This window comes from Aureimonas sp. SK2 (assembly GCF_029813115.1).
Taxonomy (GTDB): domain Bacteria; phylum Pseudomonadota; class Alphaproteobacteria; order Rhizobiales; family Rhizobiaceae; genus Aureimonas.
Genome location: NZ_JAPZDS010000015.1, coordinates 55683 through 110838, shown reverse-complemented (window position 1 = coordinate 110838; position 55156 = coordinate 55683). Strand labels below are relative to the sequence as shown.

At 70.1% G+C, this 55156-nt stretch carries 57 protein-coding genes (2 of these 57 only partly in view); 27 read left to right on the top strand and 30 right to left on the bottom strand.

All coding sequences use genetic code 11. The annotated features are described in order from the left end of the window. The 5 genes from urtE to urtA form a co-directional block, all read right to left on the bottom strand. Window positions 1–113 carry the 5' portion of an urea ABC transporter ATP-binding subunit UrtE gene (gene urtE, locus O5O54_RS17810; RefSeq protein ID WP_279483181.1) on the bottom strand. It extends 583 nt beyond the left edge of the window, so 113 of the gene's 696 nt are visible here — the first part of the coding sequence; the start codon lies at window positions 111–113; its stop codon lies beyond the left edge, outside the window. Between the two features lie 2 nt (window positions 114–115). Next, entirely contained in the window at window positions 116–898 is a 783-nt protein-coding gene (urtD, locus tag O5O54_RS17805) for an urea ABC transporter ATP-binding protein UrtD (RefSeq protein WP_279483197.1), read from the bottom strand. 62 nt (window positions 899–960) lie between these two features. Then, complete coding sequence (gene urtC, locus O5O54_RS17800; protein WP_279483180.1) at window positions 961–2121, bottom strand: urea ABC transporter permease subunit UrtC; 1161 nt, start codon at window positions 2119–2121, stop codon at window positions 961–963. Further along, window positions 2118–3767: an urea ABC transporter permease subunit UrtB gene (gene urtB / locus O5O54_RS17795; RefSeq protein ID WP_279483179.1), complete on the bottom strand. Its 1650-nt coding sequence runs from the start codon at window positions 3765–3767 to the stop codon at window positions 2118–2120. The genes urtC and urtB overlap by 4 nt, the downstream gene beginning before the upstream one ends. A 138-nt stretch (window positions 3768–3905) precedes the next feature. Next, window positions 3906–5210 (bottom strand): urea ABC transporter substrate-binding protein, encoded by a 1305-nt coding sequence (urtA, locus tag O5O54_RS17790; protein ID WP_279483178.1) that lies wholly within the window; start codon window positions 5208–5210, stop codon window positions 3906–3908. 155 nt (window positions 5211–5365) lie between these two features. On the opposite strand from urtA, the gene O5O54_RS17785 reads away from it, so the two are divergent. Both O5O54_RS17785 and O5O54_RS17780 read left to right on the top strand, forming a co-directional pair. Then, on the top strand, window positions 5366–8752 hold the full coding sequence (locus O5O54_RS17785; RefSeq protein ID WP_279483177.1) for an ATP-binding protein: 3387 nt from the start codon (window positions 5366–5368) through the stop codon (window positions 8750–8752). Beyond that, window positions 8745–9668 carry a response regulator transcription factor gene (locus O5O54_RS17780; RefSeq protein ID WP_279483176.1) on the top strand — a complete coding sequence of 308 codons (924 nt, stop codon included), beginning with the start codon at window positions 8745–8747 and terminating at the stop codon, window positions 9666–9668. Before O5O54_RS17785 ends, O5O54_RS17780 begins: the two co-directional genes overlap by 8 nt. 4 nt (window positions 9669–9672) lie before the next feature. On the opposite strand, the gene O5O54_RS17775 is transcribed toward O5O54_RS17780, so the two are convergent. Beyond that, entirely contained in the window at window positions 9673–10446 is a 774-nt protein-coding gene (locus O5O54_RS17775) for an SH3 domain-containing protein (protein ID WP_279483175.1), read from the bottom strand. 261 nt (window positions 10447–10707) lie between these two features. Here O5O54_RS17775 and O5O54_RS17770 point away from each other — a divergent pair, with 261 nt between their 5' ends. Beyond that, window positions 10708–11097, top strand: coding sequence for a hypothetical protein (locus O5O54_RS17770; RefSeq protein WP_279483174.1), 390 nt, complete (start codon window positions 10708–10710; stop codon window positions 11095–11097). A 39-nt stretch (window positions 11098–11136) separates the two neighbouring features. Here O5O54_RS17770 and O5O54_RS17765 read toward each other — a convergent pair whose 3' ends face one another. Further along, window positions 11137–13221, bottom strand: a complete 2085-nt coding sequence (locus O5O54_RS17765) for a PAS domain-containing sensor histidine kinase (RefSeq protein ID WP_279483173.1) — start codon at window positions 13219–13221, stop codon at window positions 11137–11139. Next, window positions 13214–14716, bottom strand: a complete 1503-nt coding sequence (locus O5O54_RS17760; RefSeq protein ID WP_279483172.1) for an ATPase domain-containing protein — start codon at window positions 14714–14716, stop codon at window positions 13214–13216. The genes O5O54_RS17765 and O5O54_RS17760 overlap by 8 nt, the downstream gene beginning before the upstream one ends. A 206-nt stretch (window positions 14717–14922) precedes the next feature. On the opposite strand from O5O54_RS17760, the gene O5O54_RS17755 reads away from it, so the two are divergent. Continuing rightward, window positions 14923–15627: an SDR family oxidoreductase gene (locus O5O54_RS17755; RefSeq protein ID WP_279483196.1), complete on the top strand. Its 705-nt coding sequence runs from the start codon at window positions 14923–14925 to the stop codon at window positions 15625–15627. Window positions 15628–15631: 4 nt separating this feature from the next. Here the strand turns inward: O5O54_RS17755 and O5O54_RS17750 are convergent, their stop codons facing one another. The 5 genes from O5O54_RS17750 to hslV form a co-directional block, all read right to left on the bottom strand. Further along, window positions 15632–17107, bottom strand: a complete 1476-nt coding sequence (locus O5O54_RS17750; protein WP_407061726.1) for a mannitol dehydrogenase family protein — start codon at window positions 17105–17107, stop codon at window positions 15632–15634. A 130-nt stretch (window positions 17108–17237) separates the two neighbouring features. Then, window positions 17238–18485, bottom strand: a complete 1248-nt coding sequence (locus tag O5O54_RS17745) for an EAL domain-containing protein (protein ID WP_279483171.1) — start codon at window positions 18483–18485, stop codon at window positions 17238–17240. 305 nt (window positions 18486–18790) lie between these two features. After that, window positions 18791–19117 (bottom strand): DUF1236 domain-containing protein, encoded by a 327-nt coding sequence (locus O5O54_RS17740; protein ID WP_279483170.1) that lies wholly within the window; start codon window positions 19115–19117, stop codon window positions 18791–18793. Window positions 19118–19218: 101 nt separating this feature from the next. Further along, window positions 19219–20031 (bottom strand): potassium channel family protein, encoded by an 813-nt coding sequence (locus tag O5O54_RS17735; protein WP_279483169.1) that lies wholly within the window; start codon window positions 20029–20031, stop codon window positions 19219–19221. 73 nt (window positions 20032–20104) lie between these two features. Beyond that, window positions 20105–20662, bottom strand: coding sequence for an ATP-dependent protease subunit HslV (hslV, locus tag O5O54_RS17730; protein WP_279483194.1), 558 nt, complete (start codon window positions 20660–20662; stop codon window positions 20105–20107). Window positions 20663–21003: 341 nt separating this feature from the next. Here hslV and hisB point away from each other — a divergent pair, with 341 nt between their 5' ends. From hisB to O5O54_RS17685, 9 genes are all read left to right on the top strand, one after another. Next, the gene (hisB, locus tag O5O54_RS17725) at window positions 21004–21612 is read left to right on the top strand and encodes an imidazoleglycerol-phosphate dehydratase HisB (RefSeq protein ID WP_279483168.1); all 609 of its coding nucleotides are present in this window, start codon (window positions 21004–21006) and stop codon (window positions 21610–21612) included. Continuing rightward, window positions 21609–22067, top strand: coding sequence for a DUF2628 domain-containing protein (locus O5O54_RS17720; protein WP_279483167.1), 459 nt, complete (start codon window positions 21609–21611; stop codon window positions 22065–22067). Before hisB ends, O5O54_RS17720 begins: the two co-directional genes overlap by 4 nt. 3 nt (window positions 22068–22070) lie before the next feature. After that, window positions 22071–22724, top strand: coding sequence for an imidazole glycerol phosphate synthase subunit HisH (hisH, locus tag O5O54_RS17715; protein ID WP_279483166.1), 654 nt, complete (start codon window positions 22071–22073; stop codon window positions 22722–22724). Further along, on the top strand, window positions 22724–23458 hold the full coding sequence (gene hisA, locus O5O54_RS17710; protein ID WP_279483165.1) for a 1-(5-phosphoribosyl)-5-[(5-phosphoribosylamino)methylideneamino]imidazole-4-carboxamide isomerase: 735 nt from the start codon (window positions 22724–22726) through the stop codon (window positions 23456–23458). Before hisH ends, hisA begins: the two co-directional genes overlap by 1 nt. Before the next feature lie 64 nt (window positions 23459–23522). Further along, complete coding sequence (locus O5O54_RS17705; protein ID WP_279483164.1) at window positions 23523–24080, top strand: Uma2 family endonuclease; 558 nt, start codon at window positions 23523–23525, stop codon at window positions 24078–24080. Between the two features lie 51 nt (window positions 24081–24131). After that, complete coding sequence (hisF, locus tag O5O54_RS17700) at window positions 24132–24941, top strand: imidazole glycerol phosphate synthase subunit HisF (RefSeq protein ID WP_279483163.1); 810 nt, start codon at window positions 24132–24134, stop codon at window positions 24939–24941. Window positions 24942–24952: 11 nt separating this feature from the next. Further along, window positions 24953–25273, top strand: a complete 321-nt coding sequence (locus O5O54_RS17695; RefSeq protein WP_279483162.1) for a phosphoribosyl-ATP diphosphatase — start codon at window positions 24953–24955, stop codon at window positions 25271–25273. Beyond that, on the top strand, window positions 25263–26240 hold the full coding sequence (coaA, locus tag O5O54_RS17690; RefSeq protein ID WP_279483161.1) for a type I pantothenate kinase: 978 nt from the start codon (window positions 25263–25265) through the stop codon (window positions 26238–26240). Before O5O54_RS17695 ends, coaA begins: the two co-directional genes overlap by 11 nt. Before the next feature lie 94 nt (window positions 26241–26334). Beyond that, on the top strand, window positions 26335–27897 hold the full coding sequence (locus O5O54_RS17685) for a glucan biosynthesis protein (protein ID WP_279483160.1): 1563 nt from the start codon (window positions 26335–26337) through the stop codon (window positions 27895–27897). Between the two features lie 13 nt (window positions 27898–27910). On the opposite strand, the gene O5O54_RS17680 is transcribed toward O5O54_RS17685, so the two are convergent. Next, window positions 27911–28531 (bottom strand): alpha-ketoglutarate-dependent dioxygenase AlkB, encoded by a 621-nt coding sequence (locus O5O54_RS17680; protein ID WP_279483159.1) that lies wholly within the window; start codon window positions 28529–28531, stop codon window positions 27911–27913. Then, window positions 28528–29250: a LuxR family transcriptional regulator gene (locus tag O5O54_RS17675; RefSeq protein ID WP_279483158.1), complete on the bottom strand. Its 723-nt coding sequence runs from the start codon at window positions 29248–29250 to the stop codon at window positions 28528–28530. Before O5O54_RS17675 ends, O5O54_RS17680 begins: the two co-directional genes overlap by 4 nt. 300 nt (window positions 29251–29550) lie before the next feature. Between O5O54_RS17675 and hslU the strand changes: the two genes are divergently transcribed. Further along, window positions 29551–30861, top strand: a complete 1311-nt coding sequence (hslU, locus tag O5O54_RS17670; RefSeq protein ID WP_279483157.1) for an ATP-dependent protease ATPase subunit HslU — start codon at window positions 29551–29553, stop codon at window positions 30859–30861. 146 nt (window positions 30862–31007) lie between these two features. Continuing rightward, window positions 31008–32201 carry a GGDEF domain-containing protein gene (locus O5O54_RS17665; protein ID WP_279483156.1) on the top strand — a complete coding sequence of 398 codons (1194 nt, stop codon included), beginning with the start codon at window positions 31008–31010 and terminating at the stop codon, window positions 32199–32201. A gap of 7 nt (window positions 32202–32208) precedes the next feature. Here O5O54_RS17665 and ilvD read toward each other — a convergent pair whose 3' ends face one another. From ilvD to O5O54_RS17650, 3 genes are all read right to left on the bottom strand, one after another. Next, window positions 32209–34053 carry a dihydroxy-acid dehydratase gene (gene ilvD, locus O5O54_RS17660; protein WP_279483155.1) on the bottom strand — a complete coding sequence of 615 codons (1845 nt, stop codon included), beginning with the start codon at window positions 34051–34053 and terminating at the stop codon, window positions 32209–32211. Window positions 34054–34216: 163 nt separating this feature from the next. Continuing rightward, window positions 34217–35011 (bottom strand): class II glutamine amidotransferase, encoded by a 795-nt coding sequence (locus O5O54_RS17655; protein ID WP_279483154.1) that lies wholly within the window; start codon window positions 35009–35011, stop codon window positions 34217–34219. A 49-nt stretch (window positions 35012–35060) separates the two neighbouring features. After that, window positions 35061–35786, bottom strand: a complete 726-nt coding sequence (locus O5O54_RS17650) for an aspartate/glutamate racemase family protein (RefSeq protein WP_279483153.1) — start codon at window positions 35784–35786, stop codon at window positions 35061–35063. A 170-nt stretch (window positions 35787–35956) separates the two neighbouring features. Here O5O54_RS17650 and O5O54_RS17645 point away from each other — a divergent pair, with 170 nt between their 5' ends. Both O5O54_RS17645 and O5O54_RS17640 read left to right on the top strand, forming a co-directional pair. Then, the gene (locus tag O5O54_RS17645) at window positions 35957–36418 is read left to right on the top strand and encodes an Lrp/AsnC family transcriptional regulator (RefSeq protein WP_279483152.1); all 462 of its coding nucleotides are present in this window, start codon (window positions 35957–35959) and stop codon (window positions 36416–36418) included. Window positions 36419–36604: 186 nt separating this feature from the next. Next, the gene (locus O5O54_RS17640) at window positions 36605–37546 is read left to right on the top strand and encodes a DUF1402 family protein (RefSeq protein WP_279483151.1); all 942 of its coding nucleotides are present in this window, start codon (window positions 36605–36607) and stop codon (window positions 37544–37546) included. A 3-nt stretch (window positions 37547–37549) separates the two neighbouring features. Here the strand turns inward: O5O54_RS17640 and O5O54_RS17635 are convergent, their stop codons facing one another. The 6 genes from O5O54_RS17635 to O5O54_RS17610 form a co-directional block, all read right to left on the bottom strand. Next, a complete protein-coding gene (locus O5O54_RS17635) occupies window positions 37550–38032 on the bottom strand; it encodes a DUF421 domain-containing protein (protein ID WP_279483150.1) in 483 nt (160 codons plus the stop codon). Beyond that, the gene (locus O5O54_RS17630; protein ID WP_279483149.1) at window positions 38032–38559 is read right to left on the bottom strand and encodes a hypothetical protein; all 528 of its coding nucleotides are present in this window, start codon (window positions 38557–38559) and stop codon (window positions 38032–38034) included. Before O5O54_RS17630 ends, O5O54_RS17635 begins: the two co-directional genes overlap by 1 nt. 75 nt (window positions 38560–38634) lie before the next feature. Then, window positions 38635–39033 carry a helix-turn-helix transcriptional regulator gene (locus tag O5O54_RS17625; protein ID WP_279483148.1) on the bottom strand — a complete coding sequence of 133 codons (399 nt, stop codon included), beginning with the start codon at window positions 39031–39033 and terminating at the stop codon, window positions 38635–38637. Next, a complete protein-coding gene (locus tag O5O54_RS17620; RefSeq protein ID WP_279483147.1) occupies window positions 39030–39572 on the bottom strand; it encodes a Smr/MutS family protein in 543 nt (180 codons plus the stop codon). The genes O5O54_RS17625 and O5O54_RS17620 overlap by 4 nt, the downstream gene beginning before the upstream one ends. After that, window positions 39569–40690: a murein transglycosylase A gene (locus O5O54_RS17615; RefSeq protein ID WP_279483146.1), complete on the bottom strand. Its 1122-nt coding sequence runs from the start codon at window positions 40688–40690 to the stop codon at window positions 39569–39571. The genes O5O54_RS17620 and O5O54_RS17615 overlap by 4 nt, the downstream gene beginning before the upstream one ends. 14 nt (window positions 40691–40704) lie before the next feature. Continuing rightward, on the bottom strand, window positions 40705–41397 hold the full coding sequence (locus O5O54_RS17610) for a Tim44/TimA family putative adaptor protein (protein ID WP_279483145.1): 693 nt from the start codon (window positions 41395–41397) through the stop codon (window positions 40705–40707). A 125-nt stretch (window positions 41398–41522) separates the two neighbouring features. Here O5O54_RS17610 and O5O54_RS17605 point away from each other — a divergent pair, with 125 nt between their 5' ends. Both O5O54_RS17605 and secB read left to right on the top strand, forming a co-directional pair. Next, window positions 41523–42071, top strand: a complete 549-nt coding sequence (locus O5O54_RS17605) for an FxsA family protein (RefSeq protein ID WP_279483144.1) — start codon at window positions 41523–41525, stop codon at window positions 42069–42071. Between the two features lie 111 nt (window positions 42072–42182). Then, on the top strand, window positions 42183–42704 hold the full coding sequence (gene secB, locus O5O54_RS17600) for a protein-export chaperone SecB (protein WP_279483143.1): 522 nt from the start codon (window positions 42183–42185) through the stop codon (window positions 42702–42704). A gap of 63 nt (window positions 42705–42767) precedes the next feature. On the opposite strand, the gene O5O54_RS17595 is transcribed toward secB, so the two are convergent. The 5 genes from O5O54_RS17595 to O5O54_RS17575 are packed head-to-tail and all read right to left on the bottom strand — an operon-like array spanning window position 42768 to window position 46477. Then, window positions 42768–43655, bottom strand: a complete 888-nt coding sequence (locus O5O54_RS17595; protein WP_279483142.1) for an EamA family transporter — start codon at window positions 43653–43655, stop codon at window positions 42768–42770. Window positions 43656–43702: 47 nt separating this feature from the next. Continuing rightward, the gene (gene dnaQ / locus O5O54_RS17590) at window positions 43703–44413 is read right to left on the bottom strand and encodes a DNA polymerase III subunit epsilon (protein ID WP_279483141.1); all 711 of its coding nucleotides are present in this window, start codon (window positions 44411–44413) and stop codon (window positions 43703–43705) included. Between the two features lie 57 nt (window positions 44414–44470). Beyond that, window positions 44471–45064 carry a dephospho-CoA kinase gene (coaE, locus tag O5O54_RS17585; protein ID WP_279483140.1) on the bottom strand — a complete coding sequence of 198 codons (594 nt, stop codon included), beginning with the start codon at window positions 45062–45064 and terminating at the stop codon, window positions 44471–44473. Further along, the gene (locus O5O54_RS17580; RefSeq protein ID WP_279483139.1) at window positions 45061–45888 is read right to left on the bottom strand and encodes a shikimate dehydrogenase; all 828 of its coding nucleotides are present in this window, start codon (window positions 45886–45888) and stop codon (window positions 45061–45063) included. Before O5O54_RS17580 ends, coaE begins: the two co-directional genes overlap by 4 nt. Beyond that, entirely contained in the window at window positions 45881–46477 is a 597-nt protein-coding gene (locus tag O5O54_RS17575; protein ID WP_279483138.1) for a Maf-like protein, read from the bottom strand. Before O5O54_RS17575 ends, O5O54_RS17580 begins: the two co-directional genes overlap by 8 nt. Before the next feature lie 617 nt (window positions 46478–47094). Between O5O54_RS17575 and hemE the strand changes: the two genes are divergently transcribed. The 7 genes from hemE (at window position 47095) to O5O54_RS17540 (ending at window position 53359) form a co-directional block, all read left to right on the top strand. Further along, window positions 47095–48117 carry a uroporphyrinogen decarboxylase gene (hemE, locus tag O5O54_RS17570; protein WP_279483137.1) on the top strand — a complete coding sequence of 341 codons (1023 nt, stop codon included), beginning with the start codon at window positions 47095–47097 and terminating at the stop codon, window positions 48115–48117. A 216-nt stretch (window positions 48118–48333) separates the two neighbouring features. After that, complete coding sequence (gene hemJ, locus O5O54_RS17565) at window positions 48334–48861, top strand: protoporphyrinogen oxidase HemJ (protein ID WP_279483136.1); 528 nt, start codon at window positions 48334–48336, stop codon at window positions 48859–48861. 65 nt (window positions 48862–48926) lie between these two features. Next, complete coding sequence (locus O5O54_RS17560) at window positions 48927–49460, top strand: gluconokinase (protein WP_347814895.1); 534 nt, start codon at window positions 48927–48929, stop codon at window positions 49458–49460. A gap of 201 nt (window positions 49461–49661) precedes the next feature. Then, window positions 49662–50927 carry a transcription termination factor Rho gene (gene rho, locus O5O54_RS17555; RefSeq protein ID WP_279483135.1) on the top strand — a complete coding sequence of 422 codons (1266 nt, stop codon included), beginning with the start codon at window positions 49662–49664 and terminating at the stop codon, window positions 50925–50927. A gap of 116 nt (window positions 50928–51043) precedes the next feature. Next, on the top strand, window positions 51044–51529 hold the full coding sequence (locus O5O54_RS17550; RefSeq protein ID WP_279483134.1) for a YbaK/EbsC family protein: 486 nt from the start codon (window positions 51044–51046) through the stop codon (window positions 51527–51529). Continuing rightward, complete coding sequence (gene mnmE / locus O5O54_RS17545; protein WP_279483133.1) at window positions 51526–52836, top strand: tRNA uridine-5-carboxymethylaminomethyl(34) synthesis GTPase MnmE; 1311 nt, start codon at window positions 51526–51528, stop codon at window positions 52834–52836. The genes O5O54_RS17550 and mnmE overlap by 4 nt, the downstream gene beginning before the upstream one ends. Window positions 52837–52846: 10 nt before the next feature. Then, the gene (locus O5O54_RS17540) at window positions 52847–53359 is read left to right on the top strand and encodes a GNAT family N-acetyltransferase (protein ID WP_279483132.1); all 513 of its coding nucleotides are present in this window, start codon (window positions 52847–52849) and stop codon (window positions 53357–53359) included. A 33-nt stretch (window positions 53360–53392) separates the two neighbouring features. Here the strand turns inward: O5O54_RS17540 and O5O54_RS17535 are convergent, their stop codons facing one another. Further along, on the bottom strand, window positions 53393–53962 hold the full coding sequence (locus tag O5O54_RS17535) for a Uma2 family endonuclease (RefSeq protein WP_279483131.1): 570 nt from the start codon (window positions 53960–53962) through the stop codon (window positions 53393–53395). Between the two features lie 116 nt (window positions 53963–54078). On the opposite strand from O5O54_RS17535, the gene mnmG reads away from it, so the two are divergent. Then, a protein-coding gene (gene mnmG / locus O5O54_RS17530; RefSeq protein WP_279483130.1) for a tRNA uridine-5-carboxymethylaminomethyl(34) synthesis enzyme MnmG crosses the window boundary here: on the top strand, window positions 54079–55156 show its 5' portion. Its footprint extends 806 nt past the window's final position; only the first 1078 of its 1884 coding nucleotides appear in the window; its start codon is at window positions 54079–54081; its stop codon lies beyond the right edge, outside the window.

Genomic DNA, 55156 nt, shown 5'->3' with positions numbered 1-55156 from the left:
ACCCCGTTGCGCCCGAGCACGCAGGTGATCTCGCCGGCCTTGGCCTCCAGCGAGACGCCGCGCAGCGCCTGCGCCGCGCCGTAGAAGAGATCGACGTTCGAGACTTCCAGCATGGTCAGCGCCCCAGATAGACTTCGATGACACGCGGGTCGGCGGAGACCGCGTCGAGCGGACCTTCGGCCAGAACATGGCCCTCGTGCAGGCACGTGACCTTCACGCCGAGCATGCGCACGAAATGCATGTCGTGCTCGACCACGACGACAGAGCGCGTTTGCGCGATGTCCCGCAGGAGCTTGGCGGTCTCCTCCGTCTCGGCATCGGTCATACCGGCGACGGGCTCGTCCACGAGGAGAAGCTCGGGATCCTGCGCGAGCAGCATGCCGATCTCGAGCCATTGCTTCTGGCCGTGGCTGAGGTCGGCGGCGGGTCGCGCACGCTTGTCGAGGAGCCGCACGGTCCTGAGGATCTCCTCGATGCGCTCGTCTTCCGCGTCCATGCGCTTGTGGAAGAGCGCGGCGAAGATCGATCGGCTGCCCGACAGGGCGAGGCGCAGGTTGTCCTCCACCGTATGGCCTTCGAAGACGGTCGGCTTCTGGAACTTGCGGCCGATGCCGAGCGAGGCGATCTCGGCCTCGTCGTGTTTCGTCAGGTCGGTGTTGCCGGCGAAGTAGACGTCGCCGGTGTCGGGCCGCGTCTTGCCGGTGATGATGTCCATCATCGTGGTCTTGCCGGCGCCGTTCGGGCCGATGATGGCGCGCATCTCGCCGCGCGCCACGACCAGCGACAGGTCGTTGATCGCCTTGAACCCGTCGAAGGCCTTGTTGACCCCGTTGAGGTAGAGGAGCGTCTCGCCGCGGGGCGGGCGCAGTTTCGCTTCCCGCTCGCGCCGCTCCGCCATCTGCGTGGCGTAGGGGTGGGGCGAGACACGGGCGGGGTCGAAGGAGGGCTCTTGCATCATGGTCACTCCGCGGGATTGGCGGCGGGCTCGGCCGGGCCGGCGGCGACGCCCTTCTCGGCGCGGGCGGCCCGGCGACGATCCGTCAGCGCGCGCCACCCGTGGTCGAAGGTGCCGACGATCCCGCGCGGCAGGAAGAGGGTGACGAAGACGAAGAGGCCGCCGAGGATGAAGAGCCAGGCGTCGGGCGCGGCGGCGGTGAAGTAGCTCTTGCCCCCGTTGACGAGGACGGCGCCGATCACCGGCCCGAGGATCGTCGCGCGACCCCCGACCGCCGTCCAGACCACGACCTCGATGGAATTCAGCGGCGCGAACTCGCCGGGATTGACGATGCCGACCTGCGGCACGTAGAGCGCGCCCGCCACGCCCGCCATCATGGCGGACAGCGTGAAGGCGAAGAGCTTCACGTGCTCCGCCCGCCAGCCGAGGAAGCGCGTGCGCCCCTCGGCGTCACGCACCGCCACCATCAGGAGCCCGAGCTTGGAGCGCGTGACGGCGGCCACCACCAGCACCCCGCCGGCCAGCGCGATCGCGGTCGCGGCGAAGAGGCCGGCGCGCGTCGAGGCGGCCTGGATCGGAAACCCGAGGATTTCCTTGAAGTCGGTCAGGCCGTTGTTGCCGCCGAAGCCCATGTCGTTGCGGAAGAAGGCAAGGAGCAGCGCGTAGGTGAGGGCCTGCGTGATGATCGAGAGATAGACGCCGGTGACCCTCGAGCGGAAGGCGAAGTAGCCGAACAGGAAGGCGAGCAGGCCCGGCACCAGGACGACCATGAGCGCGGCGAACCAGAAGTGGTCGAACCCGTACCAGAACCAGGGCAGTTCCTTGTAGTTCAGGAACACCATGAAGTCCGGCAGGTCCGGGTTGCCGTAGACGCCGCGCGCCCCGATCTGGCGCATCAGGTACATGCCCATGGCATAGGCGCCCAGCGCGAAGAAGGCGCCGTGGCCGAGCGACAGGATCCCGACATAGCCCCAGACGAGGTCGAGGCTGAGCGCGAGCAGCGCATAGGCGAGATACTTGCCGAAGAGCGGCACGAGATGGTCGGGCACGTGGAGCGGGCTGGCCGGCGGGAGCGCGAGGTTGAGGACCGGCACCAGGATGGCGAGGGCGAGGAGCGCGACGGCCAGCCAGACGGCGCGCGGTCCGAGAAGCTTGGCGGTGATCATGCGTCCACGAACCTTCCCTTGAGGGCGAAGAGGCCGCGCGGCCGTTTCTGGATGAAGAGGATGATGAGGACGAGCACCACGATCTTGCCGAGCACGGCGCCGGCATAGGGCTCGAGGAACTTGTTGAGGATGCCCAGCGAGAAGGCGCCGACCAGCGTGCCCCAGAGGTTTCCGACCCCGCCGAAGACCACCACCATGAAGCTGTCGATGATGTAGCCCTGGCCGAGATCGGGCGAGACGTTGTCGACCTGGCTGAGGGCGACGCCCGCCATGCCGGCGATGCCGGAGCCGAGCGCGAAGGTCAGCGCGTCCACCATCGGCGTGCGGATGCCCATGGCGGCCGCCATGCGCCGGTTCTGCGTGACGGCGCGCATCTTCAGCCCCGCCGAAGTGCGGTTGAGGACGAAGAGAAGCGCGGCGAAGACGGCCAGCGCGAAGACGATGATCCAGAGCCGGTTCCAGGTGACGGCCATCTGGCCGATCTCGAAGGAGCCGGACATCCAGGACGGGTTCGACACCTCGCGGTTGGTCGGGCCGAAGAGGGTGCGGATCGCCTGCTGGAGGATCAGCGACACGCCGAAGGTCGCCAGCAGCGTTTCCAAGGGACGGCCGTAGAGGAAGCGGATGATGCCGCGCTCCATCAGGAATCCGACGAAGCCGGCCACCAGGAAGGCGAGCGGCAGGGCCAGCGCGAGGCTCCAGTCGAGCCATTGCGGGGCGTGGTCGCGCATCGCCTGCTGGACGACGAAGGTCGTATAGGCGCCGAGCATCACCATCTCGCCATGCGCCATGTTGATGACGCCCATGACGCCGAAGGTGATAGCGAGGCCGATGGCGGCGAGGAGCAGCACGGAGCCGAGCGAGAGCCCGTACCAGACGTTCTGCGCCTGGCCCCAGAGGGCGATGGTGCCTTCCACGGAGGCCGCGCCGCGCGCGGCGGCGGCGGCGACGCTCGCATCGGCGTCGGAGGCGGCGGCGTTCAGGAGGTTCAGGGCCGGCCGGTCGCCGCGCGCGGCGAGCGTCGCGACCGCCTCCAGCTTCTCGGCCGCCGGGCGGTGGGAGCGCAGGACGGCGCTCGCGCGGGCCTCGGCCAGAGCCTTGTCCACCGCCGGGTCGCTTTCGCGGGCGATGGCGGCGTCCAGCATGTCGAGCTGCTCGGGCGTCGCCCGCTCGAACAGGGCCGATGCGGCGGCCAGGCGCCGGGCGGGGTCGTCCGAGCCGAGCGTCAGCGCGCCCATGGACTCGGCGACTAGCGTTCGGATGGAGTTCTTGACGCGCACCTTGTCGAGCGCGCCCTTGGCCCTCGTGCCCAGCGCCTCGCCGGTGAGCGCGTCGGTGACGCGGATCTCGGCGCCCGAGCCCGCGCCGATCACGACGCGCCCGCCGTCCTTCTCGAAGTAGAGGTTGCCGTCGGACAGGGCCTGCAGCGCCGGGACCACCGCGGGATCGCCGGTGGCGGCAAGCGCCCGGATCGTCGCCTCGGTTTCCTCGAAGCTCCGCTTGCCGCCGAACTCCTGGACCAGGGCGGCGGGATCGGCGCCCTGCGCCTGCGCCGCGGCGCCCCAAGGGCACAGGAGGACCGCCGCGAGGGCGAGGCCGGCAAGGAGGCGGCAGGATCGGCTAAGCCGGCTTATGAATTCGGACATGGAATCCGCTCCGGACGAGGGCGCCTCGGGGCACCGGTCGAGGACGTCGGGGAGTGCGAAGGGCAAGGCGCCCCGTCCGTGAACGACCGGACGGGGCGCCGAGGGGACATGGCCGCCGGGACGGCCGATCCCGTGCGGTCAGTTGGAGGCCGCAGCTCCCGCTCCGCCGCACTTGCCGGTCTCGGTGTTGAAGTTGCCGCAGGACATCGGGGCGCGCCAGTCGGCGATCAGGGGCTTGGATTCCGGCAGATAGTCGGACCACTCGTCGCCGAGCACCAGGCCGGACGTCTCGTGCACCACCTCGAACTGGCCGTCCTCCTGGATCTCGCCGATCAGCACGGGCTTGGTGATGTGGTGGTTGGCGCCCATGGAGGAGAAGCCGCCCGTGAGGTTCGGCACGGCGACGCCGATCATCGCGTCGATCACCTTGTCGGTGTCCGTGGTGCCGGCGGCCTCGACAGCCTTCACCCACATGTTGAAGCCGATATAGTGGGCCTCCATCGGGTCGTTGGTCACGCGGTCGGCGTCCTTGGTGAACTCGCGCCACTTGGCGATGAACGCCTCGTTCTCGGGCGTATCGACGGACTGGAAGTAGTTCCAGGCCGCGAGGTGGCCGACCAGCGGCTTGGTGTCGATGCCGGCCAGCTCCTCCTCGCCCACCGAGAAGGCGACGACGGGAAGCTCGGAAGCCGAGACGCCCTGGTTGGCGAGCTCCTTGTAGAAGGGCACGTTGGCGTCGCCGTTAACGGTCGAGACCACGGCGGTCTTCTTGCCGGCCGAGCCGAACTCCTTGATCGCCGAGACCTCGGTCTGCCAGTCGGAGAAGCCGAAGGGCGTGTAGTTGACCTTGATGTCCTCGGCGGCGACGCCCTTGGACTTGAGATAGGCCTCGAGGATCTTATTGGTGGTGCGCGGGTAGACGTAGTCCGTGCCCTCCAGCACCCAGCGCTCGACGCCTTCCTCCATCAGGTAGTCGACGGCGGGAATGGCCTGCTGGTTGGGCGCGGCGCCGGTGTAGAAGACGTTGCGCTCGGATTCCTCGCCCTCGTACTGGACGGGATAGAACAGGATCGAGTTCAGCTCCTTGAACACCGGCAGAACCGACTTGCGCGACACCGACGTCCAGCAGCCGAAGACGGCGGCGACCTTGTCCTGCGCGATCAGGCCGCGCGCCCGCTCGGCGAAGAGCGGCCAGTCGGAGGCGGGATCGACGACCACCGCCTCGAGCTTCTTGCCGAGGACGCCGCCCTTCTTGTTCTGCTCGTCGATGAGCATCAGCATGGCGTCCTTCAGGGTCGTCTCCGAAATCGCCATCGTGCCCGACAGCGAGTGGAGGATGCCGACCTTGATCGTGTCTTCCTGGGCGTGGGCCGAAAGGCCCGCCGCGAACGTGGTGGCGGCATAGGCGCCGAGCAGCCAGCCGGCCTTCGTCGAAACTCGCATGGGATCGTCCCCTCATGGATCGGTTCGCGGCACCCCCGCCGCCGGAGGGGACCATCGGACGCGAGGGCGCGGGGGGACATACGTCAAATGACGTAGACGCGGCCGCCACCGCCGCGCATAGGATCGGAGCGACGACGCAACCAGCCAGGACCGGAATGAACGGGCGCCAGCGCATCCTCCCCGTCCGGCGCGAATACAACCGCTGGGTCGCCAATCAGACGCTGGAAGACTATGCGCTGCGCTTCACCGCGAAATCCGCCCGGCGCTGGACGGCCGCGCGCGTCTCGCAGACGGCGATCGGCGCGATCTCCTTCCTGGCGCTGGAGGCCGTCGGCGGGGCGATCACCCTCTCCTTCGGCTTCGCCAACGCGGTGGCCGCGATCCTCGCCGCGACCGTGATCCTGTTCCTGACCGGCATCCCGATCAGCGTCTATGCCGCGCGCCACGGGGTCGACATCGACCTTCTCACCCGCGGCGCCGGCTTCGGCTATATCGGCTCGACCGTCACCTCGCTGATCTACGCGAGCTTCACCTTCATCCTCTTCGCCGTGGAGGCCTCGATCATGACGGCCGCGCTGGAGCTCGCCTTCGGCCTGCCGCTCTGGATCGGCTACATCGTCTCGGCCGTGGTGGTGATCCCGCTCGTCACCCACGGCGTCACCTGGATCAGCCGCTTCCAGCTCTGGACCCAGCCGCTCTGGATCGGGCTCAACCTCCTGCCCGTCGGCTTCATTCTCGCGCAGGACTGGGGCTCGGTGGAAGCCTGGATGGCCTTTCCCGGCCTCGAGGCCACGGGGGCCGACGGGTTCGATCTCCTGAAGTTCGGAGCGGCGGCCGCCGTCATCCTCGCCCTGATGCCGCAGATCGGCGAGCAGGTGGACATCCTGCGCTTCCTGCCAGGCAACGGGCAGGCCAGGGGCTGGAACTGGTGGCTGTCGCTCTTCGCCGCCGGTCCCGGCTGGATTGTGCTCGGCGCGCCCAAGCTCCTCTTCGGCTCGTTCCTGGCGGTGCTGGCGCTGCGTTCGGGAGTCTCGCCCGAGCACGCGGCCGAGCCCGCCTACATGTACGAGGCCGCCTTCGGCTTCGTCCTGCCCAACGAGACGGCCGTGCTGCTGCTGACCGCCGCCTTCGTGGTGGTGAGCCAGCTCAAGATCAACGTGATGAACGCCTATGCCGGCTCGCTCGCCTGGTCGAACTTCTTCTCGCGCCTGACCCATTCCCATCCCGGCCGCGTGGTCTGGCTGGTGTTCAACGTGGCGATCGCGCTGCTTCTCATGGAGCTCGGCATCTACCGGGCGCTGGAGGCGACCTTCGGCCTTTTCGCCAATGTCGCCGTCGCCTGGCTCGGCGCGATCGTCGCGGATCTCGCCATCAACAAGCCGCTGGGGCTTTCCCCGCCCGGCATCGAGTTCAAGCGCGCCCATCTCTACGACATGAACCCGGTGGGCCTCGGCTCCATGGGCCTTGCCACCCTCCTCTCCCTCCTGGCCTTCGCCGGCGCCTTCGGGGAGACGGCTGCGGCCCTCTCGGCCTTCGTCGCTCTCGGCACCGCGCTCGTAGCCGCGCCGCTGATCGCCTGGGCGACGGGCGGGCGCTTCTATCTCGCGCGCCGGGGCCGGGCCGAATGGATGACGCGCAAGAGCATCGAATGCCGGGTCTGCGAGCATCCGTTCGAGCCGGAGGACATGGCCTACTGCCCGGCCTATGCCGCGCCGATCTGCTCGCTCTGCTGCTCGCTCGACGCGCGCTGCCACGACCTCTGCAAGCCGCACGCGCGCTTCGCCGCCCAGGCGGCCGCGCTCGCCGAGGCGACACTCCCGAAGCGCCTTCTTGCCCGCGTCGATTCGCGCACCGGTCGCTATCTCGGCGGCTTCTCGCTGCTGGCCACCGTGCTGTCGCTGGTGCTCGGCCTCATCTACTACCAGGCGGCGCTGGCGAGCCCCCAAGACACCGACACCATCGCCGCCGCCCTCTGGGCCGCCTTCTTCATTCTTCTCATCGTCGCGGGCATCGCCACCTGGTTCTTCGTGCTGGCGCAGGAGTCGCGGCGCGTCGCGCAGGAGGAATCGGCCCGCCAGACCAGCCTCCTCCTGAAGGAGATCGCCGCCCACCGGCGCACCGACGCCGCCCTCCAGAGCGCCAAGGAACGGGCGGAGGCGGCGAGCCTGGCGAAGAGCCGCTATGTCGTCGGCATGAGCCACGAGCTGCGCACGCCGCTCAACGCCGTCCTCGGCTATGCCCAGCTCCTGGAAGGCGATGCCGCCATCCCGCGCGAGAAGGCGGGCGGCATCCGCACCATCCGACGCTCGGCCGAGCACCTGTCGGGCCTCATCGACGGCATCCTCGATATCTCGCGCATCGAGACCGGCCGCCTGACGCTGCAGCGTTCCGACGTGCGGCTCGACGACTTCCTCGCCCAGATCGTCGAGATGGTCCGGCTCCAGGCCGAGGCCAAGGGCCTCGCCTTCCGCTTCGTGAAGCCGGCAAACCTGCCCGAGGTCGTGCGCACGGACGAGAAGCGCCTGCGCCAGATCCTGATCAACCTCCTGACCAACGCGGTAAAATACACCGAAGCCGGCTCGGTCACGTTCGAGGTCGCCTATCGCAGCCAGGTCGCGATCCTGTCGGTGACCGACACCGGGCCGGGCATCGGGGAAGCGGAGGCGGAGCGCATCTTCGAGCCGTTCGAGCGGGGGGATGCCGCGCGCGGCAAGCTGCCGGGCCTCGGCCTCGGCCTCACCATCACCCGGCTTCTCGCCAGCCTGATGGGCGGCGACGTGACGATGACCAGCCGGCCGGGCGAGGGAAGCCGGTTCGAAGTGCGCGTCATGCTCTCGGCCGCGCCGCCCCGGCCGGCGCCGGCCATCGGCGCCTCGCCCTCGGAGCCGGACACGCCCGTGCGCGGCTATGCCGGCGCCCGGCGCACCATTCTCGTCGCCGACGACGACGAGGCGCATCGCGAGCTGATGGTGGAGCTCCTGCGCCCGCTCGGCTTCATCGTGCTCACCGCCGCCGACGGCCCGACCGCGCTGCGGCTGGTCGCCGAGATCCGGCCCGACCTCTTCCTGCTCGACATCCAGATGCCCGGCATGGACGGCTGGCAGCTCGCCCGGCGCCTGCGTGCCGCCGGCCAGTCCGGCGCCATCCTGATGCTGTCGGCGACGCTGGCCGAGACCCCCGGTCCCGGCGGCGAGGCGGAGGACGATCCGGGCGTCAGCGGCGCGCTGCCCAAGCCCGTCGATCTCAAGGCACTGCTGGCCGCCATCGCGCGCACCCTCGCCCTCGACTGGACGCGCGAGGAGGCGTCCGTCCCGGAGCCGGCGGCCGTCGCTTCGGGGCCGCCCGCACGGCCGGGCGCCGCCGACATGGCGGAACTCCAGCGCCTCGGCCGGATCGGCTTCGCCAAGGGCGTGGAGCGCAAGCTCGACGCGCTGGAGGCCGATCCCGCGATGGCGGGTTTCGTCGCCGCTCTGCGGGTGCCCGCGCGCGACTTCGACTGGAAGCGCTTCTGCGCGATGCTGGAGGCTGCGATCGATGCCTGAGACCACGCCCGGCGGCGAAAGCCAGATCGTTCTCGTGGTGGACGATTCGCCCGATACGCTCCGCCTCCTGACCGATGCGATCGAGGCGACGGGCGCGACGGTGCTGGTCGCGCTGGAAGGCGCCCAGGCGCTCGCCATCGCCGCCGAGATCACGCCCGACATCGTCCTGATGGATGCGGTGATGCCCGGCCTCGACGGCTTCGAGACGACGCGCCGCCTGAAGGCCGACCCGGCGCTGCGCCATGTGCCCGTTGTCTTCATGACCGGCCTCGGCGACACCGAGCACGTGGTGCGGGGGCTGAACGCCGGCGGCGTCGACTACGTGGTCAAGCCCATCGTGCCGGACGAACTCCTCGCGCGCATCCGCGTCCACCTCGCCAGCGCCCGCTCGGCTTCGAGCGCGCGGGCCGCCTTGGACACGACCGGCCGCTTCCTGTTCGCGACGGACGGGGACGGGCGCCTCCTTTGGGCGACGCCCCAGGCGGGGCGGCTCCTGGAGGGCGCGCCCGGCACGCAAGGCCCTGCCCTGCCCGCCCCGGCGCACGCCTGGCTTGCGGCCGGTGCCGATCCCGCCCGCGCGCCGCCCGGCGGCTGGTCCCTGCCCGCCGAGCCGGGGCGGCGGGTCGCCTTGTCCACCGTCGGCACGGTGGCCGACGGCGAGCACCTGTTCCGGCTTAGCGTCGAGGACGCCTCGGCGGAGGAAACCCTGCTTCGCGAGCGCTTTCAGCTCACCGCGCGGGAGGCCGACGTCCTGGTCTGGCTGTCGCGCGGCAAGTCCAATCGCGACATCGCCGAGATCCTTTCCTTGAGCCCGCGCACGGTGAACAAGCACCTGGAGGTCGTGTTCGCCAAGCTCGGCGTCGAGAACCGCGCCTCAGCTACCTTTCTGGTGATGAAGACCCTGTCCGAGCGCTGAACCGTCAGCGCGCGGGCACGCTGGCCGTGGGCACCGGCCCGGCCCGGCGCGCGGCCGCCGCCGCGAGCGTCGGCATGGTGCCGGCGCGGGCCGGCACGGCGGCGGGGGGCGCCGTTGCCGCCTCGGGCACGACCGCAGCCTCCACCCAGCCGGTGAAGATGCCGGATTCGACGCGGGCGAACCCGCCCTCGCGGCGCGTCACGCGCAAGGGGCGCCCGGCGTCCAGAACCATCCAGACCGGCGAGCCGGCGCTCGGCGCCCGGCGCAGCGGCGTCGGCCCCTGCGTGGTGAAGGAGGATCCGGTGGTCGGGAGCGCCCGCACGACGCCGGCGGCCGGAGCGGCCGGGCGGCCCGGCGCCTCCTCGCCGCGCCGGGGCGCGGCGACCGGGACGACCGGCTTCACGACGGCGGGCTTCACGACGGCGGGCGGAACGGGCGCGCGAAGCGCCGCCGTGCGCGGTGCCTCGGGTTGCTGCGGCTTGGCGGCCGGGCGCGGGGACGCCGGCCGGGCGGCGGGTCGCTCGGCGGCCTCGCGGACCGGAGCGGCGCGGGGCGTCTCCCGGCGGGCCGGCGCGGGCTCGGGCGCCTGCCAGGGCATCCGGAGGTCGGCGAGTTGCGGAACGTGGCGTTCCACCAGCGGGCGGTTGGCGTCGAAGGCGATCCAGCCGAGGGCGAGGATGCCCGCCCCCCACCAGAGCGGACCGACGCGCCCGGAACCGGCCCGCGCGCGCGACGACGCGGCGCTCGCCTTGCGGGATCGCGGCTTTCGCTGGGGCATGGGGCGGCTCCCTTCAAGGCTCTCGTGAGCCCCTAGTCCTAGCGCCGGAAGGTGGACGGATGGTGAACACGAGGTGGACAGAAAGCCGCCCTTTCGCTTCGAAACCTGCCAAGACCCTGATCGAGCGGGGGTTTTCGCGGCGCCCATCGTGGGGCGGTCAGGGCCGAGCGGTAGCCGGCTCTTGAAACCGGGCGCCGCCGCCGCACCTTCCCGCCGCGAAGGGATGCCGCTCCGGCGGCCTCACACGAAGGATCGATGGTCATGAACAAGCTGACGCCCTGGGCTCTCGCCGCCACGCTGGCGCTCGCCGCCTGCAGCGACGATGCCCCCTCGACGCCGGCCGCCACCGCGCCCGCCGCGACCACCACCACCACCGCGCCGGCACCCGCGACGGCCACGGGAACCGCACGCACGGAAGCCCAGCAGGCCGCCGATGCGATCGGCGAGGCCGGCCGCCAGACCGGCCAGGCGATCGGGGCCGCCGCGACGGAAGCGCGCGACGCCGCCGCCCCCGCGCTCCAGCGCGCGCAGGAGGCCACCGGTCAGGCGATCGAATCGGCCAAGCAGGGCCTCAACAACCTGACGCGCGACGCCGCCTGCCAGACCGCCCGCGCCGCCAACGACACGCAGGGGATCGCGGCCAACTGCTGAGCGTGCCCCTGCGCGAGAACGCGATGGCGGGCGCCGCGCTCAGGCCGGCGTCCACCCCAGGATCATCTCGCGCACCTTGGCGCCGAGGGCGTCGTACTCGAAGGGCTTGGCGATGAGGTCCATGTTCTCGCCGAGGAACTCGCCCCGCACGGAGGCCGATTCGGCGTAGCCCGTCACGAACAGGATCTTGAGCTGCGGACGCAGGCGCCGCGCGATCTCGGCGAGCTGCCGCCCGTTCATGCCGGGCAGGCCGACATCCGTCACGAGGAGGTCGATCCGCGCCGACGATTCGAGGATCGGCAGCGCCATGGCCGCGTCCACCGCTTCCAGCGGCTGGTAGCCGAGATCGCCGAGGACGTCGACGATCAGCATGCGAACCAGCCCCTCGTCCTCCACCACGAGCACCGTCTCGCCCTCGCCCGCCGGTGCTTCGCCGGTCTCTTGCATCGCCTCCACCGGCGCGGGGCCGGCTTCCGCCGGCAGGAGCAGCCGGATCGTGGTGCCCTCCCCCTCGACGCTCCGGATGGACACGTGGCCGCCGGACTGGCGGGCGAAGCCGTAGATCTGCGACAGGCCGAGGCCGGTGCCCTGGCCGAGCGGCTTGGTGGTGAAGAAGGGCTCGAAGGCCTTGGCCAGCGTCTCCGGCGACATGCCGGAGCCGGTATCGGCCACTTCCAAGACCGCGAAGGGGCCGGGGCGGGCCGCCTCGGCGGCCTCGGCCGGCGTTGCCCGCCGCGCCGAGATGGTCAGCCGGCCGCCGTCGGGCATGGCGTCGCGGGCGTTGATGGCGAGGTTCAGGAGCGAGTTCTCGAGCTGGCTGACGTCGGTGCGCGCGACCAGCGGCTCGGGGCTGAGGCGGATGGCGATCGCGATGTTCTCGCCGAGCGTGCGGCGCAGGAGGTCCTCGATCTCGCCGACCACTGCGTTGAGGTCGAGCGCCTTGAGGTCGAGCGACTGCCGCCGGCCGAAGGCGAGGAGGCGCGCGGTCAGGGTCGCCGCGCGCTGGGCCGCCTGCATGGCGTTGGCGCGGTAGCGCTCCAGCGCCTCCGTATCACCGGTCTCGATGCGCCGGCGCATCAGGTCGAGCGAGCCGATGACGCCGGCCAGCATGTTGTTGAAGTCGTGCGCGATGCCGCCCGTGAGCTGGCCGATCGCCTCCATCTTCTGGCTCTGGCGCAGCGCCTCCTCCACGCTCTCGCGCCGCGCCATCTCGGCCGACAGCGCCTCCGTGCGCTCGGCGACGCGCGCCTCCAGCATGGCGGCGGCCTCGCGCAGCTCGGTCTCCATGCGCTTCTGCGCGGTGACGTCGAGTACGAAGATGTGGAACCCGTCGACCGCGCCCCGCCGGTCGCGGCGCGGCAGGTATCGGATCTCCACCACGCGGTCAGTCCGTCCGGGGCGGACGAGCGTGGTTTCGAGAAGCGCCTCCTCGCCGGCCAGCGCCTTGGCCACCGCCGCGCGGCGCGTGTCGAAGGTTTCGGGGCCGAGAATGTCCGGGATGGTCCGGCCGACCACCTCGTCCGGACCGGTACCGAACCACGCCTCGTAGGCACGGTTGGCGAAGCGATAGACGAGGTCGCGGTCGACGAAGGCGATCAGGACGGGCAGCGAGTCGGTCACGAGCCGCAGCTCGCGCTCGGAGGCGGCCAGCGCCTCGCGGCTGGCGGTCAGCTCGTGCAGCCGGTCGCGCATCTCGAACTGCTTCTGGCGCGCCCGCATTGACGAGGCGATGGAGCTGACCAGCGACTCGATGCCGAGCGGACGCTCCAGGATCGTGACGTTGGTGACGGCCTCCGGCAGGCGGTGGCGCAGGCCGACGACCGCGTCGGACCGTCCGGTGCGCCGGGCCGCCAGCACCATGATGGGGATGTCGGACCAGTCCGGCTGGGCGGCGAGCGCCCGGGCGAGCTGGTCGAAGCCGCCGTCCAGCGCCTCCTGCGTGACGAGGATCAGACCCACCGCCTCGCCCGCCTCGCCCGCAACGCGGCGGGCGAGCTCGCCGAGATCGCCGCACACGGCGGTCCGGTAGCCCTCGTGGGTCAGAAGTTCGCGCATGCTCTCGGCATCGCGCCCGAAGGGGGCGCAGATCAGGACCTCGAAGCCGTGCGCCGCCCGCCTATGCACGCGTCCGCTCTTCCATCAGCGGGCCGCTCGCCCCGACATATTCGGGCGTGCCGGTCAGGATGCCCCGGAACTCCGAGAGAGGCGCCCCGACGCGCACCCCTTGTGCATCGATGCGCAATTCGCGGATCGCCTCCTCGTGCGGGCCGCTGCGGTTCTTGAGCACCGAGATCGCCTTGCGGAAGCGCCCTTCCGCCTCGAAGAACCGGACGAGGATCACGGCGTCGGCGACATAGGAGATGTTGAGCGTGCCCGTCGCCATGGTGCCGACCAGTCCGCTCTGCGGGTTGATCAGGAAGGTGCCGACGCCCTTCTGGTTGAGATAGGACAGGAGCTCGTGGATCTGCAGGATGAGCTGCTGCTCCTGCGGCATGGCGGCGAGATAGCCGTTGAGACTGTCGATCACCAGGAAGCGGCAGCCCCGCTCCTCCACTTCGCGCCGCACGCCGAAGGCGAACTCGCCGGGCGCGATCTCGGCCGGATCGACCTGGACGATGCGCAGGAGGCCGCTCTCGATATGCTCCGCCAGATGGAGACCCATGGCCGCCGCGCGCACCATCATGGTGCCGATGCGCTCGTCGAATTCGTAGATCGTGCAGGGCTCGCCGCGCCGGCAGGCGGCCTCGACGAACTGGAGAGCGAGCGTCGTCTTGCCGGCGCCGGCCGGGCCGGAGATCAGCGTGCTCGTGCCGCGCAAGGGGCCGCCGTGCAGGAGCGCGTCCAGCTCGGGTATCCCGCTCGCCATCGGCTCGCCGACGAAGGGCGCGTGGTGGTCGGCCGCGACGAGGCGCGGAAACACCTGGAGCCCGCCGCGCCGGATGGAGAAGTCGTGGTAGCCGGCGACAAAGGCCACCCCGCGCAGCTTCTGCACCTGGAGGCGCCGCCGCGCCGCGCCGAAGTCGAGCGTGAGGCGCTCCAGCGTCAGGACGCCGTGGCAGAGGCTGTGGAGATGCGTGTCGCGCCGCCCGGATTCGCCCGCCGTCAGGTCGTCGATCAGGATCACCGTCGATCCGCGCGGGGCGAAGAACTGCTTGAGCAGCAGCACCTGGCGCCGGTAGCGCAGCGCGTCCTGCGCCACGAGGCGCATCTCCGACAGGCTGTCGAAGACGACACGATCGGGGCGCACGCGTTCCACCTCGTCCTGGATGAGCTGGATCATGCCGCCGAGCTCTACCTCCCAGGAATGGAGGATCGACTGCTCGCGGCCTTCGCCGAGCACCGCCTCGGCCGAGGACAGCTCGAAGATGTCGATGGCGGAAAGGTCGAAACCGTGCGAGGCGGCCACGGCCAGAAGTTCCTCGCGCGTTTCCGACAGGGTGATGTAGAGGCAGCGCTCGCCCCGCGCCGCGCCGTCGAGCAGGAAGCGCATGGCCAGCGTCGTCTTGCCCGAGCCCGGCGCGCCCTCGACGAGATAGAGCCGGCCCGTCGGCAGGCCGCCGTCTAGGATCTGGTCGAGTTCGGCATTGCCGGACGAGGTCCGATCGGACGGTACACGCATCGGAGGCACTCTTCGGCTCAAGGGTCGCTCGGCGGCCGGAAGGCCGTACGATATTGACTAACCAAGCGCTTCCGGCCGCGCAACGCAATTGCACGTGGCCGCATGCCCAGCGGACGGCGGGCGCTGGCCATGGCGGCATGGAGCATGCCACGATCGGCAGCGCATGGCTGCGACAAAGCGCGCAGGAGCTGGAAGCGGAGAACGGGATGACGACGGGCAAGGTGGCGCTGGTGACGGCGGGGGGCAGCGGCATGGGCGCGGCGGCGGCGCGGCGCCTCGCCGACGACGGGTTCAAGGTCGCGATCCTTTCGTCGTCCGGCAAGGGCGAGGCACTGGCCCAGGCGCTGGGCGGCTTCGGCGTCACCGGGTCGAACCAGTCGGCGGACGATCTGAAGCGCCTTGTGGACGGCGCGATGGAGCGCTGGGGGCGGATCGACGCGCTGGTCAACAGCGCCGGCCACGGACCGCGCGCCGCCGTCCTCGAGATCACCGACGAGGACTGGCACCGCGGCCTCGACACCTATTTCCTCAACGTCGTGCGGCCCGCCCGCCTGGTCGCGCCCCTGATGGCCGCGAACGGGGGCGGGGCGATCGTCAACGTGTCCACCGCCTGGGCCTTCGAGCCGAGCCCGCTGTTTCCGACCTCGGCGGTGTTCCGGGCGGGGCTCGCCGCCTTCACCAAGCTCTTCGCCGATGCCCATGCGCCGCAGAACCTGCGCATGAACAACGTCCTGCCCGGCTGGATCGACAGCCTGCCCGGCACGGAGGAGCGCCGGCAAAGCGTGCCGATGGGGCGCTACGGGACCATGGCGGAGATCGCCGCCACGATCGCCTTTCTCGTTTCGGACGGCGCCGGCTACATCACCGGCCAGAACATCCGCGTCGACGGCGGGCTGATGCGCTCGGTCTGACCGGTCAGGCGTGCTCGGCGACGGCCGTCCGGGCGCCGACGGCCAGAAGCCGGCCGAGCGCCGCCGTCAGCGCTTCGCGCAGGCGGGGCTCGCGGCCGAGGTCGTCGCCGAACACCTCGCGCACCGACAGGAACGCATCGGCCAGCCGCGCCGGGTCGTCGCCCGCAGCCTCCGACAGCGCCTGCAGCCGGTCGCGAAGCGGATCGCGCACGTCGATCGCCCCGCCCCGCTCGTCGCGCCCGCCGGCATAGCGGATCCATCCGGCAAGCCCGAGCGCCAGACGCTCGAAGGGCTCGCCCGCCGCCAGCCGGTCGCGGATGGTGCCGAGCAGGCGCTGGGGCACCTTCTGCGAGCCGTCCATGGCGATCTGCCAGGTGCGGTGGCGCAGCGCCGGGTTGCGGAAGCGCCCGAGCAGCTCGGCGCGGTAGGCGGCGAGGTCGAAGCCGGGAAGCGGCGGCAGGGTCGGGGCGATCTCCCGCTCCATCATCGCCGCGAGAAGGGCGGCGAAGGGTTCGTCCGCCATCGCCTGCGACACGGTCTCGTGCCCGGCGAGATAGCCGAGATAGGCGAGCGTCGAATGGCTGCCGTTGAGAAGGCGCAGCTTCATCAGCTCGAAGGGCTCGACATCGGCGACGAAGCGCGCGCCGCCAAGCGTCCAGTCCGGCCGCCCTTGCGCGAAATGGTCCTCGATCACCCATTGCGAGAAGGGCTCGGTCATCACCGGCCAGGCATCCTCGGCCCCGATCGCGTCCGCCACGAGCGTCCGGTCGGCGTCGGTGGTCGCCGGCACGATCCGGTCCACCATGGTGGAGGGAAAGGGCACCTCGCGCTCCACGAACGCGCCGAGCGCGCGATCGCGGGCGGTCGCGAAGGCCGAGACGACGCGCCGTGCCGTCGCGCCGTTGGCCGGCAGGTTGTCGCAGGACAGGACGGTGAAGGGGGGGAGGCCCGCCTCCCGGCGGCGGCGCAGCGCCTCCACAAGGAAGCCGGGAGCCGAGCGCGGCGCATGCGGGTGGGCGAGGTCGTGGACGATATCCGGATGCGCCCGATCGAGCTCGCCCGTCGCCGGATTGTGGCAATAGCCCTTCTCGGTGACGGTCAGCGAGACGATGCGCGTGTCGGGCGCCGCCATCAGGGCCAGCACGGCTTCCGGGTCCTCCGGGGCGACGAGCTGCCCGAGGATCGCGCCGACCACCTGGAACCGGTCGCCCTCGCCGGACCGGACCGCCACCGTGTAGAGCCCGTCCTGCGGCGCCAGGGCGTCGCGCGTGTCCGGGCTGCGCAGGGAGACGCCGGCAATTCCCCAGGCGAGATCGCCCGCCTCCAGCACCGCCTCGGTCGCCACCGCCTGGTGGGCGCGGTGAAAGGCGCCGAGCCCGAGATGCACGATGCCGACCCGCGCCCGGGCGCGGTCGAAGCGGGGGCCGGGGATGCCGTGCGGCAGGGTGGCGAGGGCGGCGGAACGCAGGCGCTGGGTCACGGGGGCGGAACCTTGGCGAATCGGGGTGGGTTTCGAGCGGGCGGGAAGCCGGCCGGATCGCATGGCATGTCTTCCACCCGGCGCCCCGCACCTGTCAATCGACCGCCGCGGCAGACCGCCCGGCCGGCCTCTAGGACGCCGCCCGCGCCGGCGGAGCGAGGTCGGCGGGGCCGCCGCGCCGCAGGGTTTCCTCCAGCACCTCCAGCCGGTCGGGCCGGCCCAGCAGGAAGCCCTGCAGCGCCTGGACCTCGAGCCGGGCGAGCGCGGCGAGTTCCCCCGGCGTCTCCACCCCTTCGGCCACCACCGTGCAGCCGCACTGGCGCGCGAAGCCGTTGAGGGCGGTCGCCAGCGCCTCGCGCATCGGATCGCGATCGAGCTGGCGCACGATGCTCCGGTCGAGCTTGATGATGTCGGGCCGCACGGCCACGATATGGCTCATGCTCGCATAGCCGGCGCCCACGTCGTCCACCGCCACGCGCATGCCGCGCGCCCTGAGGGGGGTCAGCGCCGCGTTAAGGGCGCCGTAGTCGTCGATCCGCTCGTGCTCGGTGAGTTCGATGACGATCCGATCGGCGGGACAGGCGTCGAAGAGCTGCGGAAAGCCGGGGTCGAGGATCGCGGCCGGCGAGGCGTTGACCCCGAGCTGCACGCGGTGCCGCGCCCAGACGGCGCCGTAGGCGTCCAGGGCGTTGGCGATGGCGCGGTGCTCCAGCTCGATCTGCTGCCCGGTCTCGGCCGCGTCGGAGAACCAGGTCTCCACCGCCCGGTGCGGATCGTCGGGAAAGCGGGCCAGCGCCTCGGCACCGGCCGGCACGAGGCCATCGAGCAGGAAGACGGGCTGGAACACGGGCACCGGCCCCCCGGCGTCGAGCAGGCGGCGGATGCGCTGGCGTCTGGCGGACAGGAGGCTCTCGGCCTGGAGGTCGCGGTCGATCCGCTGCGCCACGAGCCCGGCGAAGGTGCGCAGCATGGCGAGGTCGCGGGCGTTCAGCGAATGGTCGGGCGCGTGACCGAAGCAGCAGAACGTGCCGTAGACCATGCCGTTGGACAGGCGGATCGGCACGCTGAGGTGGGAGCCGACGGGAAGCTCTCGCGTCACGGGCATGCGCTGGGCGAGCGCCACGACCGTGGTGTCGGGAATGAGCTCGGGAAGCTGCCCGTCCACGACCTGCGCGCAGTAGGTCTCCTCCAAGGGATCCGACCCGCCCTCCCGGACCGGACCGGGTGCGGCGGCGTCGACATGGCGGAAGACGCGTCGCCCGCCCGTGAACTCCCCGATGAAGGCGACATCCAGCCCGAGGTTCTGTCGCACGAGGCGAAGCATCATCGGAATGTCGTCGAGGCTGTCGGGCGGGGGACTGTCTGCCGCGCGCTGCATGGGATGGGAATCGGACCGCCGATCGAAATTCTTCTGGACGTTGTAGGATTTATCGGCACGGTTGCAACGGTGCGCAAGGGGCCTTTGTCGCGGCGGCGGCGCGCACGCGAAAAAGCCGCCGGGGTGCTCCCGACGGCTCCGCGTCCATTGTCGACAATGGCGATCCGGCCCACCACCTCGCCAGTACATCCGTGGTCGGACGAAAGGCCGGATTTCGCGGCGCTTCGACCGAAACCGGGACGCGCCGCCTGGGGAACAGATGGGTGGGCCCTCGGAGCGTTTCAAGGGTGCCCGATCCGATCACGTCAGTCGTACACCTCGATCACGCTGCGCGTCTGCGGATCGACGATCACGCGCTGGCCGTTGACCACGGCGTAGCCATAGGCGTCGTTGTCGGGGATCACGTGGTACTCGACCGCCTGCGGCAGCGGCTCGCCCACGACGATCTGGCGCTCGTAGGTGACGGACGGAATGGTCTGCTGCGTGACATAGGTGCGCACGGGCGCGGGCACCGCGACGACGGCCGCGACCGGCGCCGCTTCCTGCGTCACGATCGTGGTCGTGGTGGTCTGGGCCAGCGCCGGGAGGGCGACAAGGCCGGCGAGGCTCGCCAGGGCGATCAGACGACGCATCGGGTTTCTCCTTGAACCATGCGGGAGCGATCTCAACGCCCGCTGTCACCCGAGGCTGTACCCCTACGCGCACGGCGCGCATGACGCTCCGCGGGAGGCTCTCAGTCGCTCCCCTGGTTCGGGATCGCCAGGATATGGCCGCAGGCCTTGCAGTGCACGGCGTCCGGCTCGTGCCGCTCCAGCGCGCAGGCGGGGCAGCGGAAGAACACCTTGTAGGGGCGGAACACGGTCTGGGCGAGGCGCACGAAGAGCGAGATGCCGACGATCATGATGACGACCGAGGTAAGCTTGCCGGCCGTCCCCGGCAGCGTCACGTCGCCGAAGCCCGTCGTGGTCATGGTGGCGACGGTGAAGTAGAGGGCGTCGACATAGCCCTCGATGCCCGAGCCCTCGGCGACAAAGGCCGTGTAGATGAAGCCGGTCGCCAGGAACAGGCAGGTCAGGAGGTTGATCACCGCCCGCCCCGCCTCCTCCCATTTCTGGAGGCCCCGGCGGCGCAGCGAGCGCCAGAGCACGTCCTTGCGCGACAGGGTCCAGAGCCGCAGGATGCGCAGGAAGCCGACATTGAAGAACATCGTCGGCAGCAGCAGCGTCAGGAGGATCAGGGCATCCACCCAGATCACCGGGCGCCTGGCCCAGGCCTTGAGGCTGGGCGCGGCGAGCGCCCGCGCACCGAAGTCCAGCGCCAGAAGCGCCGCCAGCGAATAGTCCAGCCAGAGGAAGTAGCGCTTCTCCTGAAGCACCGGCGCCATCACGAAAAAGGCGATGATGACGAGATCGATGATCGCGACCCATCCCTGGAAGCGAACCGCGGCCGGAGCGTCTGCATGGTAGAGGAAGTCCAGCCGGAGCCGGAAGCGCTGGAGGCGCCCCGGCGCGCGCTCATGATCGGTCGTGTCTGCGGCAGCATCCATCCCCGGCAAGATGGAACGGCGCCGCGCCCTCGGCCAGAGCGACGCGTCACGCCGCCCCCGCCTCGCTCAAGCCTCAGGCCGCGTCGAGGCTTTCCAGGATGACGTTGTCGTTGGTGTAGATGCAGATCTCCGCCGCGATGCGCATCGCGCGCCGCGCGATCTCCTCGGCCGAATAATCCGTCTCCGCCAGCGCCCGCGCCGCCGCCAGCGCGTAGTTGCCGCCCGAGCCGATCGCGATCACCCCGTTCTCCGGCTCCAGCACGTCGCCGTTGCCGGTCAGCGTCAACGTGACTTTGGCGTCGGCGACGATCATCATCGCCTCCAGCCGGCGCAGGTACCGGTCCGTCCGCCAGTCCTTCGCCAGCTCGACGCAGGCGCGCATCAGCTGGTCGGGATACTGCTCGAGCTTGGCCTCCAGCCGCTCCAGCAGCGTGAAGGCATCGGCCGTCGCGCCCGCAAAGCCGGCGATCACCTGGCCGCCCTTGCCGATGCGCCGGACCTTCTTGGCGTTGCCCTTCATGACCGTGTTGCCCAGCGACACCTGCCCGTCGCCCGCCACCACGACCTTGCCGCCCTTGCGCACCGTGACGATCGTCGTCCCATACATCTTCGCCGGGTCGTGCTGGTCCATCATGCTCGTTACGTCCTTCGTTCGATCCGCGCCCCATATGGGAGCGCCGGGGCGGTGCCAACAAGGGCGCGGGCAATGGAAGACGGGGGCGCTGCCCCCGACCCCGCCAGGGGAAATGATTTCCCCTGGACCCCTCCTCATTCGGGGCGTGTCCAAGCTGGGAAGGGGCCTCCGGCCCCTTCCCAGCTTGGAAATGGTCCCAAACGAAAAGAAGGGTTCGGGAATTCCTTCCCGAGCGGGGACCGGGGCGGCAGCCCCGCCGTCATCACCCTCAGCCCCTCGGTTGGCTCCGCCCTCGCGCTTCTGTATGAAGCGGCGGAACGAGCGAGGATGGGCTAGCGATGGGCGAGACGGCTGGGCGACGGGATGCGTCGGTGGATCGGGCGACCAAGGAGACGCAGATCCGGGTGCGGGTCGATCTCGACGGGCAGGGCCGGGCGGACGTGGCGACGGGCGTCGGCTTCTTCGACCACATGCTGGACCATCTCGCGCGCCATTCCTTGATCGACATCCGGGTCGAGGCCAAGGGCGACTACCACATCGACGACCACCACACGGTGGAGGACGTCGGGATCGCGCTCGGCCAGGCCATCCGCCGCGCGATGGGCGAGCGGCGGGGCATCCGGCGCTATGCCTCGCTGGATCTTGCGATGGACGAGTGCCTGACGCGCGCGGCGGTGGATGTCTCGGGGCGGCCGTTCCTGGTGTTTCGAACGACCTTTCCGACGGAGAAGATCGGCACGTTCGACACGCAGCTCGTGCGCGAGTTCTTCCAGGCCTTCGCCGTCAACGCGGGGCTGACGCTGCATATCGAGACGCTCTACGGCGAGAACTCGCACCACATCGCCGAGACCTGCTTCAAGGCGGTGGCGCGGGTGCTGGGCGAGGCGCTGTCGATCGACCCGCGCCAGGCCGACCTCGTGCCCTCCACAAAGGGCATGCTGGCGTGAGGCGATACCGCATCTTCGAGCCGCCGGCTGCGGAGGGTCGGACGGAAGGCGCCCACTTCCTGCGCGACGGGTTCCGCCCCTTCGCGCTCGTCCTGCCGAGCCTCTGGCTGCTGCGGCACAAGCTGTGGTTCTGGGCCGTCGCCGCCTTTGCGGCCGAAGTGGCGGTCAAGGTCGCGGTACCCGAAGGCGGCATGCCCTTGGCGGCGATCCTGTCGCTCCTCGTCGGCGTCCTCGTGGCGCTGGAAGGGCCGAGCCTTCGCGCCCGCCGCCTCCTGCGGCGCGGCTGGCGCGAGGCCGGCGCGGTCTGGGCACGCGACGAGCGCGATGCGGAACTGATTTATTTCGCCGGCGAAACGACGGAGCCGGAGCAGCCGACCATGGTTCCTCCCTCGCCGACTGAGGCCCGTTCGCCCTTGCGTCCCGGCCCGTCCCTGTTCGACTTCAGGAGCGCGTGATCCATGGCGAGCGTTGCCATCATCGACTACGGCTCGGGCAATCTGCGCTCGGCCGCCAAGGCCTTCGAGCGCGCCGCGCGGGAGGCGGGAAGCGACAGCCGCATCCTCGTGACGGACGATCCCGCCGAAATTCGCGCGGCGGACCGGCTGGTTCTGCCGGGGGTCGGCGCCTTTGCCGACTGCCGCCGCGGGCTGGACGAAGCGCCGGGCCTTCTGGAGGCGCTGCGCGAATCCGTCGAGGACAGGGGCCGGCCGTTTCTTGGCATCTGCGTCGGCATGCAGCTCATGGCCGAGCGCGGGCTGGAGAAGACGATCAGCGTAGGTCTCGGCTGGATCGGCGGCGACGTCGAGCCCATCGTCCCGAGCGATCCGACGCTCAAGATCCCGCAGATGGGCTGGAACACGATTCACGTGAAACAGGCGCATCCGCTTCTGGAAGGGATCGAGACCGGCGAGACGGGCCTCCACTCCTACTTCGTCCACTCCTACCACCTCGCGCCGCGCCGGCCGGAGGAGCTGGTGGCGACCGTCGACTACGGCGGGCCGGTGACGGCCATGGTCGCCAACGGCAACAAGGCCGGCACGCAGTTCCACCCCGAGAAGAGCCAGACGCTCGGCCTCGCCCTCATCGCCAACTTCCTGCGTTGGAAGCCCTGATGCCGATCCTGTTTCCCGCCATCGACCTCAAGGACGGCGCGTGCGTGCGCCTCAAGCTCGGCCTGATGGAGGAGGCGACTGTCTACAACGCCGACCCGGCCGCCCAGGCCCAGGCGTTTCGGACGCAGGGCTTCACCCATCTCCACGTCGTCGACCTCAACGGCGCCTTCGAGGGACGCGCGGTCAACGCTTCCGCCGTCGAGGCGATCCTGGCGGCCGTCGGGGACCAGATGAAGGTCCAGCTCGGCGGCGGCATCCGGACGCTCGCCGATGTCGAGCGCTGGCTCGGCGCGGGCCTGTCGCGCGTCATCCTCGGCACGGTGGCGGTGCGCGATCCCGCCTTGGTGCGCGAGGCGGCCAAGCGTTTTCCCGGTCGGATCGCCGTCGGCATCGACGCCAAGGGCGGCAAGGTGGCGGTGGAGGGCTGGGCGGAGTCGTCCGAGCTGACAGTGGAGGACATGGCCCGGCGCTTCGAGGACGCGGGCGTTTCGGCCATCATCTACACCGACATCGACCGCGACGGCATCCTCGCCGGCATCAACTGGGACTCGACGATCGCGCTGGCCGAGGCCGTGCGCATCCCCGTGATCGCCTCCGGGGGCCTCGCCTCCATGGCCGACATCGATCGCCTGGCCGCTCCGGACGCCGCGCTTCTGGAAGGCGCGATCTCCGGCCGCGCGCTCTATGACGGGCGGATCGACCCGGCGGAGGCACTGGCCCGCCTCAGGGCCTGATGTTTCACGTGAGTCAATGCGCGCCGATCTTTGCAGGCGCGCGCGGCGGGACTAGATTGATGCCATGAACATCCAGGTCCCGACCATCCGAACCGCGGACGACTTCCTGCAGGCCTTCGAAGGGCTCGACGGAAAGCGGGAGTTCGTGCGCGGAAAGGTCGTCGACATGATGATCAACGTCTCTCGAAACCACGCCAAGCTGACGACGGCCCTGACCGTGCTCCTGGCGCGCGGCCTCGATGCCGACCGCTACGAGGTCGGCGTGGCGGATTTCGGCGTGCGCACGCCGGACGGTGTCCGGTTCCCCGACGTCTATGTCGATCGGACGGGCGGCGACGGGCGCGATCTCGTGGCGCATGCCCCGGTCTTCGTGGCCGAAATCCTGTCGCCCTCCTCCATGGCGCGGGACTTCGGCGAGAAGGTGCGCGATTACACCGCCCTCCCCTCCCTTCTCCACTACCTCGTCCTGTCGCAGGACGAGCCGCGCGTCTGGCTCTGGGCGCGGGGCGAGGACGGGAGCTTCGGGTCGCCGGAGATGATCGTCGGACGCGACGAAAGCGTGACGCTTGCCGGCTTCGGCCTGGCCCTGCCCCTTGCGGACCTTTATCGCGGCATCGCATAAGCTGCCCGGACCGGCCCTGTCCGCCGGTTCGCGGAACGGAGACCGCAAGACGTGACCCTCAAGGCGCGCATCATTCCCTGCCTCGACGTCAAGGACGGTCGCGTGGTCAAGGGCGTCAACTTCGAAGGCCTGATCGACGCCGGCGATCCCGTGGAGGCGGCGCGCGCCTACGACGCGGCCGGCGCGGACGAGCTCTGCTTCCTCGATATCACCGCCTCCTCCGACAACCGCGAGACGATCTTCGACGTCGTGGCGCGCACCGCCGAGGCCTGCTTCATGCCGGTGACCGTCGGCGGCGGCGTTCGCGAGGTCGCCGACATCCGCCGGCTGCTTCTCGCCGGGGCCGACAAAGTGTCGATCAACACGGCGGCGGTGAAGCGGCCGGAATTCGTCGCCGAGGCGGCCGACAAGTTCGGCAACCAGTGCATCGTCGTCGCGATCGACGCCAAGCGCGTGTCGGGCGAGAACGAGATCCCGCGCTGGGAGATCTTCACCCATGGCGGCCGGCAGGCGACGGGCATCGACGCCGTCGAGTTCGCCCGCCGCGTCGTGGCGCTCGGCGCGGGCGAGATCCTCCTCACCTCCATGGACCGCGACGGCACCAAGGCGGGCTTCGACCTTGGGCTGACCCGGGCGGTGGCGGACGCCGTGCCCGTACCGGTGATCGCATCCGGGGGCGTCGGCACTCTCGACCACCTCGTCCACGGTGTCACGCAAGGCGGCGCGACGGCGGTTCTCGCCGCCTCGATCTTCCATTTCGGCACCCACACGATCGGCGAGGCCAAGCGCCACATGGCCGCCGCCGGCATTCCCATGCGGCTCGACGGCGCCCGCTCGTCGCTCCACCCCGACGCTTCCTGAAGGCCGCCGCCATGTTCGACCTCTCGCAACTCGAAGCGATCGTCGCCGAACGCGCGGCCTCGACGGACGAAGCCTCCTACACCGCCAAGCTCGCGCGGCGGGGCGTCCCCAAGGTCGCGCAGAAGCTCGGCGAGGAGGCGGTCGAGACGGTGATCGCGGCGCTGGCCGAGGACGAGGCGGCGCTTCGCGGCGAGGCCGCCGACCTCCTCTACCATCTCCTCGTGCTCCTCCATCTCAAGGGCGTACCGCTCGCCGACGTGATGGCCGAGCTCCAGTCGCGCACGGCGCGCACCGGGCTCGAGGAAAAGGCCGCCCGGCCGCATGCTGGTTGAAGCGCCCGCGATGGACCAGCTCGCGCCCTCCAGCCTGTCGCCCTACCATTTCTTCTCGGCCGGCGAATGGGCGACGTTCCGGGGCCGCGAGACGCTGACCCTCTCGGCCGGCGAGGTGCAGCGCCTGCGCTCGATGGGCGACGCGATCGACCTCGACGAGGTCGAGCGCATCTATCTCGCCATCTCGCGCCTTCTCTATTCGCACGTGGAATCTAGCCAGGCGCTGTTCCGGCAGCGCAAGCGCTTCCTGCGCGGCTCGACCCAGGTGAAGACGCCCTTCATCATCGGCATCGCGGGGTCGGTCGCCGCCGGCAAGTCCACCACGGCGCGAATCCTCAAGGAGCTCCTCGCCCGCTGGCCGGGAACGCCCAAGGTCGATCTCGTGACCACGGACGGCTTCCTCTATCCCAACGCGATCCTGGAACGCGACGGGCTGATGCAGCGCAAGGGCTTTCCCGAAAGCTACGACGTCGGGGCGATCCTGCGCTTCCTCTCCGACATCAAGGCCGGCGCGCGACACGTCACGGCGCCGGTCTACTCGCACTTCTTCTACGACGTGATGCCCGACGACCGGATCGAGGTCGACCAGCCGGACATCCTGATCTTCGAGGGGCTGAACGTCCTCCAGACCCGAGAGATGCCGCGGGACGGCAAGTTTGTGCCCTTCGTCTCCGACTTCTTCGACCATTCGATCTATATCGACGCGGACGAGCGCGATCTCCACACCTGGTACATCTCGCGCTTCATGCGGCTGCGCGAGACGGCCTTCCGCGAGGAAAGCTCCTTCTTCCATCGCTATTCCAAGATCTCGGAGCGGGAAGCCCTGGAGGTCGCCGAGCGGCTCTGGACCACGATCAACGCCAAGAACCTCCACGAGAACATCCTGCCGACGCGCCCGCGCGCCGACCTGATCCTGCGCAAAGGCGGCGACCACCTGGTCGAGCAGGTGGCGCTGCGCAAGATCTGATCCGCACGGCCGGCAGCCGGCCGAACGGTTGACTTTCTCCCACGCTCGGCCCAACACCCCGCCCGGCTTCTAACAGGGACGTGGGAAGACGCCGATGACGATCGATCTCAACCGACGCGAATGGATGATGGGCCTGGCCGCCCTCGGCCTCGCCTCCGCCACGCGCGGCGCGCTCGCCGCCGACGGCGACCTCCTCCAGTTCGGGGCGCCCGAACCCTTCTCCTTCGACGCGCTGGTGGAGCGCGCCCGGGCGCTGGCAGCAAGCCCTTACGTTCCGGAAGTGCCGCGCTCGGGCGATGTCCTGGAGCGCATCGACTTCGACCAGCACTGGCGCATCCAGTACAAGAAGAGCGAGACGCTCCAGCTCAACGACGGCAAGGCGCCGATCCGCTTCTTCCATCTCGGCCGCTACTTCAAGCTGCCGGTCGGCATCCACGTCGTGGAGAACGGCGAGGCGCGCACGCTGCGCTACGACCCCAATCTCTTCACGATCCCGGCGGACTCTCCCGCCAAGGAGCTTCCGGACGATATCGGCTTTGCGGGCTTCCGCGTGCTGGAGCCGGGCTCGGACGCCGACTGGCTGGCGTTTCTGGGCGCCGCCTATTTCCGCACGTCCGGCGAGGACAACCAGTTCGGCATGTCGGCGCGCGCGCTCGCCATCGACGTCGCCATGCCGACGCCGGAGGAATTCCCGCGCTTCACCGACTTCTTCCTCGAGCCCTCGGCGGGCGGGCGCCTCGTCATCACCTGCCTTCTCAACTCGCCGCGCGTCGCCGGCGTCCTGCGCATGGACATCAAGAAGGGCGGGCCGATCGTGATGGACATCCAGTCGCGCTACTTCGCGCGCGACGACATCGAGCGCTTCGGCATCGCGGCGCTGACCTCGATGTACTGGTATTCCGAGACCGACAAGCAGCGCCGCATCGACTGGCGGCCCGAGGTGCACGACTCCGACGGTCTCGCCCTATGGACGGGCACGGGCGAGCGTCTCTGGCGCCCGCTCAACAACCCGCCGCGCGTGATGACCTCGAGCTTCTCCGACCGAGGCCCCCGCGGCTTCGGCCTCCTCCAGCGCGACCGCGACTTCGCCAACTACGAGGACGACGGCGTCTTCTACGAGAAGCGCGCCTCCGTCTGGGTGGAGCCGAAGGGCGACTGGGGGCCAGGCGTCGTGCAGCTCGTCGAGATCCCGACCGACGACGAGATCCACGACAACATCGCCGCCTACTGGCTCGCCGAGAAGCCGGTGCGAAAGGGCGACGCGATCGCCCTCGACTACTGGCTCCACTGGTCGAACCGCGAGCCCTTCCCCGGCGACGTCGGCAAGGTGGTGGCGACGCGCCTGGGGCGCGGCGGCATCGCCGGCCAGCCGCGCCCGGCGGGCGTCACAAAGATCGTGGTGGACTTCGACCAGGGGCTGGTGGCCGCCCTCGACCGCGACGCCAAGGGGGTGGAGGCCGTCGCCTCCGCCTCGCGCGGCACGGTCGGCAAGGTGGACTGCTACTCCGTCAAGGTCGGCACCGCCTGGCGCGTCACCTTCGACCTGACGGCCGAGGGCAGCGACCCGGTGGAGCTGCGCCTCTACATGCGCCAGGGCGACAAGGTATTGACCGAGACCTGGGCCTACCAGTTCCTGCCCGCCTCCATGGGCGCCTGACGCGCCACCACCGTCAGGGCCGCGTCACCCGCCGCAAGGTGAGGTTGATGCGGCCCTCGCCCTTCAGCAGCGTCGAGGTGCCGGGATAGATCCGGTCGACGCCGTGGAAGGCGAGCCGGCTTTCGCCGCCGAGCACCAGGACGTCGCCGGAGCGAAGACGCAGCGAGCGCGTCGGTCCGCCGCGCGTCACCCCCCCGAAGCGGAACAGCGCCTCGTCGCCGAGCGAGACCGACAGGACGGGCGCCGCGAGGTCCTCCTCGTCCTTGTCCTGGTGCATCCCCATGCGCGCCGACGGCTCGTAGAAGTTGACGAGGCAGGCTTCGGGCGGATGCGGGTAGCCCGCCAGTTCCCCCCAGAGTTCGAGGAGCGTCGCCGGGATCGCCGGCCAGGGCCGGCCCGTCTCGGGATGGAGCGGCTGGTAGCGGTATCCCGCGCGGTCGGACACCCAGCCGAGGGTCCCGCAGTTCGTCATGCGCACCGAGAAGGGCTTTCCGGTGCCGGGCATCGCCGGGCGGTAGAGCGGGGCCTCGGCCGCCGCCTCGCGGATGGCGGCGAGGAGCGCGCCCTGGGCCGCCGCGTCGAGCCGTCCGGGATGGTGGTGCAGCCCGGGCGGCAGGGCGCCCGGCGCGCTCACGAGAGGTAGCCGAGCTGGGCGGCGAGCGCCACGGCATGGGTGCGGTTGGAGGCGTCGAGCTTGCGCGTCGCGGAGGTGAGGTACTGCGAGATCGTGTGCTCGGAAAGGTTCAGGATCGTGCCGATCTCCGGCGAGGTCTTGCCGAGCATGGCGAGCTTCAGGCAGTCGCGCTCGCGATTGGTCAGCGGGTTGTTGCGCCGGTTCTCCTCGTAGCGGCAGGCGGCCAGCACCCCGAAGGCTGCGAAGGCGAGAAGCTGCAGCCCGTCCGCCTCGGCCTCGCCCATCGCGGGCCGCGGCCCGGCCACCGCCAGGACGCCCGTGAAGCCTGAGATGCCGTGGACGGGGCAATAGACGCCCGACTGGCACCCGTGCGCCGCCAGGAAGCGGCCCGGCGGCGGCGAGCCGTTCGGATCGTCCGGATCGAAGCCGTAGATGAACTCGACGTCCCAGATGAAGGGTAGCGAGCCGCTGATCAGCGCCCGGACGACCGGCGAGAAGCGGTGGAGGCCGAGCCGTTCGAAGCCGAGGCGGAACTCGTCCTCCCAGTTCGACAGGAGGGGGCGCATCTCGGCCCCGGCCTCGTCGGTGGACGGAATGGTCATCAGGGCGAAACGGTCGAATCCGGCCGACCCCACGATCTCGCCCACGGCATCGCGCAGCGCCTTTTCCGACCAGGGCCGCTCCAGGCGGCCGACGAAGCTGGCCTCGGGCCGGTTCATGCGCCCGATGCGGCGTCGGCCGGCCAGGATCGATTTCGGGAAACGGTCATGGCGATCCTTTCCAAGGACGGGGCGCGGGCGGCCGGGTCAGGATGGCGATTCGCACTGTATGCGAACCTGCGTCTCCTATCCTATCGCGAAGGCGCCACGATACGACCCCCGTTCGGCCATGTTTTTCGACGCCTGGCGCCAGGACGCGGAAGGCGGGCCTCTGGCAGGCGCCCCCGCCGATGCCCATGTCGGGGTCCGGAACCATCCGCATCCGGCGGATGGGCGTCTATTTCGAGACCCCGTACGTCCATGACCGACTTTTCCCCTCGCGAGATCGTGTCCGAGCTGGACCGCCACATCATCGGCCAGAAGGACGCCAAGCGCGCCGTGGCCGTGGCCCTTCGCAACCGCTGGCGGCGTCAGCAGCTCGACGGGTCGCTTCGCGAGGAAGTCTCGCCGAAGAACATCCTGATGATCGGACCGACGGGCGTCGGCAAGACCGAAATCTCGCGGCGCCTGGCCAAGCTCGCCGGCGCGCCCTTCATCAAGGTCGAGGCAACGAAGTTCACCGAGGTCGGCTATGTCGGTCGCGACGTCGAGCAGATCATCCGCGACCTCGTGGAGATCGGCATCGCGCTGACCCGTGAGAAGAAGCGGGAGGAGGTGCGCGCCAAGGCCCATGCCGGCGCCGAGGACCGCGTGCTCGACGCCCTTGTCGGCAAGACCGCTTCGCCCGCGACGCGCGACTCGTTCCGCAAGCGGCTGCGCGCGGGCGAGCTCGACGACAAGGAGATCGACGTCGAGGTGGCCGATACGGCCAACCCGCTCGGCGGCATGGACATCCCCGGCATGCCCGGCGCCAATATCGGCGTCCTCAACCTGTCGGAAATGTTCGGTAAGGCGATGGGCGGGCGCACCAAGACCCGCCGCACCACGGTGAAGGACTCTTACGCCCTCCTGATCAACGAGGAGTCGGACAAGCTCCTCGACACGGAGGCGCTGGTGGCCGACGCGATCCGCGCCGTCGAGAACAACGGCATCGTCTTCCTCGACGAGATCGACAAGGTCGCCAACAACGGCGAGGCGCGCGGCGGCGCGGGCGTGTCCCGCGAGGGCGTCCAGCGCGACCTCCTGCCGCTCGTCGAGGGCACCACGGTCGCCACCAAGCACGGGCCGGTGAAGACCGACCACATCCTCTTCATCGCGTCCGGCGCCTTCCACGTCTCCAAGCCCTCCGACCTCCTGCCCGAGCTCCAGGGCCGCCTGCCGATCCGCGTCGAGCTGCGCGCGCTCGACCGCGACGACTTCCGCCGCATCCTGACCGAGACGGAAGCCTCGCTCCTCAAGCAGTACGTGGCGCTCCTGAAGACCGAGAACGTCGATCTCGAGATCACCGACGATGCGGTGGACGCCATCGCGGACGTCGCGGTCGCGCTCAACGGCTCGGTCGAGAACATCGGCGCGCGCCGCCTGCAGACCGTGATGGAGCGCGTTCTCGACGACATCTCGTTCGAGGCGCCCGACCGGAGCGGGCAGTCCTACAAGGTGGACGGCGACTACGTGCGCCGGGCGCTCGACGGTATCGCCGGCAATGTCGACCTGTCGCGCTACATCCTCTGAGGCGCGTCTTCAGGGCGCATGAACCAAGCCCCCGGCCGGCATTTTCGAATGCCGGTTCCCTGTCGCCTGTCCTTCACAGGATATGGTAGACGACAGACCAAATCGGTGAACTAGGCCGATGACGGGTTTGGACAAGGGGGCCTTTGGTGACGCTCGATACGGCAACGCTGTTTCTCGCCTCCGTCGCGCTCGACTTCGCCATCGCCGCCTATTTCTGGACCCTATGGATCGGCCAGCGCGATCGGCCCATCCATCTCTGGCTCGCCCTTTCGGCCACGAGCGCGACCTTCGGCTGCATCCTCTACATGCTGCGCCAGATCGTTCCGGACTGGATCGCGGTCTGGGCGGCCCAGATCCTCTTCATCCAGGTCTTCGCCTTTCTCTGGGCCGCGGTTCGCCTGGTCCATGGCCGGCCGCGGCCGGTGCGATGGGTCCTGGCGGGCTCCGCTATCTGGAGCGCGGCCTGCCTTGTGCCGCCCTTCTTCGCCGCCGAACAGCCGCGCAACGTGGTCGCGACCCTCCTCTTCGCCGCCTACTGCTTCGCGATGTGCGTGGAGATGCTGCGGGCGCGGCCGATACCGAACCGCTGGCTCGCGGCCGGCCTTCTCCTGGTCCTGTCGGTCGTCTCGATCGGCATGACCGCCTACACCGCAATGCAGTCGGAGGTGGTCACGCCGCTTCTGGCGAACCAGCCGGTCGCGGCGCTCTGGCTGCTCCTTTATCTCGTGATCTACGTCGTGCTGGTGCTGGCGGTGACGACGCTGGAACTCGGCAACGAGGCCGACCGGCAGCGGGCGGCGGCCGCGACCGACGGGCTCACCGGCCTGCCCAATCGCCGCGCCTTCCGCGAGCGCTCGGAGCGGCCGGACGTCCTGGCCAGGGGCGCGGCCGTGCTCGTGCTCGACATCGACCATTTCAAGCGGATCAACGATGAGTGGGGCCATGCGGGCGGCGACGACGCGCTGGTGCGCTTTGCGGCCGCCCTGCGCGGGGTGCTTGCCCCCTTGCGCACGAGGGCGGGCGGCGCGCCCATCCTGGCGCGCATGGGGGGCGAGGAGTTCGTCAGCCTGCTGCCGGGGGCGACCCTCAAGGAGGCGCGCCGGCTCGGCGAGGCAATCCGGGCCGCCATCGAGGGCGACCGGCCGGCCGGGCGTCCGGCGGTGACGGTGAGCATCGGCCTTGCCTTCGCCGGCCCCGGCGAGGCGCGTTCGATGGAGGATCTCCTGCGCAGCGCCGACCGGGCGCTCTACAGGGCCAAGCGCGAAGGCCGCAACCGGCTGGTGGAGGAAGGCGCGCCGGCCGACGACGGGCGCGCGCCCGTCGCCTTGCAGTTCGCCTGAGGGCGCGTCAGTCGACCTGGCGCACGGCGCCGCGCGCGGCGCTGGTGGTCATCGAGGCATAGGCGCGCAGGGCCGTCGTGATCTTGCGCTTGCGCACCTCGGTCGGCTTCCAGGCGAGCGCCCCCTTCTCGGCCATCTCGCCCCGGCGCCGCGCGATCTCGGCGTCGTCCACGGCCAGATGAATTGAGCGGTTGGGGATGTCGATCTCGATCGGGTCGCCCTCGTGGACCAGCGCGATCAATCCGCCTTCCGCCGCTTCCGGCGAGACGTGGCCGATCGAGAGGCCCGAGGAGCCGCCGGAGAAGCGCCCGTCCGTGACGAGGGCGCAGGCCTTCCCGAGGCCCTTCGACTTCAGGTAGCTCGTCGGATAGAGCATCTCCTGCATGCCCGGCCCGCCGCGTGGTCCCTCGTAGCGGATCAGGACGACGTCGCCGGGATGGACCTCGTTCGACAGGATCGCCTTCACGGAAGCGTCCTGGCTCTCGAAGACGCGCGCCTTGCCCGAGAACTTGAGGATGCTCTCGTCGACGCCCGCCGTCTTCACGATGCAGCCGTCCTCGGCGAGATTGCCGAAGAGCACCGCAAGACCGCCGTCCTTGGAGAAGGCGTGGGCGGCGTCGCGGATGACGCCCGTCTCGCGGTTGTCGTCCACCGCGTCGAAGCGGCGCTCCTGGCTGAAGGCGACCTGCGTCGGCACGCCGCCGGGCGCGGCGGTGAAGAAGTCGTGGACCGTCTTGCTCGTGGTGCGCTTGATATCCCAGCGCTCCAGCGCGTCGGCCATGGATTCGGCGTGGACGCAGCCGACCGTGGTGTCGAGAAGGCCCGCGCGGTCGAGTTCGCCGAGGATGCCCATGATGCCGCCGGCCCGGTGCACGTCCTCCATGTGAACGTTGGAGATCGCCGGCGCGACCTTGCAGAGCACGGGCACGCGGCGCGACAGGCGGTCGATGTCGGCCATGGTGAAGTCCACCTCGCCCTCGTGGGCGGCGGCAAGCAGATGCAGCACCGTGTTGGTCGAGCCGCCCATGGCGATGTCGAGCGTCATCGCGTTCTCGAAGGCGGCAAAGCTTGCGATGGAGCGCGGCAGGACGCTTTCGTCCTCCTGCTCGTAGTAGCGGCGGGCGAGATCGACGATGAGATGTCCGGCCTCGACGAAGAGCCGCTTGCGGTCGGCGTGGGTGGCGAGCGTCGAGCCGTTGCCCGGCAAGGACAGGCCCAGCGCCTCGGTCAGGCAGTTCATCGAGTTGGCGGTGAACATCCCGGAGCACGAGCCGCAGGTCGGGCAGGCCGAGCGCTCGATGACCTTGATCTCCTCGTCCGAGACGCGGTCGTCGGCGGCCGCGACCATGGCGTCCACGAGGTCGAGCTTCTTCACGCTCTGGTCGGGCCAGACGACCTTGCCGGCCTCCATCGGGCCGCCCGAGACGAAGACGACGGGGATGTTGAGGCGGAGCGCCGCCATCAGCATGCCCGGCGTGATCTTGTCGCAGTTGGAGATGCAGACCATGGCGTCGGCGCAGTGCGCGTTGACCATGTACTCCACCGAGTCCGCGATGATCTCGCGCGAGGGCAGCGAATAGAGCATGCCGTCGTGGCCCATCGCGATGCCGTCGTCGACGGCGATCGTGTTGAACTCCTTGGCGACGCCCCCGGCCGCCTCGATCTCGCGGGCGACGAGCTGGCCGAGGTCCTTGAGGTGGACGTGGCCGGGCACGAACTGGGTGAAGGAGTTGACGACGGCGATGATCGGCTTGCCGAAATCCTCGTCCTTCATGCCAGTCGCGCGCCACAGGCCGCGGGCTCCGGCCATGTTGCGGCCATGCGTGGTGGTGCGGGAACGGTAATGGGGCATCGGGAAACCTGCCGATCTCTTGAGGCGTACCCGCCATTACACCTGTTTGGCGCGAGAACCAACAGGGTGATGCGCGGATAGGCGATAATCGTTCCAGACAAGCCGAAACGACACCCGCGTCAAAAGGATGGCGAAGGCCGTGACCGGCGCGCGGCGGCCGTTCTCAGGCGGCGCGGCGTCCGGCCCGCTTGGCGCCGGGCACGTCGAAGGCGCGCAGCCAGGCTCCGCCGGGGCCGGCTTCGAGCAGGCTTCCCGAGGGCAGCGCCACCCAGGCCGCGGGGTCCGAGCCGCAGGGTTCCGAGGCGATCAGGACGCCGCCGGCGTCGTAGCGCGAATAGAGCGAGGGCGGCTGGCCGTCGCTCGCCCAGCGGAAGGCGAAGAGGCGCTGGCCGTCGGTGTGGACGGCGGCAAAGCGCGTGGGGTCGGCGCCGGGGCTCTTCAGCGCCTCGACCGCGGACAGCGTCCGGGCAAAGGCGCCGACCGGATCCTCCTCCAGCCCATGGGCGAGGGCGGCGAGAAACAGGGCTTCCGAGTCGCAGGTGCCGGTCCGGGCGGCATAGGCGGCGTCGGGGATCATGGCCTCCACCTGCCGCCGCACGCGGGCATAGTCGCCGATCTGGCCGTTGTGCATGAAGAGGCGGGAGCCCAGCGCGAACGGATGGCAGTTGGCCGTGGACACCCCCCCGGAGGTGGCGGCGCGCACATGGGCGAGGAACAGGCCCGAGCGGATCTGCCGGCAGAGCGAGGCGAGATTGGCATCCGACCAGGCGGGCAGGATGCCGCGGTAAAGGCCGGGCTCCGGCCGCTCGCCGTACCAGCCGAGGCCGCAGCCGTCGCCGTTGACGACGGTGCGCGCTTCCCGCGCTGCCAGAGACTGGGAGACCAGCGAGCCTTCCGGGCGGATCAGGAGATCCTCCAGGAAGAGCGGCGTTCCGAGATAGGCGAGAAGGCGGCACATGGCGGCGGTCCTGCAGGCGTTCGGCCGATCGGGGTCGAAGCGTCTAGAGCTAAGCCACCATGCGTTCGCGAAGCTGGTCGCAGGCCTCCATGGCGACGCGGGCGGCGGCCGCCGCGTGGATCGCGGTGGAATCGAAGCCCGGCACCGGCAAGGCGCTTGGGTCGAGCGAGAGGACGATCTCCGTGCAGCCGAGAATGACGGAATCGGCGCCCATGGCCACGCCGCGCTCGACGATCGTCATCAGTTCGCGGCGCGAGGTTTCGAGCACCCGGCCCGCGCAGAGCTCCTCGAAGATGACGCGGTGGACGGTCTCGCGGTCGGCCGCCTGCGGCACGATCGGGCGGAAGCCGGCCGCCTGTTCCAGCCGGTCGGCGTAGAAGCCGTGTTCCATCGTGTAGCGGGTGGCGAGGAGCAGCGGCTTGCGCGCGCCCGCGGCCCGCAGCCGGGCGCCGGTCTCGGCGATGATGTCGATCAGCGGAATGGAGACGGCCCCCGCGACCTCGGCGGAGACGAGATGCATCGTGTTGGTGCAGATCAGCACGCAGTCGGCGCCGGCCCGCTCCAGCCGACGGGCGCTGTCGGCGAGCATGGCGGCGGCCAGATCCCAGCGGCCGGCCTTCTGGAGCGCCACGACGTCGGAGAAGTTCAGGGAGTGGAGGAGGATGTCGGCCGAATCCAGCGGCCCGCCCGCCGCGCGAACGGCCTCGTTGAGAAGACGGTAGTAGACGGCGGTGGATTCCCAGCTCATGCCCCCGATCAGCCCGATCCGCTTCATCTGCCCGTCCCCTTGAATGGCGCTTCGATACGGAGAGCCTATCGCCGGCCTCGCGCAAACGGCGCGCTTTGTGGGTTAGGACCGGCTTAACTTGTGCACTAAACGTGCACGAAAGCCCGTTTCGACGCGCCGTTCTTGCACGGTGGCATGTAAGCGCGCATGATCGTCCCATGCTCGACGATCGCGACCGCCTTCTCCTCGACCTCCTGCAGGAGGATGCCGACCGCCCAGTGCAGGATCTTGCCGAGCGCGCGGCGCTTTCGCCCTCCGCCTGCTCACGGCGCATCCAGCGCCTGCGGGACGAGGGCTACGTCAGGCGGCGCGTCGCCTTGGTCGATCGCAGGAAGATCAACCTGCCCACCACCGTCTTCGTGATCGTGAAGACCTCGCGCCATGCGGGCGGCTGGCTGGAGGAGTTCCGCGCCGCGCTCGCCGCGATCCCGGAGATCGTCGAGGTACACCGGCTGACGGGCAATTTCGACTACATCCTGAAGATCGTCCTGCCGGACGTCGAGCACTACGACACGATCTACAAGCGGCTCGTCTCGCGGGTCGAGCTGTTCGACGTGTCGGCCTATATCTCGATGGAGACGGTCAAGACCGAGACCGCGCTGCCGACCCGCTATGCCTGATGTCGGCTGGAGGATGTTTCACGTGAAGCATCCTCCCGTCATGTCTTCGCCGCGATCGGTCCGCACAAGCGATTGTGATTGTTTGGTCGCACCAGCGGCGCATCCTGAGGCCGGCGCGCGAATGGGCTTTGCGCGCCCCGCCGCGATGGGATAGCGGATCGCCTGCGCCGCCCCGCAGAGCCGGTCATGATCCGTTTCGCCTTGTCCTTCGCCCTCGCCTGCCTCGCCGTCCAGCCCGCGACGGCCGAGACACGCCTGCCGTCCGGCAACCGCCATGCCGAGCAGCCGGACATTCCCGGCGGCTCGCGCTCGCGCACCAAGGCGACGCGCTCCAGCTTCGACGCGAAATACGAGAAGATCCACGCCCTTCTGGCGGAGAACCGCAGCCTGCAGGACAAGATCCGCAAGGCGGCGCGCCTCTACGGCATCGAGCCCATCCACATCGCGGGCGCGCTGGTGGGCGAGCACACCTACAACGTGGACGCGATGGACCGGCTCCAGAGCTACTACGTCAAGGCGGCGTCGTACCTCACCAGCGGCGTCAACTTCGCCTATCGCGGCGAGGCGGTGGCCGACTTCGTCGCGCGGCCGCAGTTCTCGGCCTGCGAGAGGGCGTCCAGCGAGGCACGCCTCTGGGCCTGCCGCGAAGCCGTGTTCGAGCGAAGCTTCCGCGGCCGGACGGTGGACGGCATCGCCTATCCCGACAACCGCTTCGGGGCTACGTTCTTCCAGCCCTTCTACGCCGGCCAGACCTTCGGCCTCGGGCAGCTCAACCCGCTGACCGCCCTCTCGGTGTCGGACATGGTGCACCGGGTCTCCGGCTATCCCCGGCTCGACATGCGCGACGCCGGCGAGGTCTATGCCGCGATCATGGATCCCGACCGGACGCTCGCCTACATGGCCGCCGTGATCCGCACCTCGATCGACGCCTATCGCGACATCGCCGGCTTCGACATTTCCGGCAATCCGGGCGTGGTGGCGACGCTCTACAATGTCGGCGACCCGATCGGTCGGGCCGAGAAACTCGCCAGCGCCAACCGGGCCGGCGGAACCCGCGTGCCGGAGGAGAACTACTACGGCTGGCTGGTGAACCAGAAGATCGCCGACCTCCAGGCGATCTTCCCCTGACGGTCAGCCGATCGGACTGTCGTCCGGCGCCTTGGCCCGGTCGCTCTTGTCGGCGGCGATGAAGCTGATCTTGCCCTGCGGCTCCAGGATCGCCCAGGCGACGTCCGACAGGCGCGCGATGCCGGCCAGCCGCATTTCCGATTCCACCTCCCGGCGCGTGATGCGGTCGCGGCGCAGGTTGTCCTCCAGAAGGACGCCGGCCTTCACGATGACCCGCGGCCGGCCTTCCAGCAGACGCTCGGCGCGGGGCGAGAGATAGGTCGCCCAGGACAGGACGAGGCCCCAGAAGGCGAAGGTGACGACGGCGAGCGTCGCGCCGGTCAGCGAGAAGTCGTTGTGGGTGACGCCCTGCTGGATGAGATCGCCCATGACGATCAGCACCACCAGCTCGAACGGCGTCATCTGCGCCAGCTCGCGCTTTCCCAGGAGCCGGATCAGAAGATAGAGCACCGCGAACATCACGGTGGCGCGCAGCACGATGTCCATCAGGGGCGAACCTCGATCGTCACCGGCAGGCTCGCCAGTTCGCTGTCGCCGTCGAGTACGGAGACGGTGCCGGCGACGTTGCCCAGAAGCGACGGATTGATCTGGAAGTCCATCTTGATCCGCCGTTCCTCGCCCGCATCGGCCGGGCCGTAGGAGAAGCGGAAGGCGCCGTCCGAAAAGCTCTCCTCGGCGGCGGCCGGCAGCATGGAGTTCTGCGTCGTCTGGCGCCAGAGGGAGGGCTCGACGGCGAAGACGAGGTCGGTCACCGGGCGCTTTGGCACGATGGCGACGCGCACCTCGTAGAACTCACCGTTGCGCAAGGTCGCGGGCGTCTCGACCGCGAGCCGCGCCCCCGCCCCGTCCGCCTCCAGCCGGTCGAGCCCGTTGCCGCCGAAGGCGCCGAGCAGGGCCGCCGCGACGAGCGAGCCGAGGATCAGCAGCGACAGGGGGCTCGCATGGCGCCTGATCGGCGTCGGTGCTTCGAGATGCGGATGGCCGAGGCCTTCGGGAAAGTCGATGTCGGACACGAGACGCACCCCCAGCGCACGGCTGAGAAGGGAGCTATCGTCTCCGCCGGCCGCTTCAAGGCGTTCGGGCTTCGGCTAGCGCTGCCGGCGGCGCGCCCGCTCGGCCGCTTCGCCGCGCTCGGCCGCTTCCTGAAGCAGCGCGTCCAGCGCCGCGATGTCCTCGGCGCTCAAGAGCGGCAGGCTCTCTGCCAGGCGGTTGGCGAAGGCCGTCGCTTCCGGGCTCAGCGAACCCGTTTCCAGGATCACCTTGGGGTGGGAAAGCTCGGCGAGCCGCTCGAGGTCCTCCGCGTCGTCCCAGATGACGTTGAGATAGCCGATGATGCGCTGGAGCATCGACCAGGTCGGCCGGCCGCGCTTGCCGTGTTCGAGCGCCGAGAGATAGGCGGCCGAGACGCCCAGCGCCTTGGCCATCTCCCCTTGCGTGATGCCGCGCTCCTGGCGCAGCGCCCGCACCCGGAGGCCGAAGGGCGTCATCGCCGGCGCACCCGGACATAGAAGGCCCCTTCCCCGCCATGGCCGCGCTCGGCCTGGTCGTAGCCGGAGACGAGGCTGCGGAAGTCGGGCGTCGAGAACCAGTGCGGCAGGGCGCGCTTCAGGCTCCCCGTCGAGCCGAAGGAGGCGCCCCGGCCGGTGATGACGAGGACATGGCGCAGCCCGCGCGCCTTGGCCGAGCGCAGGAAATGAAGGAGCGCGCCGTGGGCCACCGCTTCCGTCCAGCCGTGGAGGTCGATCCGATCCTCCAGCTCGATCCGCCCCTTGCCGATCTTGCGCCGGACCGGCCGGTCGATCGGATGAAGGGCGGGCGGCGCCGGCGCCACGCGCGGGCGCAGGGCCGGCGGAAAAGCGGCCGCCATGCCGCCGGCCTTGGGCGTCTCTGCTTTCGGAGGGGCGGGCGCGGGCTCCGGCTCGGGCGGCAGGTCGGGCGTCGCCTTGCCCGGCAGCGGAACGGCGGAGCGCGCCACGCTCGCCCAGAGGCGGCGCTCCTCGCCCGACAGGTCGCGTCGGCGCCTCACGGCCGGTCGCCCGTCGGCAGGAGCGCGAGGAAGCGCGCGGAATGGCGGATGGTGCCGGCGATCTCTCCCGCCTCGTCGCCGGAGCCGGTGAAGATGTCGCCCCGCGCCGCGCCGACGATGGCCGAGCCCGTGTCCTGCGCGACGAGAAGCCTTCCGAACGGCGCGCCCGCGACGGCAAGGCCCGGCGCCTCCACGAAGACGGGCATGCCGTAGGCATGGAGGGCCGCATCGACGGCCAGCGAGCCGAAGGGCGTCAGCGGCACGCCCGAGCCGCCGATTGGCCCGGCGCCGGGCTCGACCGGCACCTCGCGGAAGAAGATGAAGGAGCGGTTGCGGTGGAGGAGCGCCTCGGCCCGCTCGGGGTGGGCCGCCAGCCAGCGGCGGATACCGGCCATGTCGGCGCCTTCCAGCGGCAGCTCCCCCTCCCCGACGAGGACCCGGCCGATCGCCGTGAAGCGGTGGCCGTTCTTGGCGGCATAGCCGACGCGCATCGTCTCGCCGCCCGGCAGCGCGAGGCGGGCGGAGCCCTGGACATGGACGAAGAAGGCGTCGACCGCGCTTTCCAGGAAGACGAGTTCGAGGCCTCTGCCCTTCAGCCAGCCGCCCTCGATCGCCGCACGGTCGGGATAGGGCCGCAGCCGTCCGCTCCCGTCGCGCAAGGCGAAGCGCGTGTCCGGCTCGAGACCCTCCGCCGTCTCGCTGTCCTCCAGCGACAGGAGGTCGTCCGGCCGGCGGTAGAGCGGGACGCGGAACCGGGGCGTCGCCTGGCGCGAGGCGGGAAGTTCGGGCTCGTAGTAGCCGGTCACGAAGCCCGGCGCCGGCGCGCCCTGCGTCAGAATCTCGGCCGGGCGAAAGAAGTGCTCGAAGAAGGCGCGCGCCTCCGTCCGCGTCGGATCCGGGCCGCCCTTCAGCGCGGCGCGGGCGGCGGGTGCGAAGTCGGCGGGCCGGAGGCCGAAGGCGGCGGGCGCCGCGCCCGACCCGAGGATCGTGGGCGCCGAGCGGCGAAACGCGAAAAGGGCCGGCCGATGATCGGCGCGGCCCCAGGCGGGCAGGTCGTCGAAGCCCAGCGGCGCGAACCCGTGCGCCCCGCTCGGCTCCGGTTGGGTGGAGGCGGACATCGCGGGGAGGCCTGTCAGTCCTCGGATTCGGTTTCCACCAAGCGCCAGTTCGGATCGCGCGACCGCGTGTCGCGGGCGAACGTCCAGACGTCGATGACCTCGACCACCGTCTCCGGATCGCCGTCCGCCACCGTGCCGTCGGACTTCAGGGTCGCCGAGATGAGCTGCGAGACGATCCGCATCGTCACCAACGCCTCGCGGTCCTTCAGTTCGGCGCTCGTGACGCTCGCCTCGTTGATGCCGATGAAGGAGGACTGGAGCCGCTCGCCGCGCGATTCGCGCTCCGTGATGGAGGCGTCGAAGCCCTGGTAGACCTCGGGCGACAGGAGGTTCTGGAGAAGCTTGCGGTCGCCGTCCGCAAAGGCGGTGACGATCATCTCGTAGGCGGTCTTGGCGCCCTCGACGAAGGTCTCGACCTCGAAGCTCGGGTCGGCGTCCTTGATCCGGCGCAGGCCCTCGTTGGCCGGGGTGCCGGGCGCCGCCGCCTTGTCGATCGCCTCATAGGGCGAGGCGGCGGTCTCGTCCGGATTGATGCGGCGCGAGGGGAGCGTCACGACATTGCCCTGAGCCGGCGCCGGCCCTTCCGTCGGGCGGGAATAGGGATCGAAGGGCGGACGCTCGTTGCCCGTGCGCCGGCCGAGAACGGAGCGCAGCTGGTACAGGACGATCGCCGCCACCACGATGAAGAAGATCGTCCCGAAGCCCATGAATGCCCGTGTGTCCCAAAAGATCAAGCGATGGTTACGCCCGCTTCATATAGAGCCAGGGCGCCCCGCATTCAAATTCACGCTTCCGCGTCCTATGTTGAAGGCGCCCGGCGGGATCGCCGCCTTTGTCGAGAGCTTCCATCCGTATGCCGCTGATCCTCATTCCCCTGGCGCTTCTGGCGCTGCCGCTGATCGAGATCGGCGTCTTCATCTGGGTGGGCGGCGAGATCGGCGTCTGGCCGACGCTGGCGCTGGTGGTCGCCGGCGTCCTCGTCGGATCGCTCCTCCTGAAGCGCCAGACCCTGTCCACCCTGCGCGCCGCGCAGACCGAGGCGCGGGCCGGCCGGGTGCCGGAGCGCGAGATCGTCCACGGCGCGATGATCGCGCTGGCCGGCATCCTCCTGATCCTTCCGGGCTTCGTGACGGACCTTTTCGGTCTACTCCTGTTCCTGCCGCCGGTGCGCGACTTCGTCTGGCAGCGGATGCGCTCGCGCATCGTGGTGGTGGGTCCGCGCGGCCGGCGCGACGCCCCCTATCGGCAGCCCGGCCCCGAGGTCATCGACCTTTCGGGCGGCGAGTTCCGCCGCCGGGACGGCGCCGCCGACAGCCCCTGGACGGCACTGGACGGGCCGGGCGAGGACCCGAACGACCGCGGCCCCCGCACGCTGCACTGACAGCCCCGCGCTTGTTTCCTCCCCCGGCCCCGTGATAGCTGCGGCCCCGAGCCGCGGCGGACAGACGCCGCCATCTTGGAAGGGGCGCGGACCAGCGCCCGAGGAGCCCCGATGTCCCAGATCGACCAGACCAACGGCGCGAACGGTGCCAATGGCGCCAACGGCGCGAGCCAGGGCGCCCAGCCTTCGCTGAACATTCTCGCCCAGTACATCAAGGACCTGTCCTTCGAGAGCCCCGGCGCCCCGAACTCGCTGCGTGGCCAGGCCCGCGCGCCCGGCATCAACATCGGCGTCAATGTCGGCGCCAACCCGGTCCAGGGCGGCGACCACGAATACGACGTGCGCCTGACGCTGAACGCGCGCGCAGGCGAGGGCTCCGACACGCTGTTTCACGTGGAACTCGAATATGGCGGCGTGTTCCGCCTCGAAGGTTTCCCGCAGGAGCACATGCTCCCGGTCCTCTTCATCGAGTGCCCGCGCCTCCTGTTCCCCTTCGCGCGCCAGATCGTCGCGGACGTCACGCGCAATGCCGGCTTCCCGCCGCTGATGATCGACCCGATCGATTTTGCCGCCCTGTTCACCCAGCGCCTCGCCGAGGAGCGCGCCAAGGCGCAGGTCCAGCCGGTCGCCTGATCCATCGGGCCGGAAACGAACGAAAGGGGCGCCCCGAGGGATCGGCGGCGCCCCTTTTTCGTCTCAAGCTCGGCGGTTGCGCCAGCGCGGGTAGAGGAGGCCGAGCACGAGGCCCGACATGACGAGGAGCGCCGCGCCGATCTTCCAGGCCGGCAGGGGCTCGCCGATCAGGAGCGCCGAGGCGCCCATGCCGAAGAGCGGCACGAGCAGCGCCATGGGCGTCACCAGCGCCGCCGGATGGCGCGACAGGAGCCAGCCCCAGGCGGCATAGCCGAACATCGTGTTGCCGACCGTCTGCCAGAGCACGGCGCCCCAGGCGACGGCATTGGCCTGCGCGAGGCCGGCGCGGATCGCGTCCCAGCCTTCCAGGGCGAAGGAGAGCGCGAACAGCGGCGGGGCGGAGAAGACGCTGCCCCAGATCACGAAGGGCAGCATGTTGGTGACGCCGGTCTGCCGCGCCACGATGTTGCCGCCGGCCCAGGACAGGGCCGCCACCAGGACGAGGGCGAGGCCGAGCGGCGTGGTCGATCCGTCCGTATGGGTCAGGATGACGAGAAGGCCGGCGAGCCCCAGCCCCAGCGCCACCCATTGGTAGGGCCGGATCCGCTCGCCCGACAGGCGCATGGCCAGCGCGATGGTGAAGAAGACCTGGCTTTGGATCACCAGGGAGGCGATGCCCGGCGAGATGTGGCCGTTCATGGCGATGAACAGGAGGCCGAACTGGCCGGTCCCGATCAGCAGGCCATAGGCCGCAAGCCGGCTCCAGGGCACGCGCGGCCGTGGCAGAAGGAAGATGCCGGGCAGCGCGGCGAACAGGAAGCGCAGGGCGGCGAAGAGGAGCGGGGGCAGATGCTTCAACCCCTCGTGGATCACCACGAAATTGGTGCCCCAGACGGCAACGACGGCCAGACCCAGGAGGAAGTGGCGAAACGGGAGGAGGGGTGCGTCCATGCCCCGCTCTTAGGCGCTTGGACGACCTGTGAACAGCCGTCCCGCCGTCAGCTCTCGAAGCCTTCGACGCGGCGCCAGAGGGCCGCGTCTCCGAGCCCGGACACGAAGGCGCGGTGCGCCTCGACCTCGGCCGCCGTGAGGCGGGGGGCGAGCGGCGCCGGGCGCGGCGGAAGGCTGCGCCGGACGCCAGTGCCTAAGCCCTCGTTCGCCCGCGCCTCGTCCTCCGTCACGAGCTTCAGGGCGGACTGCTTGCCGCCGATCAGCTCGATATAGACCTGTGCGAGCAGCTCCGAATCGACCAGCGCCCCGTGCTTGTCGCGCTTTGAGGTGTCGATGGAGAAACGCGAGCAGAGGGCGTCGAGGGTGGCCGGCGCCATCGGAAACTTGCGCCGCGCCATGGTGAGCGTGTCGATCAGGCGCTCGTTCGGAATCGGCGGCCGATCGAGGCGGGCGAGTTCCGCGTTGATGAAGCGCATGTCGAACGTGCCGTTGTGCGCGATCAGGCGGGCATCGTCGAAGAAGGCGAGGAAGTCGTCCACCACCTCGGCGAAGACCGGCTTGTCCTTCAGGAAGTCGTCGGAAATCCCGTGGATGTCGAAGGCGCCGGGATCGACCTTGCGGCCCTGTGGGCGGATGAAGCGGTGGAACTCGCGCCCCGTCGGAATGTGGTTCCAGAGCTCGATGCCGCCGATCTCGATCACGCGGTCCTCGGCGAAGTCGAGGCCCGTGGTTTCGGTGTCGAAGACGATCTCGCGCATGGAACTTCCCTCGGCTGTCCCTCTCCATGTCGGACAGCCGGCGCCCGCGCGCAAGCCTCAAGTCCCGGGAAGCGCCCCGAACCTCTCGACGATCCCCCGGACGGCCGCCCTCGCCGCCTCGAGCCCTTCCCCCGTGTCGATCACGAAATCGGCGCGGGTGCGCTTCTCGGCATCCGGCATCTGGCTGGCGAGGATCGCCTCGAACTTCTCCGCCGTCATGCCCGGCCGGGCGAGCACGCGCGCCCGCTGCACCTCCGGCGGCGCGGTGACAACGAGAACGGCGTCCACCCGCCCCTCCCCGCCCGTCTCGTAGAGGAGCGGAATGTCGAGGACGGCGAGCCGGGCGCCGCCCGCGCGCGCGGCTTCCAGAAACGCCCCTTTCTCCTCGCGCACCAGCGGGTGGACGATGGCCTCGAGGTCGGCGAGCGCCTGCCGGTCGCCGAGGACGCGCGCGCCCAGCGCCGCGCGGTCCACCACGCCGCCCCGCACCGTGCCGGGAAAGCGCGCTTCCACCAGGGGAGCCGCCCGGCCGGCATAAAGGCGATGCACCGCCGCGTCGGCCGAGTGGACGGGCACGCCCAGCGCCTCGAACATCGCGGCGGTGGTCGACTTGCCCATGCCGATGGAGCCGGTGAGGCCGAGGATCGTCATGCCGGCCGCTCGATGTCGGCGATCACCGCCGCGCGCAGGGCCTCGCTCACGGCGGGCCGCCGGCCGAACCAGCGCTCGAAGCCCGGCACGGCCTGATGCAGCAGCATGCCGAGCCCGTCGGCCGTGCGAAGGCCCCGCGCGGCGGCGGCCTTCAGGATCGCCGTCTCCAGCGGAGCGTAGACGATGTCGGTGACGAGCGCTTCGGCGGGCAGGGCCGCAACGGCGCGGATGTCGGCTTCCGTCAGACCTGCCGGGTCGGCGGGCTTGGTGTTGACGACGAGGTCGCATGCGCTTGCGACCCGCTCGAACGCGTCTTCCCCTCCTGCCTGTGCGCCGAAGGCCTCCGCCAGCCGCTCGGCCCGTTCGCGGGTGCGGTTGAGAACGGTGATCCGGGCGACGCCCGCCTCCCTCAAGGCATGGACCACCGCGCGTGCCGCGCCCCCGGCGCCGAGCACCACGGCCGTTCCGGCGTCGCGCCAGCCGGGCAGGCGCTCGTCCAGGTTGGCGGAAAAGCCGTAGGCGTCCGTGTTGCCGCCGACGAGCCGCCCGTCCTCGAACCAGAGCGTATTGACCGCCCCGATCGCCTCCGCCGCCGGGTCGAGACGCGCGCAGGCGGCAAAGGCCGCCTCCTTGTGGGGAATGGTGACGTTGCCGCCGACGAAACCCTTGGCTTCCAGGCCTTCCAGAAAGGCCGAAAACTCCTCCGGCCGCACCGCGATCTTCTCGTAGGACCCGGCGATGCCGAGATCGCGCAGCCAGGTGCCGTGGATCAGCGGCGAGCGCGAATGGCCGATCGGCCAGCCTGTAACGAAGGCCTTACGCATCCAGCGCCCCCCGTGCCCGCAGCTCGGCGATCAAGGGCAGCATGGGCAGGCCGATGATCGTGAAGAGGTCGCCCTCGATCCGCTCCATGAGCTGCAGACCGCGCCCTTCCACCTGATAGGCGCCGACGCTGGACAGGACGACGTCGCCGGCGGCGGCGAGATAGCGCCCGATCTCGGGCGGGGAAAGGTCCCGAAAGGTGATGGAGGCGCGCGAGACGTGCCGCCACAGGGCCTCGCCGTCCCGCGCCAGCACCACGGCGCTGTCGAGATGATGGGTGCGGCCCGACAGCTTCAGGAGCGTGCGGCGCGCGGCCTCCATGTCGGCCGGCTTGTGCAGGATCTCGTCGCCCACCGACAGGACCTGGTCCGCCCCGATCACCAGCGCTTGCCGCCGGCGCTCCGACACGTCCACGGCCTTGGCCTCGGCCAGAACCAGCGCGACCTCGTCCGGCGTCGCGCCGGACTCCTTCAGCGGCGCTTCCACCAGCCGCTCGTCCAGCGTCGAGGGATCGGCCTCGGCCTCGATGCCGGCCTGCCGCAGAAGCGCCTGCCGGTGGCGGCTCCCCGAGGCGAGGATCAGTCCTCCCATCGCCATCATCCTTTCCGGGCCGTTGCCGCACCCATTAAACCTTTGTTCAAACTCGCCCTGTTTATTGGACGCTGCGAGAGGCGCAAACCCGACGGGAAAGGCGGACTCGATTCTGCGGCCCGGCGCAAGCGGCGGGCGGGGGAACCCCCGGTCTTTCCGGCCCCTTGTGGGAATCAGGGGACGCGCGGCCCTCCCGGCCTCCAAGCCTTTTTCGCCCTTTTGAAAACCTCGCCGTCATCCACAGTTCGCGGACCACCGCGGCCTGTGCCCGAGCGCTTGTGAACTTCGGGGACACGTCTCCAAGACCGGGTGCCACGATTCTGCCCAAGGCGTTGACGCGCCTGCCCCATTTCCGCCGCAGGCCTGAACCTCGGGCGCACGACGGTTCGGCCTCGTCGGCGGGACGGTTGTGAATTCCCGTGATCCACCGACTCATAGAATCAGAATCTCTCTTTTCATGGATTTCTTTTCTAAGAGGGGCGGACGGGAAAACCCGTCGGGCTATCTGGAGACCGGCCGGCGTCTTCCATCCTTCCCGCATCGAAAGGGGCTGGACGGGGCTCGGCTCAAGAGGCATCCCTCCTCGCGCCCCCGTGCCGTCCCGCGAAAGGTGTTCCATGCAAGAGCGCAAGCTCAACCGCGTTCTCGCCGGCGAGACCGTGTTCCCGCCCCCGATCTGGCTGATGCGCCAGGCCGGACGGTATCTGCCCGAATATCGCGAGACGCGCGCCAAGGCCGGCGGCTTCCTCGACCTCTGCTACAATCCGGACCTCGCCACGGAGGTCACGCTCCAGCCGATCCGCCGCTTCGGCTTCGACGCGGCGATCCTGTTCTCCGACATCCTCGTCATTCCCGACGCCCTGCGCCGAAACGTCCGCTTCGTGCAGGGCGAGGGGCCGCAGATGGACCCGATCGCCCCGCACGAGATCGGGGGGCTCGATCCGACCAACGCCGACACGCATCTCGCGCCCGTGATCGCCACCGTCGCGCGCCTGCGTGCCGAGCTGCCGGCCGAGACGGCCCTGATCGGCTTCTGCGGCGCGCCCTGGACCGTCGCGACCTACATGATCGCCGGCCACGGCACGCCCGACCAGGCGCCCGCCCGGCGTTTCGCCTACGCGCACCCGGAGGCGATGGACGAACTTCTCGCGCTGCTGGCCGAGATGAGCGTTGAATACCTGATCCGCCAGCTCCAGGCCGGCGCCGACTGCGTCCAGATCTTCGATTCCTGGGCCGGCGTTCTCGACGAACTCTCCTTCCACCGCTTTTCGATCGCGCCCACCCGCCGCATCGTCGAGCGCGTGCGCGCGGCCGTTCCCGGTGTCCGCATCATCGGCTTTCCCAAGGGCGCCGGCCCCCTCCTGCCCGCCTACCGAACTGGGACCGGCGTCGACGCGGTCGGCCTCGACTGGTCCGTCCCCTTCTCCTTCGCCGCCGAGCTTCAGACGACAGGCCCCGTCCAGGGCAATCTCGACCCGCTCCGCCTCATCGCCGGCGGCCATGCCCTCGACGAGGGCATCGACGCCATCCTCGAACACCTCGGGGCAGGCCCCCTTGTCTTCAACCTCGGCCACGGCATCACGCCAGACGCGCCGATCGCCCACGTCGAGCGCCTCGTCGAACGGGTGCGGCAGGGGTGAGGGACAGACGGGGGCGCTGCCCCCGGACCCCGCCAGGGGAAATGATTTCCCCTGGACCCCTCCTCACCTTCGGAAAAGTCCCAGACGAAAAGAAGGGTTCGGGAATTCCTTCCCGAGCGGGGACCGGGGCGGCAGCCCCGCCATCCCTCGCCCCCAGCCGCTTCCGTTTGGAGCGGTTCTCGACTAGGCAGGCGGGATGATCGTCCGGAGGATGCCATGACCGTTTCGCCCAAGCCCGCCCAGAAGGACCGTTCGCTCCTGTATTCGCTGGCGGGCGGCGTGGTGCTGGCGGTGGTGCTGTTCGGCTTCGTGCCCTTGGAGGCGCAACTCTGGGTGAAGAGCCTGCACGTCCTGGCGGTGATCTCCTGGATGGCGGGGATGCTGTATCTGCCGCGGCTCTTCGTCTACCACACGGAGGCGGGGGTGGGCTCGCCGCAGGCCGAGACGTTCAAGGTGATGGAGCGGCGCCTGATGCGCGGCATCATCAACCCGGCGATGATCGTGACCTGGGTGGCGGGCCTGTGGCTGGCGATCGAGGTCTTCGCCTTCCGGGGCGGCTGGCTGCACGCCAAGGTCCTGTTCGTGGTGCTGCTCTCGGGCCTCCATGGCTATCTGTCGGCCTCGCGTAAGCGGCTGGAGCGGGACGAGATCACCAAGTCGAGCCGCCACTGGCGGATCATGAACGAGGTGCCGGCCCTCCTGATGGTGGTGATCGTGATCCTCGTGGTGGTGAAGCCGTTCTGAGCGGCTTGCCTTTGGGTTGGGCTATGCGATCTAACGCGGATCGTTTCTCGCCGGAGCCGACCCCCTTGTCCGAAGTCCAAGCGTCCGACCGCCCCGTCTGCCTCGTCGTGATGGGCCCGTCCGGCACCGGCAAGACGACCACGGCCAAGGGGCTGGCGACAAGGCTCGGCTGGGTCTTCGCCGAGGCCGACGAGTTCCACCCCAAGGCCAATATCGACAAGATGTCGGCGGGCATTCCGCTGAACGACGAGGACCGGGCGCCGTGGCTCCTGGCGATCCGCGACTGGGTGTCCGGGGAGGCGGCGGCCGGACGCTCGGCGGTGATCACCTGCTCGGCGCTGAAGCGGCGCTATCGCGACGTGTTGCGCGGGGCTTCGGCCCGCGTGCGCTTCGTGGAACTGACGGCCGACGAGGCGGTGATCCGCGAGCGCATGGAGAAGCGGAAGGGCCACTACATGCCGCCCTCGCTGCTCGCCTCGCAATATGCCGACTTCGAGCCCCTGAATGACGGCGAGGACGGCGTGCGGGTCTCGGTGGAGCAGACGCCGGACGCCGTGGTGGCCGACGCCTTGCGGCAACTGGGGCTCGACCCCATCTGAAAGCCGTCCGCCCTTGCGCTTCGCCGCGAGCGCGACTATAGGAATCGGCGTATCCCGCCTCCGGCGCGACGCGGCCATGCCTGCCGTCCCGCCCCTTCAGCCGAACATGTCCATCCTCGTTCCGGCCTGACCCTTCCCCCGTCTGTTTACGCCCCCATGCCGCGTGGCCTCGAAGGTCCGGATGGGGTTGGAGCCCCTTCCATGTCCGAGATCAAACTCCAGGACCTCAAGAACAAGAACGCCGCCGAGCTCGTCGCCTTCGCCGAGGAGAACGAGGTCGAGAACGCCTCCGTCCTGCGCAAGCAGGAACTCCTCTTCGCCATCCTGAAGCGCCTGGCCGCGCAGGACGTCGAGATCATCGGCGAGGGCGTGGTCGAGGTGCTGCAGGACGGCTTCGGCTTCCTGCGCTCGCCGGAGGCCAACTACCTGCCCGGCCCCGACGACATCTACATCTCGCCGTCGCAGCTCCGCCGCTTCTCGCTCAAGACCGGCGACACGGTGGAAGGGACGATCCGCTCTCCGAAGGATGGTGAGCGCTATTTCGCGCTGCTCAAGGTCAACACGATCAACTTCGACGATCCGGAGAAGATCCGCCACAAGAGCCACTTCGACAACCTGACGCCGCTCTACCCGAACGAGCGGTTCAAGATGGAATTCACCGACGCGACCAAGAAGGACCTGTCGGCCCGCGTGATCGATCTGGTCGCCCCGCTCGGCAAGGGCCAACGCGCGCTGATCGTCGCGCCGCCCCGCACCGGCAAGACGGTGCTTCTCCAGAACATCGCCCACTCGATCACCGCCAACCATCCCGAGTGCTACCTCATCGTGCTCCTGATCGACGAGCGGCCGGAGGAAGTGACGGACATGCAGCGCTCGGTGAAGGGCGAGGTCGTCTCCTCCACCTTCGACGAGCCGGCGACGCGCCACGTGCAGGTCGCCGAAATGGTGATCGAGAAGGCCAAGCGTCTGGTCGAGCACGGGCGCGACGTCGTGATCCTTCTCGATTCCATCACCCGTCTCGGCCGCGCCTACAACACGGTCGTGCCCTCCTCCGGCAAGGTGCTGACAGGCGGCGTCGACGCCAACGCCCTCCAGCGCCCCAAGCGCTTCTTCGGCGCGGCGCGCAACATCGAGGAAGGCGGCTCGCTCACCATCATCGCGACGGCCCTCATCGATACCGGCTCGCGCATGGACGAGGTGATCTTCGAGGAGTTCAAGGGCACCGGCAATTCCGAGCTCGTGCTCGACCGCAAGGTGGCCGACAAGCGCATCTTCCCGGCCATGGACATCCTGAAGTCCGGCACGCGCAAGGAGGACCTCCTGGTCCCGCGCCAGGACCTGCAGAAGATCTTCGTCCTGCGCCGCATCCTGGCGCCCATGGGGACCACCGACGCGATCGAGTTCCTCAACGACAAGCTCAAGCAGACGAAGTCCAACGCCGACTTCTTCGATTCCATGAACACGTAAGGGCATCCGCCCTTCACGCCTTCGGGGGCCGCGGTGGCGACACGGCGGCCTTTTTCGTGGGCGCAGGAGCCTCGATGCGCTAGGAGCGAAGGGGAACCAGCCAGCGGAGCCTGCCCATGTCCGACCGACCGTCCCGACCCGATGCCGTGCGCCGCGTCGAGATCGCGGCGCTGGCCAAGAGCCTGCCCATCCGCGTGGTGGAGACCGAGACGATCGCCCGCACGGCCGACGAGGCCGCCGCGGCTGTCTCCGTGGATGTCGGGCAGATCGTCAAGAGCCTGGTCTTCCGGGGCCGGGACACGGGCACGCCCTATCTCCTCCTCGTCTCGGGCGCCAACCGGGTGAACGAGAAGGCGGTCGGCGCCGTGATCGGCGAGCCGCTCGGCCGGGCCGACGCCGATTTCGTGCGGGAGGCGACGGGCTTTGCCATCGGCGGCGTCGCGCCGCTCGGCGCCCCGGCCCCGCTGCGCACCTTCATGGACCGCGACCTCTTGGCCTTTCCCTTCGTCTGGGCGGCGGCGGGCACGCCCTTCCACGTCTTCGAGACCGTCCCCGAACCCTTGCGCATCGCCTGCGATGCCGAGGTGATCGACGTCCGGTGACGACGGACGACACCATCGCCGCGCTGTCGTCCGGCGCCCTGCCCGCCGGCATCGCCGTGCTGCGCGTCAGCGGGCCGGGCGCTCGCCTGGCGATGGAGAGCGCCGCCGGCGGCGTGCCGGAGCCGCGCCGCGCGAGCCTTCGCACCTTCCGGAACGCCGTCGGCGCGCCGATCGACCGCGGCCTCCTCCTGTTCTTTCCGGCGCCCGGCTCGGTGTCCGGCGAGGATCTCGCCGAGTTTCACGTTCATGGCGGGCGCGCGGTGGCGAGCGCCATGCTCGCTGCCCTGACCGCCCTGCCCGGGATCCGGCTGGCGGAAGCGGGCGAGTTCACCCGCCGCGCCTTCGAGAACGGGCGGATCGACCTCACGGAAGCGGAGGGGCTGGCCGACCTCCTCGCCGCCGAGACGGAAGGCCAGCGCGCCCAGGCGATGGCGCAGGCCGAGGGCGGCCTGAAGCGGCTCGCCGACGGCTGGATGCGCCGCCTCCTGCGCGCCCGCGCGCTGATCGAGGCGGAGTTCGACTTTTCCGACGAGGGAGACGTTTCGGACGACGTGTCGGCGGGGGTGGCGCGCGAGGTCGGCGCCCTCGCGGCCGAGATGCGCTCGAGCCTTGCCTCCGCGCAGCGGGGCGAGATCTGGCGCGACGGGTTCCACGTCGTGATCGCCGGCGCGCCGAACGCCGGCAAGTCCAGCCTCCTCAACGCTCTGGCCGAGCGCGAGGTCGCGATCGTCTCGCCGATCCCCGGCACGACGCGCGACGTGATCGAGACGCGCCTCGATCTTGCCGGCATCCCCGTGCGCGTGTCCGACACCGCGGGCCTGCGCGCGTCCGACGACGTGGTGGAGGCGATCGGCATCGAGCGGGCGCGCAAGGCGTTGAACGAAGCCGACCTCGTGCTTCATCTCGTCGCGCCCGGCGAGGAGCCTGAGCCTCTGGAGACCGAGGCGCCGGTCCTCCATCTGCGCACCAAGGCCGATCTCGAACCCGAAACTTTGCCGGCAAAGTTCGATCTCGCCATCTCCGCCCGTAGCGGAGCCGGCCTTGCCGCGCTCATCGAGCGCATCGCCGAGGCGGCGCGGTCCAAGGCCGGAGACCCGACGCTCGTCGTCCCGACGCGCCTGCGCCAGCGCGAGGCGATCGCCGCCACATTGGAGTTCCTGGAGCGTTACGACCCGGTCGCCCTGCCCCCCGAAGTCGCCGCGGAGACGCTACGCCTTGCCGCCGACCGCTTGGGACGCTTGACGGGCCGCACCGGCGTCGAGGACCTTCTCGGCGTGATCTTCGGCGAGTTCTGCATCGGGAAATGAGGGGAGCGCGATGAGCGAGGTTTCCATCCGCGCCGCCGAGCCACGGGATGCGGAGGGCATCGCGATCCTCTGCAACCTGCCCGGCTATCGCTTCGGCACGCTGCGCACGCCGTTCGAGACGGTGGAATCCGTCAAGCGCCGGATGTTCGACGGCAATCCCAACCTGACGCTGATCGTCGCCGAGAGCGAGGGCCGGATCGTCGGCACGGCCTCGCTCCAGCGGTTCGGTGGGCGGCGCTCGCATGTCGGGGCGATCGGCATGGGCGTTCACGACGACTTCCACCGCCGCGGCATCGGCCGGGCGCTCCTCGACGCCGTTCTGGAAACGGCCGACGACTGGCTCGGCCTCGTGCGGGTCGAACTCGAGGTCAACGTCGACAACGAGGCGGCCCTCGCCCTCTACCGCGCGGCGGGTTTCGAGATCCAGGGCCGGGCGCGCCAGTCGATCCTTCGCGCGGGCGCCTATGTCGACGCCTTCACCATGGCCCGCCTGCGCCCGCCGCCGCGAGGAGCGGAAGGCTGATCGTCCTTGCTGCGCCGCCGGAGAAGCCAGGCGTCAGTCCAGCGCGTCTTCGAAGACCAGACGGAGGCCGAGTTCCACTCCGATCGCATCGAGCCGGATCACGTCGTCGATCGACCGGAGTTCCTCCTGGATCCATGCCCCGTCCAGCCCCCGGAACCAGTGCGTCGCCAGGACCTCGTTCTGTGAAACAAGGACGATATGTCGGATGCTGGCGAGCGCCTGATACTCGGCGAGCTTCCGGACCCGATCGAAATCCTGCGTCGACGGCGACAGTACCTCGAACACGGCGCGCGTTTCGCTCGCCTTCAGGGCGCCCGGCGGCGTGCGGCCGCAGTCGACGCCGACATCCGGGCGGCGGATGCGATCGTCCCGCGTTTGGACGGCGCCGTCGGCGGTGAACGGCCTGCATGGCCTGCCGCGCAGAAGCCCGCGCAGGGATGCGAGGATATTGACGACGATCGTATCGTGCCGCCGCGTCGCCCCGCTCATCATGCGTAGCGGGAAGCCGTCGACGAGTTCCCAGCGCTCGTCCGTCCGGGACTCGCACCAGACGAGGAACTCCTGCGGATCCCAGGGCTGGAAGTCGGAACGGGCGCGGCTCATCCTGCGATCATCCTCGTCTCGGCGGCTGGCGTATCATAGCGGGAAGGGCCGCGAAGGACAGCGTGCGACCGGTGCGCGTTGACAGGGTCCCGCGTCTGCGGCTTAACCCTTCTCCCATGACACAGAACCCAACGGATCTTCGGGCCGACGTCGTGGTGATCGGCGGCGGGCATGCGGGCGTCGAGGCGGCCTGCGCGTCGGCGCGGGCGGGTGCGGCCACGATCCTTCTCACCCATGCCTTCGCCACGGTGGGGGCGATGAGCTGCAACCCGGCGATCGGGGGCATCGGCAAGGGCCATCTGGTGCGCGAGATCGATGCGCTCGGCGGCGTCATGGGCCGGGCGGCCGATGCCGGCGGCATCCAGTTCCGCCTCCTCAACCGGCGCAAGGGACCGGCCGTGCGCGGCCCTCGGACCCAGGCCGACCGCAAGCTCTACAAGGCCGCCGTGCAGGGCGCGGTGCGCGCGCAAGAGGGGCTCACCGTCGTGGAAGGCGACGCCTTCGACCTCGACCTCGGGGCGGATGGCGGCGTCCGTGCCGTGATCCTCGACGACGGCCGACGGATCCCCTGCGGCGCGGCGGTCTTGACGACGGGCACCTTTCTCAACGGCCTGATCCATATCGGGACGCAGAAGATTCCGGCGGGGCGCGTGGGCGAGAAGCCCTCGCTCGGCCTGTCCGCCACCTTGCGGCGCCTCGGCCTCCGGCTCGGGCGGCTGAAGACGGGCACGCCCGCGCGCCTCGACGGCGCGACGATCGACTGGGCCGGCCTCGACCGCCAAGGTCCCGACGCCGAGCCCTACCCGTTCTCCTATCTCACGACACACATCGCCAACCCGCAGATCGACTGCGGCATCACCCGCACGACGCCCGAGACGCATCGCATCATACGCGACAACCTCCACCGCTCGGCCCTCTATTCCGGCGAGATCGAGGGCGTCGGCCCGCGCTACTGCCCGTCGATCGAGGACAAGATCGTCAAGTTCGGCGACCGCGACGGGCACCAGGTGTTCCTAGAGCCGGAAGGGCTGGACGATCCGACCGTCTATCCCAACGGCCTGTCGACCTCCCTGCCTGCCGACGTGCAGGAAGCCTTCCTGCGCTCGTTGCCCGGTCTCGAACGCGTCGCGATCTTGAAGCCCGGCTATGCCATCGAATACGACCATGTCGACCCGCGCGAGCTCCATCGCTCGC

Coding starts and splice junctions, on each gene's coding strand:
- dnaQ (WP_279483141.1), bottom strand. CDS start 44,413: ATGCGCGAGATCGTCTTCGACACCGAAACCACGGGCCTCGACTTCGCC.
- urtA (WP_279483178.1), bottom strand. CDS start 5,210: ATGCGAGTTTCGACGAAGGCCGGCTGGCTGCTCGGCGCCTATGCCGCC.
- O5O54_RS17780 (WP_279483176.1), top strand. CDS start 8,745: ATGCCTGAGACCACGCCCGGCGGCGAAAGCCAGATCGTTCTCGTGGTG.
- hslV (WP_279483194.1), bottom strand. CDS start 20,662: ATGGACCAGCACGACCCGGCGAAGATGTATGGGACGACGATCGTCACG.
- urtC (WP_279483180.1), bottom strand. CDS start 2,121: ATGATCACCGCCAAGCTTCTCGGACCGCGCGCCGTCTGGCTGGCCGTC.
- O5O54_RS17635 (WP_279483150.1), bottom strand. CDS start 38,032: ATGGACATCGTGCTGCGCGCCACCGTGATGTTCGCGGTGCTCTATCTT.
- O5O54_RS17735 (WP_279483169.1), bottom strand. CDS start 20,031: ATGGATGCTGCCGCAGACACGACCGATCATGAGCGCGCGCCGGGGCGC.
- hemE (WP_279483137.1), top strand. CDS start 47,095: ATGCAAGAGCGCAAGCTCAACCGCGTTCTCGCCGGCGAGACCGTGTTC.
- O5O54_RS17625 (WP_279483148.1), bottom strand. CDS start 39,033: ATGACGCCCTTCGGCCTCCGGGTGCGGGCGCTGCGCCAGGAGCGCGGC.
- O5O54_RS17785 (WP_279483177.1), top strand. CDS start 5,366: ATGAACGGGCGCCAGCGCATCCTCCCCGTCCGGCGCGAATACAACCGC.
- O5O54_RS17755 (WP_279483196.1), top strand. CDS start 14,923: ATGACGACGGGCAAGGTGGCGCTGGTGACGGCGGGGGGCAGCGGCATG.
- hisH (WP_279483166.1), top strand. CDS start 22,071: ATGGCGAGCGTTGCCATCATCGACTACGGCTCGGGCAATCTGCGCTCG.
- O5O54_RS17535 (WP_279483131.1), bottom strand. CDS start 53,962: ATGAGCCGCGCCCGTTCCGACTTCCAGCCCTGGGATCCGCAGGAGTTC.
- O5O54_RS17760 (WP_279483172.1), bottom strand. CDS start 14,716: ATGCGTGTACCGTCCGATCGGACCTCGTCCGGCAATGCCGAACTCGAC.
- O5O54_RS17655 (WP_279483154.1), bottom strand. CDS start 35,011: ATGTGCCGCCTTCTCGCCTATCTCGGAACGCCGCTCTTCCTGGAGGAT.
- O5O54_RS17580 (WP_279483139.1), bottom strand. CDS start 45,888: ATGCGTAAGGCCTTCGTTACAGGCTGGCCGATCGGCCATTCGCGCTCG.
- O5O54_RS17775 (WP_279483175.1), bottom strand. CDS start 10,446: ATGCCCCAGCGAAAGCCGCGATCCCGCAAGGCGAGCGCCGCGTCGTCG.
- O5O54_RS17575 (WP_279483138.1), bottom strand. CDS start 46,477: ATGGGAGGACTGATCCTCGCCTCGGGGAGCCGCCACCGGCAGGCGCTT.
- O5O54_RS17610 (WP_279483145.1), bottom strand. CDS start 41,397: ATGGGCTTCGGGACGATCTTCTTCATCGTGGTGGCGGCGATCGTCCTG.
- O5O54_RS17640 (WP_279483151.1), top strand. CDS start 36,605: ATGATCCGTTTCGCCTTGTCCTTCGCCCTCGCCTGCCTCGCCGTCCAG.
- O5O54_RS17650 (WP_279483153.1), bottom strand. CDS start 35,786: ATGAAGCGGATCGGGCTGATCGGGGGCATGAGCTGGGAATCCACCGCC.
- O5O54_RS17770 (WP_279483174.1), top strand. CDS start 10,708: ATGAACAAGCTGACGCCCTGGGCTCTCGCCGCCACGCTGGCGCTCGCC.
- coaE (WP_279483140.1), bottom strand. CDS start 45,064: ATGACGATCCTCGGCCTCACCGGCTCCATCGGCATGGGCAAGTCGACC.
- O5O54_RS17740 (WP_279483170.1), bottom strand. CDS start 19,117: ATGCGTCGTCTGATCGCCCTGGCGAGCCTCGCCGGCCTTGTCGCCCTC.
- ilvD (WP_279483155.1), bottom strand. CDS start 34,053: ATGCCCCATTACCGTTCCCGCACCACCACGCATGGCCGCAACATGGCC.
- urtB (WP_279483179.1), bottom strand. CDS start 3,767: ATGTCCGAATTCATAAGCCGGCTTAGCCGATCCTGCCGCCTCCTTGCC.
- O5O54_RS17550 (WP_279483134.1), top strand. CDS start 51,044: ATGTCCGACCGACCGTCCCGACCCGATGCCGTGCGCCGCGTCGAGATC.
- O5O54_RS17745 (WP_279483171.1), bottom strand. CDS start 18,485: ATGCAGCGCGCGGCAGACAGTCCCCCGCCCGACAGCCTCGACGACATT.
- O5O54_RS17705 (WP_279483164.1), top strand. CDS start 23,523: ATGAACATCCAGGTCCCGACCATCCGAACCGCGGACGACTTCCTGCAG.
- urtD (WP_279483197.1), bottom strand. CDS start 898: ATGGCGGAGCGGCGCGAGCGGGAAGCGAAACTGCGCCCGCCCCGCGGC.
- coaA (WP_279483161.1), top strand. CDS start 25,263: ATGCTGGTTGAAGCGCCCGCGATGGACCAGCTCGCGCCCTCCAGCCTG.
- O5O54_RS17645 (WP_279483152.1), top strand. CDS start 35,957: ATGCTCGACGATCGCGACCGCCTTCTCCTCGACCTCCTGCAGGAGGAT.
- O5O54_RS17615 (WP_279483146.1), bottom strand. CDS start 40,690: ATGTCCGCCTCCACCCAACCGGAGCCGAGCGGGGCGCACGGGTTCGCG.
- O5O54_RS17540 (WP_279483132.1), top strand. CDS start 52,847: ATGAGCGAGGTTTCCATCCGCGCCGCCGAGCCACGGGATGCGGAGGGC.
- O5O54_RS17595 (WP_279483142.1), bottom strand. CDS start 43,655: ATGGACGCACCCCTCCTCCCGTTTCGCCACTTCCTCCTGGGTCTGGCC.
- hemJ (WP_279483136.1), top strand. CDS start 48,334: ATGACCGTTTCGCCCAAGCCCGCCCAGAAGGACCGTTCGCTCCTGTAT.
- hisA (WP_279483165.1), top strand. CDS start 22,724: ATGCCGATCCTGTTTCCCGCCATCGACCTCAAGGACGGCGCGTGCGTG.
- hslU (WP_279483157.1), top strand. CDS start 29,551: ATGACCGACTTTTCCCCTCGCGAGATCGTGTCCGAGCTGGACCGCCAC.
- secB (WP_279483143.1), top strand. CDS start 42,183: ATGTCCCAGATCGACCAGACCAACGGCGCGAACGGTGCCAATGGCGCC.
- O5O54_RS17695 (WP_279483162.1), top strand. CDS start 24,953: ATGTTCGACCTCTCGCAACTCGAAGCGATCGTCGCCGAACGCGCGGCC.
- hisB (WP_279483168.1), top strand. CDS start 21,004: ATGGGCGAGACGGCTGGGCGACGGGATGCGTCGGTGGATCGGGCGACC.
- rho (WP_279483135.1), top strand. CDS start 49,662: ATGTCCGAGATCAAACTCCAGGACCTCAAGAACAAGAACGCCGCCGAG.
- O5O54_RS17685 (WP_279483160.1), top strand. CDS start 26,335: ATGACGATCGATCTCAACCGACGCGAATGGATGATGGGCCTGGCCGCC.
- O5O54_RS17675 (WP_279483158.1), bottom strand. CDS start 29,250: ATGAACCGGCCCGAGGCCAGCTTCGTCGGCCGCCTGGAGCGGCCCTGG.